This window comes from Halolamina pelagica, from assembly GCF_001307315.1.
Classification (GTDB): Archaea; Halobacteriota; Halobacteria; order Halobacteriales; family Haloferacaceae; genus Halolamina; species Halolamina pelagica_B.
This window is the reverse complement of sequence record NZ_LGUC01000002.1, coordinates 112453-167565: the sequence shown is the minus strand read 5'-3', so window position 1 is coordinate 167565 and position 55113 is coordinate 112453. Positions and strand designations below refer to the sequence as shown.

Here is a 55113-nt window from a genome sequence, read left to right as displayed (position 1 = left end):
GTAGTCCCGGCCGAGCACTTCGAGCATCGACGACCGCTCGATACGGGAGACCGCCGCCATCTGGAGCGTGCCCAGCGCGATGGTGGGCATGATGAGGCTCCGGACGGTTTGGACCAACACGTCGAGCCGTGAGGTGGCGCCCTCCACCTCCGAGATCGGTGTTAACGGCATCACTAACCCGTTCGACGGGAGCACTTGGAGGTGGTAGCCGAACACGATGATCAGGAGCAGCCCGATCCAGAAGTTGGGGGTGCTGACGCCGATCAGCGAGACCACGCGGGAGCCGTGGTCGACCGGCTGGTTCCGGCGGCGGGCCGAGACGATCCCCAGCGGGATCGCGACGCTGAGGGCGAAGGCGAAACTCGACGCCAGCAGCAGGAGCGTGACGGGCAGGCGCTCCAAGATCTTGGTCGTGACCGGGACGCCGTAGTGGATGCTCCGCCCCAGATCACCGCCCAGCGCCGCGAGAATGTACTTGACGTACCGTACGTGGATTGGTTGGTTGAAGCCGTAGCGCTCCTCGGCGGCGGCGATGAGTTCCTCGCTCGCGGTCGGACCGAGCATCACTTCCACCGGCGAGCCGGGCATCGCGTTGATCAGGAGAAACGTGATCGACGTGATGCCGATGAGCACCGGGATCGCCTGGAGCAGCCGTTTGATAGTGTATCGTAAGTGTGACATCTATGTCGTCGTGAATGCGAAAACGGTCGTCGGGGGAGGGGTTACTGGTCCATCCAGACGTTCGAGCCTTCGGTGTCGGCGTGGGTGTTGTTCCGGTCGCCGTAGAGGTAGGGGTTGTACGTCGAGACGGGGTGGGTTTTCAGCCCCTGGACGTAGTTCTTCACACCCATCGAGATGGAAGTGTAGTACAGCGGGAGGTGGACGCGATCCTCGACGAACAGGTTGATCGCCTCGATGTACATCTCGCGACGCTCGTCGCGGTCGGTCGTGACTCGCGCCTCGGCCAGCAGCTCGTTGAATCGGTCGTTGTCGTAGTACTGCCCCTGGAACGCGCCGTCGATGTGGAGCAGTTCGTAGAGGAAGCGGTCCGGTTCGGGAGCGCGAGTCCAGCCGAGCAGGTACATGTTGACCTGGCTGGCGTCGCCGGAGTTGTACCGGTCGAGCATCGTCGCGAAGTCGAGATACTGGACCTGCGCGTCGTAGCCGGCCTCCTGAATCCCGTTGGCGATGGAGACGGCGACCTGTCGGCGCTTCTCGGTGGAGGAGACGATGATGTTACAGGTCCAGTCGTCGGGCACGCCGGCGCTCTCGAACAGCTCCTTGGCGCGGTCGATGTCCTTGTCGGACCAGCTGTTCTTCCACTCGTCGAGGGGCATGTCCCACGCCTCCGCGACGGAGGCGGGCACCGGGCTGTAGATCCGGCCGCCGCCGGGCTTGATGTACTGCTCGATCGCCTGGTCGAGGTCGACACAGTGGTCGATCGCCAGCCGCACGTCGCGCTTGGCACACTCGCCCTCGTTCTGGTTGAACGCGGCGAACTGGTAGCTCAGCGAGGGCCCCTCGATCACGTCGGCGTCCGACATGTTCTGGACGGTGCTCCAGAACTGCGGCGGGATGCGGTTGATGACGTCCTGCTCGCCGGTCTGGAGCTGTGTCACGCGGTTGGTGGGCTCGTTGATCGGCGTGAACGTCACCTCGTCGAGGTGGGGGCTGCCGTTCCCCCAGTAGTCGTCCCAGCCCGCCATCGTGACCTTTTCGTTCTCCTGGAAATCCGTCACTTCGAACGGCCCGGAGCCGACGAACGTGTCGATACCGAACCCTTCGGGGTCCTCCTCGCGGACGCTCTTCGGCGCGACCGGGTGCGCGATGGCGTGGAGGATCGGGACGTACGGCTCGGTCAGCGTGAAGTGGGCGGTCGTATCGTCCTCGACATCGATGGTGTCGACGATGCTGAAGTTGGAGGCGTAGCTGGTCTGCTCCTCGACAGTCGCCTCGAACGTGTACTTCACGTCCTCTGCGGTGACCTGGTCCCCGTTGTGGAACGTGGCGTCGGAATCGAGGTTGAGCGTGAACTCGTTGCCCTCGAGGGTCGGGATCTCCTCGGCCAGGATCGGCACGAGGTTGGTGTTCCGGTCGTAGCCGAGCACCGGCGAGTACACCAGGTTCTTCAGCATGATGGAGTAGTTCCCGCCGTTGTTGTTGACGGGGTCGAGCTCCACCGGCGACGACGTCTGCGCGAACTTCAGCGAGCCGCCGCGCATCGGCGTCGACGTTTGGGCGTCGGTGTCGTCGTCGCCGCCGGACGAGTCTGAATCGGTCTCAGTCGGCGTCTCCGTGCCGTCTCCACCAGTACAGCCGGCGAGTCCTACGAGGCCAGCCGACGCGGCCGCCTGTAGGAACTTCCGGCGGTTGTCTTGCCAATCATTCTCAGGCATGGCTGTAACCTACCACCATGCTTATTTAAATGTTTGTCATGAGGCAGCCCGTTGTCGAAATATACTTTATCTATTTATATATAGAACTTAAAAATATGTAGCTGGAAAATACGGTGGTGCCGGAAGGAGGCCAAAACTATGCCTGTCACTGCGGCGGGTTCCGCGCCGCTGGGAGGGTTCCGGTCGCTCGCCGCCCAACCGCCCTCGACGCTGATAGTTCTACCAGCTATATTGTCACCTACGGGAAGCTATTACAAAGGGGATCCCAAAGGAGACCCATGAGTCAGCGACTCTACGCGGACGGGAAGCCGTCGCTATCGGGCGTCGACGCGGCGATCGTCGACGACGTGTCGGCCGAGGAGCCCTGGCGGCTCGTCGAACGGTTCGCGGAACTCGACCGCGTTTCGGGCACCGACGACGAACGCTCGGCGGCGGCGTACGTGACAGATCGGCTCGAGCAGTTCGGCGTCGACCACGAGCTGTTCACCCCGTCGCTGTATCTGAGCACACCCCACGGCGCGAGTATCGAAACAGACGACGGCTGGGCGGCCGCGTCGGCCAAGACGGTCTCGTTCTCGGCGAGCGGCACCGCCGAGGGCGAGCTCGTCTACGTCGAGAACGACGACGAGATGGACTCGATCGAGGCCATGCTCTCGGTGTCGCTCGACGGACTGCCGTCGGACCTCTCCGGGAAAGTCGTGATGAGCGAGTCGATCATCCCGATCAGCGCCATCGGGGAGCTCGCCGACCGGGGCGCCGAGGCGTTCGTCGGGATCCACCCCCACGAGCGCGAACCGCACGAGGGAATCGTCACCCCGATCTGGGGTGGCGCGCCGCCGTACGACGAGAAAGGGCGGGTTCCGGACCTGCTGGTCGCGAACGTCTCCGCGATCGATGGGCGCGAACTCCGTGAGGCGGCCGCCGCCGGCGCCGACGTGACCGTCTCCGCCGAGACGACGACCGAGTGGCAGACGGCGCCGCTGGTGCTCGCAACCATCCCCGGCGAGGCCGCCCCGGCCGTCGACGAGTTCGTGCTCGCCCACGGCCACCTCGACTCCTGGCACGAGGGCGTCACCGACAACGCGACTGGCGATGCCGCGTTGCTCGAACTGGCAAGAGTGCTCCAGACCCATCGCGAGGACCTCCGGCGGGACGTGTGGGTCGCCTGGTGGCCGGGCCACTCGACCGGGCGCTACGCCGGCTCCACCTGGTTCGTCGACGAGTTCGCCCAGGAGCTGGCCGACCGCTGTGTCGCTCACGTGAACATCGACTCGCCGGGCGTCGCCGACGCGACCGAGTACGACGAGCGCGCGAAGTGGATGGCCGCCGTCGACGAGGTCGCGACCGGGACCATCGCGGACGTAAGCGGCAAATCGACCGCCAAACACCGTCCGGCGCGGGCGGGCGACTACTCGTTCAACAACCTCGGCGTACCGGGGATGTCGCTCCAGTCGAGCATCCCCCAGTCCGTCCGCGAGGATCGCGGCTACCACCCCGTCGGCGGGTCGGCCGGCCACGCCGACGCGTGGCACCTCACGACCGACACCATCGAGAAGGCCGACCCGGACGTGCTGGAACGGGACACCGAAGTGTACACGCTCGCAACCGCAAGACTGAGCCGTGCCGAGCGACCCGCGGACCCGGTTCGCGCGATCGACCAACTCGCGTCGGCGGTGACGGAGTACGACGCCGCCAGCGAGTTCGACCTCGGGCCGGTGATCGACGAACTCGACGCGCTCCGCGAGGCGACGACGACCGGTCTCGCGGACGCCGAGGGCTACCCCGACGCCGCAGACAGACTGGTGAAGGAGCTCACGCGCCTCCAGTTCGTCACGGAGGGCGCGTTCGAACAGGACCCCGCCGAGAGCCGGGCGCCGGTTCCGCGGCTGGCCCCCGTCGAGCGACTCCCCGAACTGGACGGCGACGAGGCGCGCTTCCTCGAGCTCCAGCTCACGCGTGCCCGCAACGACGTCGTGGCGACGCTCCGACGGCTGCGCCGGTCGCTGTAGGCACCCGCGGTGGTGGCTGCAGGGGTAGTTCTTTACCGGTGGTCGGGCATGGTGGGGGTGATGCGGTTCGCAGCCAACATTCCGACAGCCGCCGGGGCGTCAGAGTACTCCACGCTGGCGTTCTGTGACTCGATCTCGTGGGAGAAACAGCGATCGTTCGCCCGGGCCACCGAGGCCGCGGGGTTCGACGGCCTGGGCGTGCCCGACCACCTGCTCGCGGGTGACGGCGCGACCACCGAGTGTTTCACCACCCTGACCGCCCTCGCCGGCGCGACCGAGTCGGTGACGCTGTTCCCCAAGACGGTGAACAACGAGCTCCGCCACGGCCCCCTGCTGGCGAAGATGGCCGCCGAGGTGGACAACGTCAGCGACGGCCGGCTCAAGCTCGGGATGGGCGCGGGGTGGAAGGCCGACGAAGCGCTGGCGTACGGGTACGACTGGCCGGACGCGCCCGAGCGACTGCGCGCGATGGAGGAGACGATCGAGCTCACCAAGCGCCTCTGGACCGAAGAGGAGGTGGACTACGACGGCGACTACTACCAGCTCGACGGCGCCGCCTGTCGCCCGCGCCCCCGGCAGGACCCGCGGCCGCCGATCATGGTCGGCGGCGGCGGCGAGGAGTTCACGCTCCGCATCGCCGCCAAGCACGCCGACGAGTGGAACTTCTGGGGGCCGACCGACGTGATGGCGCACAAGCTCGACGTGCTGCGCTCTCACTGCGAGACGTACGACACCGCGTTCGACGACATCGATATCTCCTGGTTCGCGCGGTGTATCGTCCGGGAAACCGAGGCCGAGGTCGAGGCGATCCTGGACGAAGTGCCGCGGTTCCGGGACCCGGACCCCGACGACCCGATGGCGTCGTACAACAACCTCATCGGCACGCCCGAACAGCTCGTCGCCGAGCTCGAACCGTACGCGGAGCTCGGCGTCGACGAAGTCGTTCTGGAGTTCGTCGACTTCCCCGAGCCGACCGGCGTGGAGCTGTTCGCCGAGGAAGTGGTGCCGGCGTTCAGCTAACTACGCTCGGCTGTCGAGGAACGCCTCGACGGCGTCGGCCGCCTCCCCGACGCGGTGAGCGAGCTTCGAGACGCCGCGGACGGCTTTCGTCCGGGCGAACCCGGACCGGGGACCGGTTCGGTCCGGGAGCGATTCGGCGACCCGGAGGTACGGGAGCAGTTCGTGTGGCAGCGCCGGGTCGTGTTCGTACGCCGGCGACTCCATGTACAGCGCCGGGATGAGCAGGTTTCCGAGCCGGACCTGCACGTCTTCGACGCCCGTGTCAACGCCGTCGTCGGCGTCGGTGGCGACCGTGACGAACTCTTCGAGCGCCGCGTCGAGCCGGTCCAGGCGGTCGTACACCGGCGAGAAGTCTACCTCCCCCTCGGCCTCGGCGTCGATCTGCTCGGTGAGCGCGCGGATCTCCGCGGCCGTCTCCCGGTAGTCGTGGGGCAACACCGGCGAGTTCGACAGCCGCGAGACGATCGCGGTGTACAGCCGGGTTTCCTCGACCATCAGATCGAAATCGATCTTGTCTCGAGTGTCCGCCGGGGTGTGCCACCACCAGCCGCCGCCGACGGGGCCGGCGTCCTCGTGATCCGCACTGAACCGGGCCCCCGAGAGCAGCGAGGAGAGCCCGGCGCCCCAGAACGACTGGTCGGAGTTCCGGCCCGGCCGACTCCCACCGCCGATGAGCCCGCCGTCGTCCCGCGCGACGCCGAGCGGGAGAGGCCCGTCCTCGAGCACGTCGAGGTGTTCGTCGCCGACCTCGGCCATGTGCTGGGCCCAGAGGTGGTCGGCGCCGTCGAGGCCGTTCAGGTCGATATGGAGGTAGGCGATCCCGTTCTCGCGCAGATCGAGCCAGTTCCGGTCCGCGTAGCGGGCGCTCCCGGCGTAACGACCCATCGAGTGGCCGGGCCAGAACCCCACCACGATCCCGCGCTTCGGCGGGTTCTCGGCGAACACGCGGGCCAACTCCATCGACGTGGCGACGGCCGAGGCGTTGTCGGTGACGCCCTCGTGCCAGGAGTCGATGTGGTTGCCGACGACGGTGTACCGGTCGCTCTCGGTGCCCTCGATGCGGGCGACCGGACAGGGGAGCTCCCGCTGCTCGGTGCGTGCCTGCGTCTCGACGGCGACCTCGACGTCGTCACCGGCCAGTCGCTCCGCCAGCCACTCGCCGTCGCTCTGGTGGATCTCCGCCACCGGGAGGTCCGGAAGCTCGTCGGCGTCGTCAACCGACGGCGAGCCCCAGATGGGGGAGACGATCATCTCGTGCAGTTGGCCCTCGGTCGGCGACTCGAAAACGGCCGCACGCGCTGCGGCCTCGTCGATCGCCCGCACGGCCCCCGGCGTGGGCAGCCCCTGCGTGAAGGCGATCTTCCCGGAGAGGTCGGGGAGGTCAGTCGCGCTGTGGCCGACCGACTCCACGGCGACGAGTTCGCCGCTGACACCGCCCGGGGCGTACTCGCGCTGAACGCGGTCGTGATCGCGTCGTCGAACTCCTCCCGGACCGGACTGGTGACGGTCACCGACGCGGATACCGGGACGCTGGTGTACGCCTCGATCGTCTGCAGTTCCACCTCGATGCCCTCCTCGGACAGTTCGTCGACGATGTACTCGGCCGCTTCCCACTGGTCATCAGTCCCGGGATACCGTCGGAGGTCGGCCAACGCGTCGATGTGGGCCACCAGCGCGTCGCGGTCGATCTCGCCGACGAGTCCGTCCTCTGTCGTTCTGTCGACTGTGTCAATCACACGCACAAGGAGGGAAGTAGTGCAATAAGCGTGACGGGGGTGACGCCGCAGTCCGTGAACCAGTGGGAACTGCTTCCGCTATGCCACCGACTCGGTGAGCGACTCCCAGATCGCCGCCGCCCGGAGCGCAGTCGCGTCGGCGCCGCGCCGGGCGACGAACTGCAGCCCGACCGGGAGCCCGTCGTTCGCGCCACAGGGCACCGAGATCGCCGGATTGCCGGTGAGGTTGAACGGCCCCGTCGTGCGGACCGCCTCGTCGAGCGTACTGTCCTCCAGGTAGCTCTCGCCCTCCCACGCGGGCGCGACCATCGGCGTCGTCGGCCCGCGAGTACGTCTACTCCCTCGAGTGCGTCCTCGACGCCCGCAGTCACGAGCGCCCGTGCCCGCTGGGCTCGGGCGTAGTACTCGGGGCCGTCCGCCGCGAGCAGATGCTGGCCGTAGAGGAACGCCTCCGCGGGGTAGTCACCGAGTTCGCCGGCGCGTTCGGCGAGCGCCTCGTCGACTGCAGCCGTGAACGCCGGATCCGCGACCGAGCGTTGCCAGAAGTTGGCCCCGTTTCGCTCGACGTAGGCGGCGACCTCGGTCATCGCGATGGCCCACCACGCCGGGATGGCGTACTCGAAGTTCGGAATCGACACCTCGCGCACGGTCGCGCCGGCGGCCGCGAGCTCGTCGAGGGCCGCCCGAACCGTCTCGTCGACCGCCGGCTCGCCACCGAACAGCTCGTCGGGGACGCCGACGGTGAGCGTCTCGACCGCGGCCGCGTCGACGCCGTCGACCGCATCGACGTACGCCTGCGGGGTCGAGCCGGCCGTAGCAGCGTCCTGCGGGTCGGGCCCCGCGATCGCATCGAGCGTCCGGGCAGCGTTCGCGACGGTGTCCGCGAGCACGCCGATCTCGTCGTTGAGCTTCGAGAACTGGACAAAGCCCGTCAGCGGGACGAGCCCCCGGCTGGGTTTCAGGCCGACGACGCCACAGAACGACGCCGGAAACCGGACGGAGCCACCCGTGTCGCTCCCCAGCGCCACGTCCGCGAGGCCGTCCGCGACGGCGACCCCGCTCCCGGCCGACGAGCCGCCGGGCTGGTGCTCGGGGTCGTTGGGGTTGCGGGCCAGTCGGAAACGCATCGTCTCGGCGTCGCCGCCGAACGCGAACTCGTCCATGTTGGCCTTGCCGACGATCCGCCCGCCCGCGTCCAGTAGCCGGTCGACCACGGTCGCGTCCTCGGCCGGAACGTGATCCGCGAACAGCGGCGATCCGGCGGTCATCGGGAGCCCCGCGACCGCGATGTTGTCCTTGACCGCGACCGTCAGCCCCGACAGCACGCCGTCGTCGGTTCGCTGGATGTCACACCGGGAGAGAAACGCCGCGTGCGGGTCGTCGTCCTCGTTCGGGTCCCAGAACGTCCGGTCGGGCGCCGTCGGCAGCTCGAGTTCGTCGAGACGGGAGACGAGATCGTCCTGTGCCGCCATCGCGGCTGCCTGCTCCTCCGGGTCGAATCGGTCCGGGTCGAGCCGCGCTCGTCGGGCGTACTGTCCGATATCCTCGGCCGTCACGGACGGGTCGTCGTCCATGTGGATCCCTCACGACCGGGCTGTGAAATAGCTTCGCCGGCGATTCGGCGACGATCGAGTCACGGCTGGCCGTCGCCGCGCCTCAGTCGTCGCTTGCGGCGGCGGGCTCCCCCAACAGGTCGCCGAGTTTCTCGAACTTCGGCTCGGGGTAGGTTGCCGCGCTCTGGGCGACGCCGTGGCGGGCCCAGGTGGCAGCCGTTTCGAGCGCGAGGCTCGCGGGGTCGAGGAACGGCACGCCGACGCGCTCCTCGATCTCGTCGTGGCGCTGGGCGAACGAGAGGCTCATACAGCCCGGGAACAGCGCCTCGGCCCCGTCCTCTTCGATCGCGGCGTTCCCCTCCCGGACCATGCGCTCGACGAGGTCGTCGTCGCCGTGGTCGATCGACTCGACCGGCGCGTCGACGGAGCGGACGCTCACACAGCGATCCGAGAGGTGGTGCTCGTGGGCCTGCTCGTGGCTCATCGGGATCGTCTCGTCGAGGATCGTGAGCCACGTGAAGCGGTCGGCGATCATCGCGGCGGTGTGGATCGTCGTCTCGGCCGGCCCGACGACGGGGATGTCGAGCAGTTCCCGCAGCCCCCGGATGCCAGGGTCGCCGAAGCAGCCGATCACCAGCGCGTCGAACTCGTCCTCGACGCGGTGGGCGGTCTGCATCGAGCCGACGGTACACCAGAGCTCCTCGACGGCGCTCTCGATGCTCGTCGGACCCGGGCCCTCGGCTTCGAGGACGCTCACGTCGACGTGGTCGGGCGTGAGCTCGTTGGAAACGCGTTCGCGACGCTCCCGCTCCTCGCTCGGGAGGCCCACGCCGGGAACGAGGTAGCAGACATCGACCATCAGGCACCACCCCCCGTGGCGTCCGTACCTGTCGCCCGCGGCCGGTCACGTTCGTCGTGTCGGTTCCGGATGTCGTCGGCAGGCGCGGCCTCCCCGGCGCTGCCGGAGCCGCGATTCGGCGTGGGCTCGTCGAGCGATACTCCGTCGTGTAGACGCCGCTCGGACTGATCGAGGGCGTCCCTAGTGGTAGTCGGCTGGCTCATGTGGCTCGCATTCGCGCGGACGGCGCGAGTCAGTATAAATATTGGTAAACGTCAACATGGCGGGAGGCTACCGGCACCGCCGGCCCAGACTAGCCGACAGTACCGCGGGAATCGGCGGACGTGAGTGCCTTGCGGGAACCACAGAAGCGGTAGCTACCGTACCTGTGGTAGCTGTGCCAGCTACGGTAACTAAGGTAGCTGAGGTAGCTGAGGTAGCTAAAGTAAGTAACGTAGGTGAAGTAGATGCGGTACCTGCTTCATCTGCGGTGGGTAGGGCACCTACGGCGGCTAGGGTAACTTCGGTATCTGCGGTGGCTAGGGTAGCAAAGGCAGCGGAGGCAGTTGGGGGAGCGGCAGAGAGCAGTTGGTGGGGTCGGCGACAAGGCTGACCGCCAGGATTCGCGGCAGAGCGTCAGGTCCGATCTCGCTCGGTGGGTTCCCGAACGCGCCCGTCGGTGTTCGAGAGCGCTTCCGTCGCCATGTCGGCGCGTTCGGCGGCCTCGATGTGCTGGTAGGCCTGGCGGACCTGCTCCTCGGAGTTGTCGAGATACCGTGCGGCGGCGGCGTAGCCGAACTCCCGAACCATCACCTCCCCATCCCGCGGCGGCCACCGTGGGGGCGAGGTAGTCGTGGCGGTCGTCGTCGACGGCGATCTCGGCGTCGTCACAGAGTCGCTGCAGCACTCTGCGCGCGCCGTTGGGTTTGAGCCCCGGCGGCGCGGAGATGTCGAACTCGGCGGCGACGAGCAGGTCCGGTTTCGCCTCTCGATGTGTGTCGATTTCGTCGGCAGAGAGCCCCCGGTCACGGAGGCCATCGGTCACGTGCCGGGCCAGCGTCGGCCGATGGAGCGTCGTGAACACCGGCCACTCCTCGGGGCGTCGAGCAGTTGGCGATACCGCCGCAGCGGCCCCAGTACGGGATTCGGGAGTGACGCCTCGTCCCACTGCTGTTTCTTCCGGTAGACGGTGACGTTGTTGTCCCCGAAGGAGACGTCCGCCCAACGGATCCCGTTCCGGCCCGGTCGGTCGTCGTCGGGCGCGTTGAGGAACTCCGAAGCCCGGAGGCCCGTGTAGCAGAGGATGTACGCCAGCGCCCGCTCCCGGCAGCGCTTGTACGCACGGAACCGCGCGGCAGCCTTCGCCTGCACCGCCTCGCTCGCGGGGTCACCGTGCTCGTCGGCCGGCACCTCGACGGCGCCGAAGGCGTCGATCGCCGCCGACGCCCGCTCGTCGACGAACCGGGTGAGCTGGTCGCGCTGTTCGGGCGACCACGCCTGCTGATCGCCCGGGCGGCGGCCGGTGCTCTCCGGCAGCGGGTCCTCGGCGTCGGACTCCCGGGCGTAATGACGCGGGATGTAGCCTTGGGCGTCGGCCCAGCCACACCAGGAGGCGACGTAGGCGTAGTAGGTGAGGACCGTGCTGTTCGAGAACCCCGAGACGACGAGGTAGCGGGCGTAGTCGCCGAACACGGTCGAGTCGAGGTCGGCGAACCGGACATCCCTACCCTCACTCCCGGGGTTCGTGTCCCGAACGATGCCCGCCCACGAATCGGCCGGGGAGGCGTTCGCCGGATCGGGCGTGTTGCCGCGACACCAGCGCAGGAAGCGGTTCAGTTCTCGCTCGGCGTCGCGCCGGTAGGCGCCGTCGGTGCCGCCCTGCCCTTTGCCTTTGTCGGTGAGGAACGTCTGGAACGTCCGGGCGATCGGCGTCGACGCCTCGCGGGCGCTCATCGTCGCCCCCGCACTAGTGGCGTGGTCGCCGGTTCAGGGTCTCGGAGTGGGAGGAAAGCGGTGCGCATCTGTGTGTGGGTGGGTCGTTCAGGGGGACGGGGGCACTCGCCAAAGAACTTACGCACGCTTAGTGAGTTAAGCGTGCGTAACTGTTCGCCGGCGTCGATGCCGATCTTCGTGTGGCCTGCAGCCGAGATCCCGGGTTCCGGGGCTTCTCAATCAGGTTCTGTCTACGTCGGGTCGGTAATAAAGTATATAGCGCGATATCTTTCTTCGAGGTTCGATCCCGTCCCGCTTCACGACTCGAGTCAACTGCCACCGATGGCTAATCGGTCGACAGCGTCCGTTCGGGCCGGTCTCGCGCTGCAGAAACAGCTACTCGCAATCTCCACCGCAAGCGTGTGTCCCGGAGTCGACGGCAGAGCAGACGGGTTTGGACGGCTCGCAACGGCCACGGAGAGTTCGGCGACTGCTCAGCGTGTACCGCCGAGGGGTATCACATCTGCCCACCTTCCTCGTAAGGCTGTACGACGACGAACCCGTCGGAGCCCCCAAACTCCATCTGCATCGTCTCGCCGGACTGCTGGCCGATCTCGATCGCTTTGTTCGTCCCGATCGACGGGGAGAGGTTGGCGCTCCAAGCGACCGTCGCCTCGGGGTCCGTCGTGACCGGAGGCCGCATTACGACCGGGTCGCCGTGGGTCGTGATCGCGATATCTCCGGGGCCGGTGAGGAACACGTTCGTCAGCCCGCCGGCCGCGGCTTGGGAAAGCCCGCCGACAGTGCCGATCTCGTAGTCGACGCGCTCCTCGAACGCCAACACGTCGGTCCCGTTAACGGAGATGGATTCGCCGGCGTCGAGCGAGAGGACCTGTACTTTCTTGCCCTGATCAGCCACGTAGAGTGTTCCGGAGCCCTCGGCCTCCATGATGGGCGTTCCCTCCCCGCTCACGGCCTCCTTGACGAGTCCGGTAATCCCGCCCTCCGCGGAGGATTTACCGGTGAACGTTACGTCGCCGGTGTAGGCGATCATCGACCCGGCTTTCACCATCGCGACTCCCTCGAAGGGGATCGCGAGCAGCCGTTTGTTGACTTTCTGGAACCCGGTACCGCCCTCCTCGGGTACGTTCGCGTCGACGAATTCGTCTAGCTCCATCGGACAGCCAAAACGGCGACGGCCAGCCAAAAAACTCTACCTGTGACTTGTCGTTTCTGCAATACTGCCCGAACGATCGTACGCGCGAGCCCCATCCGGTCGAATACCGAGTCCAACGTGAGAGTTACCGTGGAACCACCGTCACGTCCAGCGACCGCGTCCGCGGGCCGTCGCACTCGACGAACAGGATCGACTGCCACGTCCCGAGGTCGAGCGAGCCGTCGACGACCGGGACCGAGACGCTCTCACCGAGGAGCATCGCCCGCAGGTGGGCGTCCGCGTTGTTGTCGATTTCGTCGTGGGCGTACCCTTCGCTCCGCGGCGCGAGCTCGTCGAGCCACCCCTCGAGATCCGACAGCAGCCGCGACTCGTTCTCGTTGACGACGACGCCCGCGGTGGTGTGTGGGACGAACACGGTGCAGACGCCGCGGTCGATCTGGGCCGGGATCGACTCGGCAACGTCGGTACTCACGTCGACGATATCGGTGCGCTCGGCCGTCTCGACCTGTAGGGACATACGGGGGAGTACGGTCGGCGACAGAAAGAGCCTGGCTGTCGCGGGCGTGGCGGTCGACGACGCGCCGACTACTGCTCGCGTTCGTGCAGCTGCATCCGGATGTCCTCGTCGGGCCGGGAGGTGACGGTCTGGATCACCTCGACGTTTCGCCCCGAGGTGAGTTCGAGGTGGTACTGTTGGTAGATCATCGCGAGGATGAGTCGCGCTTCGAGCATCGCGAAGCGGTCACCGATGCAGCGGCGCGGGCCGGCCGAGAACGGGAAGTACGCGAGCTGCGGGAGCGAATCGCGCATCTCGTCGGTCCAGCGCTCGGGGCGGAACGCCAGCGGGTCGTCGTACCACCGATCGTCACGGTGGACGACCCACTGGCTCAGGAAGATGCGCGACCCGGCAGGGATGTCGTAGCCGCCGATCCGGTCGCCTGCTTTCGCCTCGCGGACGATGCTCGGGACCGGCGGGAACAGCCGCATCGACTCCTCGACGACGCGTTCGGTGTAGGAGAGGTCGTCGAGGTCGGCCATCGTCGGCCGATCGCCGCCGAGCACGTCGTCGAGTTCCGCCACGAGTTTCTCCTCGATTCCGGAGTGCTGGGCGAGCAGGTAGGTGGTGTACGTCAGCGAGACGGCCGTGGTCTCGTGGCCCGCCGTCAGCAGCGTGATCGCCTCGTCGCGGATCTGCTCGTCGTCCAGGGGCGCGCCGTCTGCTTGCGCGTCGAGCAGCATCGAGATCACGTCGTCCTCGCCCGGCTCGCGGCGCTTCTCGGCGATAATGTCGTCGACGACCGCATCGAGCGTCTCCCGTGCCCGAGCCATCTTCCGCCGGGAGGGGAGCGGCACGGCCTCGGGCAGCAACAGGTTCGAGAGCCTGGCGGTGGCGGGGAGGAAGCTGTTCATCGCCCCCTCGATCTCGTCGACGTAGCGGTCGATGTCGACGCCGAACAGCGCCTCCGCGACGATCCGGAGGGTCAACTCCATCATCTCCTCGTGGATCGTCACGGTCTCGCCGTCGGCCCAGCCGTCGAGCATGCGGGCGGTCTGGTCGGTCATCATCTCGGCGTAGACGCTGATCCGATCGGGGTTGAACGCCGGTTGGATCAGCCGGCGGTTCCGGCGCCAGGCCTCGCCCTCGCTGTTGAGGATGCCGTCACCGGTCAGCGGGCGGAGGATGCGCTGGAACTGCTCGCCCTTGACGTAGTTCGTGTTGTTGTGGACGAGCACGTGGGCGATGTGCTCCGGATGGTTGAGTTGGTAGAACTGCCCGCCGAGCCCGGTCCAGTGGACGACGTCGCCGTACTCGTGAGCGACGCGCTCCGTGAACTCGAGGCCGCCAACGATCGACTCCGGGACGGCGCCGACGACCGGGAGGCCGTCGGGGCCGGGCGGGAACTCGCCGGTCGTGTCCGAACCCATAGCTCGTAGTAGGGCCGCACCCGTGTTGAGCCTACCTGCTCGGGTGGGGGCGAACCGGGCTCGAACCGCCTGTCGATGAGCGCAGCCGACATCGGGGGACTCCAGACCTTCCCGACCGAACTGCAGACCCGCGAGGCGTGGCTCGAAGCGAGAGTCGCACTGGACGAACTCACGCCGGTTCGCAGTTCGTTCATCTACGGCGTGGAGTCGCTGCCGGTCCGGTTCGAGCACGCGGGACAATCCGACCACGAGTAGGCGCCGATTGCGCGTCGACGGAGGAGCCGTAGGGCGGCTATTACTTTCCGGGCCGGGGTCCATGCGCGACCAGACCCGGCGTCGGGGGAGGCGAACCCATGGACGAACGCAACCAGACAGCAGACGTCGAACAACGCGTCATCAACACCGTCGCGGACATCTTCAACGAAGCGCCGGCGGCAATCGACCGGGACACAGCGTTCTCGGGCGACCTCGACGCGAAGTCGATGGACATCATCGCGCTGGTGGCCGCCCTCGAAGCCGAGTTCGGTTTCGCGATCCCGGCGGCCGACGTGCGACAGAACGAGACCGTCGGCGCGGCCATCGACTGGGTCGAGCAGGAACTGGGCCACAGAGGCTGAGCCGACAGGCGAAGTACGAACCGGCTACCAATCGCCGCGGAGCACGAATCGCCAGTATGGACATCGCAGATATCGTCTCCGAGGAGTACGTCTCCTTCTCGCCAGACACGACCGTTTCGAAGCTCGTTGGCACCTTCGACGACCCCGGGGTCAAAGGCGTCGTCGTCGAGGGCGACGGGTTCGAGGGCGTCGTCACCCGGAAACAGCTCGCCACCTCCCACCACCCGCCCGACGAGAAGATCGGCTCGCTCGTCTGGCACGTTCCCCGGCTCGCCCCCGACGAGGACGTACGGAAGGTGGCCCAGCTGATGATCGACAGCGACGCCCCGCTGCTTCCGGTGTTCCGGGGGAGCGATCTCACCGGCGTCGTCACCGTCGACGGCATACTCGACGCGGTCCAGCCGTACCTGGAAGCGGCGACCGTCGCCGAAGCCCACACGAGCGATCTCGTCACGCTCGACCCGGAGTCGACGTTCGGCGAGGCGCTGCACGTCCTCCGGGAGAACCGCATCAGCCACCTCCCGGTCGTCGAGGCGGGGTCGGCAGCCGGCGTTTTGAGCCTCCATGACGTGGTCGACATCACGGTCCGATCGGAGCAGGGGAGCCAGGGCGGGCATCCGAGCGGCACCGACGCCTTCGGCGGCGACATGTCCGCCGGGAGCGGCCGCTCACACGGCGGATTCGGCGCTCGCGAGGGCGAACTCGCACGGATGCTCGATCTCCCGGTTCGGGACGTGATGACCTCACCGGTGCGGACGATCGGGCCCGACGCGACCCTCGAGACCGCGGTCGCGGAGATGTTCGCGGCCGACGCCTCCTCGCTCGTCGTCACCCGGGACGGCGACCCGTTCGGGATCGTCACGAAGACCGACGTACTGGACTCGCTCACCTGGGAGGCCGGCGGGAGCCGGTCGGTCCAGCTCTACGGCGCCGAACTGATCGCCGACATCCAGTACGACGATATCGTCGCCATGGTCGACCGGTTCGACGACCGCGACGGCGGGATGCGCGTCCTCGACGCACGGATCCACTTCCACAAACACGACGAGAAGTTCCGCGGGACGCCGCTGCTGTTGGCTCGCGTCCGACTGCACACCGACCGTGGACTGTACATCGCCTCCGGCGAGGGGTACGGCGCGAAACAGGCGCTCAACGAGGCCCGCGACGTGCTCGAACGCCGGATCCGGGACCGGAAGACGTACGGCCGGAGCAAGAAGCACCCGGACGAGGAGTACTGGGAGAAACGCTTCGGCTGGCTGCTCGAGGAGTGATCGACGTCCCGGGGCGCGCCACGCGGGCTGACTGGCTCGGTCGACCCCCCGCGACCGGCTACTTGCCGGCCTTGATCCCGACGAACGAGCCGTCGCCGTAGCCCGACTCGACCGGTTCGGGCTCGTCGGACTCGCCGGGCCAGTCGTAGATCGTCTGGACGAACTCGAACTCCGAGAACCCCGCCGCCTCGAGGGCGTCGACGACCTCGTCGGTCGAGACGAACGTCGCCTCCCGGTAGAACGGGCTCTCCGCCTGGTGCTCCTGGTAGAGCTCGCCGACAGGGCTCTCCTTGTCGATGTAGCCGATGACGAGGCTCCCGTCGGGCCGGAGCACCCGCGACGCCTCCGCGAGCGTCCGCGGGATGTCGTCGACGAAGCAGATGGTCGTCACGAGCAGCGCCGTGTCGAAGGCGCCGTCACGGAACGGGAGGGATTCGGCGACGCCTTTCACGGCGTCGATGCCGCGCTCGCGGGCGTGACCGAGCATTTGTCCCGAGGGGTCGACGCCGACGCCGATCCCCAGCGGCGCCGCGAACCGTCCGCTCCCGACGCCGATCTCCAGCCCCCGACCCGTCGACGACACGAGGCGACGGAGCGCCGCGAGTTCGGCCTCGTAGGCAGCCTCGTTCTCCTCGAACCACGCCTCGTACTCCTCGGTGTGTGCCTCGAACGGCGCTTCGTTCGGCATGAGTGGACGTATGGGCCCCAGCGACTCGAAGCTTCGGCCTGCGTCGCCGCGACGCCGCGCTGACCGACGAGTAGGATGCTGTTAGCGCGCCGGTGGGTCGTGAATCGTGTCCATACTCTTCCCGGCGCCGACCGAACGGGGAACCGCTATGCCTGTCGCAGACATCGCACGAACGGACGTGATGACCGCGAGCCGTGACCAGTCGGCCGGGAACCTCGCGACAGTGATGAAAGAAGAGAACGTCGGAAGCGTGATCATCGAGACCGACGACGAACCGGTCGGGATCGTCACCGACCGGGATCTCGTGATCGACGTGCTCGAACCGCGTGCCGACCCCACGACGGTAACGGCCGAGGAGGTCATGACCGAGACGCCGGTGACCGTCGGGGGGAGCAGGGGGTGTTCGACGCGATCCGGACGCTCCACGAGAGTTCGGTGCGGCGGCTGCCGGTCGTCGACGCCGACGACACCGTCGCCGGGATCGTGACGCTCGACGACCTCGTGGTGATGCTCTCGGACGAACTCGACAGTCTCAGTGACGTCATCGAGGCCGAGTCCCCGCCGTACTGACGCGGTCGTTGCGGAACCACAATGAAGCACCCAGCGTGGGAGCAGCGACCCGGCCTCCCGTCTTGGGCGTAGGTATCGCAGCTACCCGAGTTGCTTTAGCTACCTTAGCTGCCTTAGCTACCTTAGCTGCCTTAGCTACCTTAACTGAGGTGTCCTTCTCACTTGGCTGCGGGAGTGTCCGCAGTGTCGCTCGCTGAGCCTGTATCGAGGCAAAGCAAGCCGGCCACGGCCCGATAGCTGTGTAGCAGCGGCCTACCGGGTTGGGCAGTCAGTAGTGGCTGAAAAACAATACTCACGTCCGCTGTTCGGACGGTTGCTATGGCAACAGAACCCGACGGAATCTGGCAGCGCGCGGTCGACCCGTGGTGGGACTCGCTCGGTCTCGCCGGCGCGATCCTTCTCGGCGTAGTACTGTTCTTCTTCCCGGAGCCGGCGACGTCCGTCCTCGGGACGATCATCATCGTCGCGGCCGCTCTGGTCTGGTTGGGCGTCGATCTGCGACAAGAAGTGAAGTACACGTCTCGGACGCAGGAAGGACACGAGGTCGAAGAATGAGCACACGCAGCAACCCCTTCGAGGAGGTCGAACAGTTCTTCGAGCGGATGGCCCGGCAGTTCGACGAGTCGTCCCGTACGTGGGCGTCCGACGGCCCGCTCAGCCGGTCGACTGGTGAGTCCACGGAGCTAGCGGTCGATATCGTCGAGCACGACGACGAGTTCGTAGTGAGCGTCGACGTGCCAGGGTTCGAAAAACGCGACATCGACGTTCGGGTGACCGATCAAACGCTCCACGTCGAAGCCGAGCACGACGAGTCCATCGACGAGGAGGACGAACGGTACCTGCGACAGGAGCGCCGCCACGAGTCGCTACGCCGACGGATCCACCTCCCGGAAGCGGTCGACAGGGAGCACGTGAACGCACGGATGACCAACGGCGTGCTGACGATCACGATCCCGAAAGCCGAGGTACGGGAGGCACGAACGATCGAGATCGAGTAGGCCCGAATCGCCACACTGCGGCTGCTGGGAGTCGCGCACACCATGTTCACAGACAGAACTGACGCCGGACGACAGTTGGCTGCGCTCCTCGACGAGCAGGACATCGCGGCGGATATCGTGCTCGCGATCCCCGCGGGGGCTGCCGGTCGGCCGCGCAGTCGCCGACAGCCTCGACGCCCCGCTGGACATCGTCGCCGCCCGGAAACTCGGCGCCCCGGGGAACCCCGAGTTAGCGATCGGGGCCGTCGCGAGCGACGGCACCGTCTGGCTGAACGAGTCAGTGATCGACGATCTCGGGGTCAGCGAGGCGTCCCTCGACGACCAGATCGATCGCGAACGCGCCGCCGCTGCGGCGAAAGTCGATCGCTACCGCGGGGATCGCCCACCGCTCGATGTCGCAGGGAAACGCGTGGTCGTCGTCGACGACGGGGTCGCGACGGGCGCGACGACGACTGCCTGTCTCAGACAGCTCCGGAACGCCAACGCCGAGTCCGTGGTGCTGGCGGTCCCGGTCGCGCCACCGGACACCGTCGATCGCCTCCAGCGCGAGGCCGACGAGGTCGTCTGCGTCGAAGCCCCGCCACAGTTCCAGGCCGTCGGCCAGTTCTACGAGCGCTTCGAACAGGTCGTCGACGAAGAAGCCGTGACCTATCTCGACGAACAAACAGACGCCGAAGAGTGAGGTACGGGCGAACGAGTAACGAAGTGCGTCCGAACGAGTACCCTACCCGGCATCGGTTTCGCGACGCGGGCGCCGCTGCGGATGAGTCGCTCTCCGCGGAGTTGCTAAGTGAGATGCAGATCGTTATTAAGGAAGCGCATCAGTACCCGGATCGTTAGCAGCGGAGTTATTAACTACGGCACGACTACCAGGGGGTATGAGCGGGCCGAACGATTCGGAACGGGCTGACGGCGGGGGCGAAGGGGGCACGCCACCTCCAGAGCGGGATCGCGCGGGTGACTCCGACGCGCCGGAGCCTGTCGACACCCCGTCCGCGTCCGTCGAGTTGCGCGTCCCCGGGATGGACTGTCCCTCCTGTGCGGGCAAAGTCGAGCAGAGCGTCCGCAAGCTCGACGGCATCGACGGCGTCGACCCCGAAGTGACGACGGGCAAACTGACCGTCGACTACGATCCTGACAGCGCGGAGGCGGAAGACGTTGCCGAGCGCGTCGAGAAGGCGGGATACGAGATCGACGACGGGGTCGGCGAAGCGACCGAGACGTTCACCGCGCCGACGATGGACTGTCCGTCCTGTGCCGGAACGGTCGAGAACGCGATCACCGCCGTCGACGGCGTTACCGGCTACCGAACCGAACCGACGACAGGGAAAGTCGTCGTCACGTTCGATCAGTCCCGGACGACCGCCGACGCGGTCCGGGGGACCATCGAAGGCGCGGGGTACGAGGTCGTCGACTCCTCGGTCGACGGCGACGGCGGCGTCGCCGAACCGGACAACGTCTGGCGAAGTCGGCGGGCGATCAAGACCTGGATCAGCGGCGTGTTCACGCTGCTCGGCCTCGCCTTCGAGTTCCTCCTCGGGGGGTAAACGCCGGGCTACTCACAGCGGCGGGCGTCACGCTTACGATCGCGGACGGGCTGTTCCTCGCCGCTGTCGTGACTGGCGGCCAGGAGATCGTGCGCGGGGGTTACTACTCGCTCCGCAATCGGAACCTCGACATCGACCTGCTGATGAGCATCGCCATCCTCGGCGCCATCACCGTCAGCGTCGGGTTCGGCGAATCGCTGTACATGGAGGCCGCGACGCTGGCGTTCCTGTTCAGCGTCGCCGAACTGCTGGAGCGGTACTCGATGGACAAGGCCCGGAACTCGCTCCAGGAGCTGATCGACCTCTCGCCGAACGAGGCGACAGTCAGGCGCGACGGCGCCGAGGTCACGGTGCCCGTCGACGACGTGGCCGTCGGCGACGTGGTCGTCGTGAAACCGGGCGAGAAGATCCCGCTCGACGGCGACGTGATCGACGGCGAGAGCGCGGTGAACCAAGCGCCGATCACTGGCGAGAGCGTCCCGGTCGACAAGACGCCCGGCGACGAGGTGTACGCCGGCACGATCAACGAGCAGGGGTACCTCGAACTCCAGGTGACCTCGGCGGCCGGCGACAACACCCTCTCGCGCATCATCGAGATGGTGGAGGACGCCCAGTCCAACAAGACCGAACGCGAGCAGTTCGTCGAGCGGTTCGCGGGCTACTACACCCCGATCGTGGTCGCCTTCGCCGTGCTGGTGACGCTCGCGACGCCGGCCGTACTCGGCGCCACCCAGACCGAGGCGATCGTCTACGGGCTGACGCTGCTGGTGCTCGCGTGTCCGTGCGCGTTCGTGATCTCCACGCCGGTGTCTGTCGTCTCGGGGATCACCAGCGGCGCGAAAAACGGCGTCCTGATCAAGGGCGGCAACCATCTCGAGGCGATGGGCGAGGTCGACGCGATCGCGCTAGACAAGACGGGGACGCTCACCACGGGCGAACTCAGCGTCACCGACGTGGTGCCGCTGGGCGATCGGACCGAGGCGGACGTGCTCCGCTGTGCCCACGGGCTCGAACGCCGGTCGGAGCACCCGATCGGCGAGGCGATCGTCGACCGCGCGGAGGACCAGGGCGTCGACCGACGGGGCGTCGACGGGTTCGAGAGCATCACCGGGAAGGGGGTCCGGGCAGAGCTCGACGGGCGGACCCACTACGCCGGCAAGCCCGGGCTGTTCGAGGAGCTCGGGTTCGATCTCAACCACGTCCACGCCGCGACCGACGGCGGCGTCGTCACGAAGAAGAGCCAGCAGTTGTGTGAGCGCAACGACTGCGTCGACCTGCTGGAGACGGTCGTCCCCGAACTCCAGGCCGAGGGGAAGACGGTGGTCCTCGTGGGTACCGACGAGGAGATCGAGGGCGTGATCGCCGTCGCCGACGAACTGCGGCCGGAGGCCGAAGCCGCCGTCGACCGGCTCCACGATCTGGGCGTCGAGGACGTGGTCATGCTCACGGGCGACAACGAGCGGACGGCCCGAGCGATCGCCGAACGCGTCGGCGTCGACGAGTACCGCGCCGAGCTCCTCCCGGAGGACAAGGTGGACGCGGTGCGCGAACTCGACGCGGGCGGCGACGGCGTCGCGATGGTCGGCGACGGCATCAACGACGCCCCCGCGCTCGCGACGGCGACGGTCGGCGTCGCGATGGGGCAGCGGGGACGGACACCGCCCTCGAGACGGCCGACATCGCCCTGATGGGCGACGACCTCTCGCGACTCCCCTACCTGTACGAGCTCTCCCACGACGCCAACGGCGTCATCCGACAGAACATCTGGGTGAGTCTGGGCGCGAAGGCTGCCCTCGCCTTCGCCGTGCCGTTCGGGCTCGTGCCCATCTGGGCGGCCGTCCTGATCGGTGACGCCGGGATGACCCTCGGTGTCACCGGGAACGCGATGCGGCTCTCCCGGATCGAGCCGTAATCGTTTGAGCCAAACAGCGGCGGGCGTGGCAGATCCGGGGAACGGGGCCGCAGTATTTTGTAGTTGTCTCTCCAAGCTAACACGATGTACGATCAGCTTCTCTTCCCAACGGACGGTAGCGAGGGGCAGCGACCGCGTTCGAGCACATCCTCGACGTCGCGGCCGCACACGACGCAACGGTGCACGTCCTCTCCGTCGTCGACACGGCCGCCGACGGACTGCGCCGAGTGAGCGACGAGGCCGTCGACGAGCTCGAACGCGACGCCGAACAGCTCGTGAGCGAGACGGCAGCGACGGCCGAGGAGCGCGGCCTCGAGACCGTGACCGCCGTCGGGCGCGGCGATCCCTACGAGGAGATCGGCGCCTACGCGAACCGGGAGGGCGCCGACCTGATCGCCATGCCGACTCACGGGCATCGGGGGCTGGAGCGATTTTTCCTCGGGAGCACCACCGAACGCGTCGTCAGACACGCCGACGTGCCAGTGCTCACGATCCGTCCCGACGAGGACGCCCGGATCGCACACCCGTATCGGAACGTGCTGCTGCCGACCGACGGCAGCGACTGTTCCGACGAGGCGGTTCGGACGGGCATCGGCGTCGTGACGGGGGACGACGCGGAGTTCCACCTGCTGTCGGTGATCGACACGATGGCGCTCGGCGCCGACGTCCGGACCGAGATGCAGATGGAGAGCCTCGAGGAGTCCGCGAACCAGATCCTCGAGGACGCGGCCGCGGTCGCGGCGGACAGCGGGGTCGACTCCCCTACCACGGCCGTCGAGTACGGCTCGTCGATCCCGAACACGATCCTCAGCTACATCGACGACCACGAGATCGACCTCCTCGTCGTCGGCACGCACGGCCGGACCGGCTTCGAACGGTTCCTCCTCGGTAGCGTCACGGAGAAGCTGATTCGGACCTCGCCGGTTCCGGTCCTGACCGTTCGAGAGCCGACGGAGGAGTGAGACCCCCTGGCCAGCACCGAGCCGCCATCAGCCGAGAACCACCGGCCAGAGCGTCCGGACGAGGACGTAGGCGACGCCGGTCGTCAACAGGATCACGATAGCGTCGAGGACGACGCCGGCACGAAGCATGTGCTCGCGCTCGACGTAGCCGGCGCCGAAGACGATGGCGTTCGGCGGCGTCGCCACGGGGAGTGCGAACCCGTAGCTCGCGGCGACGGCGCCGGTGACCGCCAACAGCACCGACGCGAGTTCCCCCGTCGTGCCGAGCACGGCCGCGTACGCGGGGCCGATGTTCACGAGGATCGGGACGAGAACGGCGGCCATCGCGGTGTTGGACGCGATCTCGCCGACGACGACGATCATCGTGATCACGACGAGCAGGACGGCGACGATCGGCGCTCCAGCCAGGGGGTCGAGGGTCAGCTCCGCCAGCCACACCGTCGCCGCCGTGTCGTGCAGCGCGTTCGCCAGCGAGATCCCGCCGCCGAGCAGTAGTAGCGTCCCCCAGTCGATGTCGAGCAGGTCATCCCACGCGGTCGCGCCGCTGAGCACCAGCGCCGGAATCGCGAGCAACCCCACGAGGACGTAGAACAGCAGCCCTCGTGGCCGGCGGTACCGAACACGGAGTCGCCGGCACCGCCGAAGAGGGTGACGTACCACGCGCGAGGGAGCACGCCCTCGAACAGAAAGCCCAGCCCGCCGAGCATCCAGAGCGCTGCCGTCGCGCCGAACACCGCGATCGTGCGTCGGGCCGGGGTCGACAGGGGACCGAGCGCTCGGAGCCGCTCGCGGGCGCGGTCCCGCGCTCGACCCACGTCGTGCGTCCGCGGTGGGTAGACCACGTACGTCAGGAGCAGCCACGCGACTGGCAGCGTGATCACCACCAGCGGGAGTCCGACCGCGAGCCACTCGACGAACGTGATCTCGACGCCGATCAGGTCGTCCAACTGGCCGACGACGATCGCGTTCGGCGGCGTCCCGATCAGCGTCCCCACGCCGCCGAGACTCGCGGCGTAGGCGGTCCCGAGCAGCATCGCGATCTGGAAGTTCGACGCCGGCGCGGTTTCGGCGGGCGCGTCGTCGCCCGCTTTCGTGAGTTCCGTGACGCTCTCGACGATGCCGAGGACGATGGGGACCATCATCGCGACCGTGGCGGTGTTCGAGACCACCATCGAGAGCAGCGCCGTCGCGACCATCACGCCGAGGACCAGCCCCCGAGCGGAGCTGCCGAAGCGGACGAGGATCGCGAGCGCGATCCGGCGGTCGATCGCGTGGGCCTGGAGCGCCTCGGCGAACATGAACCCCACCAGCAACAGGAAGATCACCGGGTCGGCGAAGCCGAGCACCGCGTCCTCGAACTCGGGGTAGACGCCGAACACGGTAAGCAGGATCGGGATGGTCAGCGCCGTGAGTGCGAGGGGGAGCGCGCCGGTGATCCAAAGGATCGCCGCGAACGCCATCGTCGCCACCGCGTACTGTCCCGCCGTCGTCAGTGGGTCCCCGATCGGGACGGCTGCGATCGCGGCGGTGGTGATCAGTGCCGCGGCGATCGTCGCGAGTCGGGTGGAGTTGTTCACGAGGGGTCGTGGTTCGTGACACTCACGGAGAGCGTGTTAATACTGTCTCCGCCGCGGGGGCGTGTTGATCTGCCTCTGTGGGGGTGCGATCGGCGCTCCGGACGCCAGCCAGTGCTCCCCTTCTCGAGCGCTGCCGCCTCACCCGGCCACGTTGAGCACGAACACGGCGTACAGCACGACGAACGTTATGCCCTCCCAGCGCGTGATCTCGCGGTCCTGCGTGACGAAGTAGTACAGCAGCGTCGCGAGCACCATCACCGGCAGCGCGAACCCGCGGACGTTCGCCGGCACCGATAGCGGGCCGAGCAGGCTGGGGACGCCGACGACGGCGAACGTGTTGAACACGTTCGACCCGAGCACGTTTCCGACAGTGAGCTCCGAGGAGCCACGGCGGGTCGCGGTCACGCTCACGGCGATCTCGGGGAGCGAGGTGCCGACGGCGACGGCGGTCATCGCGATCAACTCCGTCCCGACGCCGAGCGTGGACGCGATCGACAGGATCGACTCGACGAACTGGTCGGCGGCGACGAACACCACCAACAGGCTGGCAACGAGCGTCGCGTAGGTCCGGGCGCCGACCGACGGCTCGACCGTCACGCCCTCGGCGCTGGTGCCGACGGCGGCGTTGTCGCCGGCATCGACGGCGGTAGAGTCGGCGTCGGCATCGACAGCGGTAGAGTCGGCGTCGGTGGCGTCACCACGCCCCTCGGTCCCCCCGACCACTCCGGCGTGTTCGGCGAACAGCTCCTCGACGGTTTCGTCGAGACGGGAGCGTGTCGAGAGCGAGAAGTGGACGTAGATCGCGAGCCCGGCGAGACCGAGAACGCCTTCGGGCCACGAGACGGTGCCGTCCCACGCCGCCAGGACCAGAAACACCGCCGACGCCATCAGGAGTGGCAGATCGACCCGGACGAGCTCCCGCTCGATCCGAATCGGGCGGGTCGCGACGGCGGCGAGCCCGATCACGAGCAGGATGTTGGCGACGTTCGATCCGACGACCAACCCCAGGACGATCCCCGGTTCGTCGGCGACCACCGCGAGCACCGAGGAGACGAGTTCGGGCAGCGACGTGCCGCCGGCGACGACCGTCGCACCGATCAGGAACGGCGAGATCCCGAGGGCGAGACCCAGCCGCTCGGCTGCGGACGTGAACACGTGCGACGCGCCAAGCAGCGCACCGAGTGAGACGCCGAACAACGCGACCGCGATGACGAGTGACGGCATGGGTCCCGTTCAGTCACCCCGGGAGGACGAGGTTCAACGCGGCGACTAACACGCCGGCCAGCCCCATTCGGGCGCCGGCGACGAGCCAACTCTGCTCGGAGATCCTGGCCAGATACGCGCCGAACGTGAAGAGGATCGCGACGGCGACGCCGATGGAGGCCAGCGTCGCCGCCCGCATGCTCAACAGCGTCCCCTCGAAGAGGAACGGGCTCATCGGGAGCACGACGCCGATGATCGGCCCGATGCCGCTCATCAGCGCGTTCACCTTCCGCGCGCCGGTTTGCTGGCGGTGGATCCGCGTCTCGTCAAGATCGCTCAGCATCGCGTGCTCGATGCGGGCGAGTTCGGCCCGCTTCTCGGCGCGTTCGATCTCCCACACGCTCCAGACGCCCGAGGTACCGAGCCCGATCGCGGCTCCGATACCGATACTGAACACCGTCAGCCCGTCGGCGATCCCGGAGAGATACGCGCCGACGCTCACCCCGACGCTCGTGAGCGCGCCGTCGAACCCGTTGGAGATGAAGTAGCGGCGGGAGATCGACCGCACGTCCTCCCGTTCCAACGCTCGCGCCAGGCGCCGCAAGTACGAACGCATGCTCAGTCCTGCGGGGTTGTGCTCTGTTCGACGATGTGATCGCCACAGACGACCTCGTCGATCGAGTGTACCGCGGCCCCGAGATCCTCGAGTGTTTCGTACACTGTCTCGACCTGTATCGGGTCGCCCTCGACGGTCATCTTGACCGTCTGAACCTCCTTATCGGTCTCGACCAGCGCGACGTTGACGCCGGTGATGCCGTCGATGCCGGCGACGGCGTCGGCGACCGTGACGATGTCCGGTTTGTAGGGTTTCAACAGATCGAGGACGAGGCGCCGGGCAGTGACCATACTCGGTGTTTGTCGCCCCCTCGCTTAATCCCGGTGGGCGGTGAGACACAACTCGTCGTTCCCGGCGGCAGCCGGTTGTCTTCGACCACAGGCGATCGGTCTCTCCCACTGACTGCCGTCCTTGGGTACGGACGGTCGCCCGCTTGGTCGAACGGCGCTCGATCGGGTGGACACCCCACGGCGTCCGCTGTTCTGCTGACACGTTCGGCGGGTTACTGCGGACATCGTGGTGTGGCGACGTACGAGATCGCCGTCGGAGGAGACGGACCAGAACTACTCGCGTACTCAACCACGGAAAATCACGGGTTCGGCCGGACCACGGACAGCCGGCAACACCCTCCCCCCACTTTGTCCGCAGTTCGACGAACACGGCGGGAGGGTGGCCGTACACTCATGGAGAGAGCTCGAAACGGTGGGTTGTTTTCACGGACGATTAGTCCGTTCAAACATCTTTGTTGAGGCTACGGACCAACTATTCTGCCATGGATAAATAGGTTACTATCTAAAAGAGCGGTTTCTGTGGGTTCGACCCCCACCCCCTGTATCTGGCCGAGAACTGCGGACAAAGTGGGGTGGGTGTGTGCATCGCTTCTTTAAGAGTATAGAGAACAGCGGAAACAGCGGACACTCCGGACGCGGTGGTTTTATGTGACATGCCACGTCTGTTCCTACAACGCGATGGGCATGTTCGAGCGGGACACCGATATCTACCGTGACCGGGACGCGCTCCGGGAGGACTACCAGCCTGACGAACTCGTCGGGCGGGACGAGGAACTCGACACGTACCGGGCCGCGCTGCAGCCCGTGATCAACGGCGAGCAGCCCAACAACGTGTTCCTCTACGGCAAGACCGGCGTCGGGAAGACCGCTGCGACACGATACCTCCTCGAACACTTGAAAGAGGACACCGCACAGTACGACGACATCGAACTGACGCTCGTCTCGCTCAACTGTGACGGACTCACCAGCAGCTATCAGGTCGCGACGCGGCTGGTGAACCAGTTTCGCGGCGACACGGACCAGATATCGACCACTGGCTATCCCCGGGCGAGCGTCTACGAGATGCTCTGGGACGAGCTCGACGCCTGTGGCGGCACCGTCATCGTCGTCCTCGACGAGGTCGACCACGTGGAGGACGACTCCATCCTGTATCAACTTCCGCGAGCGCGGGCGAACGGGAACCTCACCGAGGCGAAGATCGGGATCATCGGTATCTCCAACGACTTTTCGTTCCGCGAAGAGCTGTCGCCGAAAGTCCGCTCCTCGCTATGTGAACAGGAGATCCACTTCCCGGCGTACGACGCCGAGGACCTCCAGAAGATCCTGCAACAGCGCGTCGATATCGCGTTCCACGATGGCGTGCTCAATCCGGGCGTGATCCCGCTCTGTGCCGCCTACGGCGCCAAGGACGCCGGTGACGCCCGGCAGTCGATCGACCTCCTGATGAAGGCTGGCGATCTCGCTCGCGACGACGACACCGAACACGTGACCGAGGAGCACGTCGACCGCGGCCGCCGGGCCCTCGAACGCGGGCGGATCAAGGAGGGGATTACCGGGCTCACCCAACACGGCCACCTCGTGCTCTATGCGCTCCTGACCCTCGATCTCGAGGGGAGGTACCCGTCCGCTCTCGGGACATCCGCCCGCGGTACACGCGCTTCACGGAGATGGCCGGCCGGGACCCGCTCGTCCCTCGCCGGATGCGGGACCACCTCTCCGAGCTCGCGATGTTGGGGATCATCTCGGTCACGGAACGCAACGAGGGCCGACGCGGCGGCACCTACCGCGAGTACGCGATCGACATGGATCTCCATCTGCTCCTCGACGCGATGGCCGACACCGTCGACGACGTGGGCGTCCACACGTCGGTCCAGGAGTTCCTCGACGAGGACGTGGAGGAAGCGATCGTCGACACGAGCCTCGGAGAGTTCGCGACCGAGGATTGACGGCATATTTTGCCGGGTAGAGGCCGCTTCGGACCAGATAACTCCGGACATACTGGGGCGACGGCTACTGATCCCGGACTCGCTCCCGATTCGCTGTCGAGATCGACGATTCCGACGTTTTCGACCCGGGTAGGACGGGCTTAACTACGGACAAGGTGGTGTTCCCCACGGAAGCTGGCTACGCAGACGGAACTCCGGACATGGTGGTGTTCCCTGTCGAACGTTGCCAACCCGTCCAGAACTGCGGACGTGGTGGTGTTCGAGACGGGCCGTAAACCGGCCGGAAGGAAGACGGTTGAGAGTAGATCGGAGGGTGGCGTTGGATACACGGCGAACGGTTAACCAACAGATGGCCGGGTACCCGGGCGTTCTGTTGGTTAAGACGAATTGCCACCTTGCGAATCCGGCCCGTGGTTCGCGATTGTGGATCCCGAACGCCTCGCGTCCCCGGTCCGTTCGTCGTCGGAGCGAAGGATAGAGTCGCGTAGCGGTGGATTGAGTCGCGTAGCGGTGAATAGAGCCGGGACGACGAGACCTGTCGGTCAGGACCGCTGGAGCGGCAGGTGCTCCCACTCCCACCCCCAGCAGTAGAGGAACGACAGCCCAACGAGAGTACCGCTGCCGACGGTGATGTACCACCCCCAGGGGACGATGTTCCAGATCAGCAGCATCGGGAGCCCGACGAGGAGCCCGATTACGCCGAGTATCACGCCGAGAACACCGATGCACTCGAAGGGGCTGGGGATCTCCATGGTTTCGTAACTGCGACGTATCGGGCAGACAAAAGTATGAGTCGACTACCCCGATCCCTCGACCTGCCGGTTCCGACAGATCCAGCCTACGACGCCACCCATCCCCGAGCGGTGCTGTCAGGCAGTGTATAACGAAACCGTTGACGCGTACTGGGACAGTTGATGCCCCAATGCCGAAACTGCGACGCCCACGTGACGGCGAGGTTCGCCCGCGTGTTTGGCGACAACGGTGACCAGGTGCACCGGTGCCCCGACTGCGCGGCCAATCCGGATCGGTACGACGGCGGGGGGAAGTGGATCGGTCCGCGATCGCCGACGGGTGGCGATGAAGACGAACATCAACGGGCGGTTCGCCCATCTCGACCCGGACGAGTTCACGCGACTTGTCGCACAGACGTGGCGAGCGTACGGCTGGGAGGTCGTCGACGCCGCCCCGGCCGAGTGCCCCGACGGAATCGGCGACGTGACGGCGCCGATCGACGACGGGTCCGCCCTCCTCGTCCGATCTGCCCGCCCGCGAGTCGTGCTTACCGTCCCGGGAGAGAGCCAGCTCTCGGCGGCGACGCTGCTGGCCGTGCTCAGCGAGGTGGAGACGCCCTCGGATCTGCTGGTCGCCGCCGCGGCGGGCTACGAGACCGGTGCCCTAAGCGTCGCCGACGCGTACGGCGTCGAGCTCGTCGAACCGTCGGCGATCCAGCGGCTCCGGGAATCGACGACAGCAGGAAAGCGCCCGGAAGCCTGACGGTCGCCGCCTAGCACCGGGCTGGTCGTCCCCCTCCGCCCACCTTCTCACCCGAACGACTACGAACGGAGTGTACCGTACAGCTTCGACAGCGCCGTCATCGTCCGGTTCCCGTTCTCCAGCGCGTAGTACGGCACCAGCTCCGGGGCGAACTTCGCTTTGAACTGCGCGATGCGCTGGTTGTTCGCGCCAGCGAGATCGTACGTCGTCACGCCCCGCTCCATCGCGTCCGTCACGTACGCCCAGTCGAGCAGGTCGTTCACCGGGAGATCGACCGAGGGTTTCGCGGCGCCGACCCAGCGGATCGCCCGGCCGCCGAACTCGACGGTCACGAACCCACCCGAGTAGGAGCCGTCGACGCGACAGACGTACGGCCGGATCACGCCCTCGGGCAGCGCATCGTAGAGGTCCCGGACGGTGGCGTTCTCGAGGCAGAACGGTTCGTCCTGCTCGGCGTGTCGCTCGCGAACTTGGTCGACGATCCGGTCGATATCGTCGACGCCGCCCTCCTCGATCTCGTACGCCACGTCGTACTCGCTGGTGACGTTTTTCCGCGCGTCGGTGCTGAACGCCGACAGGAGCTCGTCGGGGAGCGGTCGATGTCGACGATGTAGGTGTACCGCAGCGTCGCGTCGTACTCCTGCCAGAGGAACGGCCGCACGTCGTCGTACCCCGGCGCCGTCCGGAGGGAGGTGTAGCCGGGTCCGAGCTGGCTGTCGAGCCAGTCCTGACAGGCTTCCACGAACCGACGGTTGCGCTTGTCGTAGCGCCGACGCTTCAGCGGCTGCCGATCCAGCATCAGCGGCCCCATGTACGGCAGTTTGAGGTTCGGCGGCGGCGAGAACGCCCCGGTTGCGGGGCCTTTCCGGATCGTGAACACGGGAAACAGCCCCACCGGTTCCTGGCCTTTGAAGCCGGCCAGCCGGTGGCAGTCACCGTCGGTGTGTCGTTCCAACACGTCGAGGGCGGCCGCGTGGTGGAACCCAGTCGGGTGGTTCGTGTCGTTCAGTAGTTCGTTCCAACGCGACGCGTCGTCGATGGTGCGGAGTTCAATACTCATTGTCGTCGATGTACCCCAGTTGTGAGAGTCGGCGGGTGACCGCCTCGTCATCGGATCGGCTGACTCGCGCCTCGAAGGGCGGGTACGAGTCCGGCGGCACGGCCGTGACCGGCGGGAGCGTCTCGCCATCCATCCGGGTCGAAGGCGGGACCCCAAGCGAGGAGAGCACGGTCGGCGCCACGTCGAACAGGTGGGCCGCTTCCAGCTCGGCGGCCGTGTCGACGCCGTCGCCGGCGAGGGCGACGACCCCCGCAGGCTTGTGGTTCCACTCGTCGGGTGCGCCGAACGTCTCGCCGCGCAGCGACGCCGAGACCATGTGGTCGAACCCCGCGGGCACCGTGAGAATATCGACGGCCTCGTCGACGTACGGCCCCTCGAAGTACTCCTCGGCGGGCGCGACGTCCCCGAAGACGGGATCGCCATCCGGCGTTCGCGCCGCTTCGAGCGCCCCGATCAGATCACTCCGGACCGAGGGGTACTCCGCGGGCGCGACCACGCCGTCGGGATCCCGCCCCGCCTTGTTGATCCGCACCCCCAGCTCCGTTCGCGAGCGCATGTACGCCGCCGAGTTCGGGAAGTCGACGCGCTCGGTGCCGGCCCGAACCGTGTCCGTCGAGACGTGGTCGAGCACGAACTCTTTCAGGCCCAGACGGTCGAGCACCGCACCGAGCCGCTGACTGCTGAGGCCGACCGCCGAGGCCAGCGCAACCGCGCGCTCGGCCGCCGATGGCGTCGACGCCTCGTCGTCGCCTTTGATCGCGGTCCAGGAGGGCATACCACCCTCGCCGCTGGTCGTCCGGAGGTAGTCCTGCTGGGCGAGATACTCGTTGACTCGGAACTCCGTCCCCCCGTAGGGGCCGATCCCGTGATCGCTGGCGACGATCACCCGGTCGGGGTCACACGCGGTGAGCGTCCGTTCGATCTGGTCGTCGACGGCCTCGAACACCGTTCTGATCGCGGTGTCGTCCGCCGGGCGCTCGTGGAACACCGTGTCCGTCTGCTGGAACTGGAGGAAGCCGAAGTCGGGCTCGTGCTCCGCAGCGAGCAGCCGGAACGCCTCCCCGCGCATCTCGACCAGCCGTCGGTACCACGTCAGCTGCTCGTCGCCGTCGACGCCCTCCGGCGCATACACCCGATACTCGCCGAGTTCGGCCTCGATACGCTCGAGCAGCCCCTCGGGATGGCAGGTCGGGCGCTCCGGGCTCACGTAGCCGGGAACGAGCGCGCCGTCGAACGGGCGCGGCGGGCCAGTCACGGGGACGTTGACCACCACGCTCGAGCGCCCGTGCCGGTCGAGCAGCTCCCAGAGCGCATGTTCCCGAACGTGGCTGCGATTGACCAGGCCCCAGTCGTAGCCGTCGAAGGCGAGGAAGTCGAACGCGCCGTGGCGTCCTGGGTTGACGCCGGTGTACAGCGACGGCCACGCGCTCGGCGTCCACGGCGGGATCTGGGACTCCAGGCTGTCGACGACGCCTCGGTCGAACAGTCCGGCCAGCGTCGGCAGCCGATCCGCGTCGAAAAGCGGATCGAGCACATCCCGACAGGCGCCGTCGAGCCCGATCAGTAACGTCTCCATGCCGCCCGATTCTCGATCTGTCACAGCCGCGTGTTCCGATGGCCCGGAATTTGTTATAGAGAGGGTGACCCTCGCCTGTCGACGACGAGGCGCCGTATGGACGGACTACTGCGTTTGGCCTTGACCTACTGGGCGCGTGTTGTAGCCCTCCGCGCGTAGTGCCGTGGTAACAATTACCCTACTCCTCGTACGGAGCTCCCTACTAATAGATAAATTACCCTACTGGTTTCCGCCGCGCGCTGGGTAGATCTGTAAGCTACGCTTACCGCTTCGGTCCGGAGTTGGTCGTGATCATATCGTTATCTGGCTCACAAACGTCGGGAAGTAAGGGCGTTCTACCCCCGATTGGCCCCCACCCCGTCAGAATCTACTTTCAGGTAATCCCTCTCTACCCGTTCATGGCAGAACGCCATGGCGAGGACGAGGCGGCACAGGACGAGCCTACTACCGACTCAGACGGGTCATCCGGCCAGCTCGGGCGGCGGTCGATGATGAAGGCCCTCGGCGCGACGGCTGCGCTGACCGGGCTGGGCGCGTTGTCGGGGAACGCGGCAGCGGCCGACGTGAACCTCCCCGGCGGCGGCACGTCGATCCCCCGGGGAGTACACGTGGGACGGCTCCGGTCTCGAGGTCGGCAGCGGCGACGCGATCGTCGGCGAGGGAAGCGCCGGCGACGTGGTGCTGAACCTCGAGTCCGGCACGATGGACGGCAACATCGAGGGACGACTCGAGAACGTCGTGGTGCGGAACTCGAACCACGAGGCGAAGGCCGGGATTAACGTCGCCCCCGGCGCGACCGTCGACGGGTTCATCTGGCCCGAGGGCGGCCAGCGCGACGAGGACCGCGCGCTGTACACGCCCGACGGGGGGAACGACCGACTCACTGTTCGGAACTCCGCGTGGGGGTGGATGGTGAACAACGGCGCCTATCTCGACAAGCCGCCGGTGACGATGGAGCACTGCGCGGCGGTGAACAACAACATCGCCAACGTTCGTGTCGGCCACCGCGACGGCACCGACGAGAGCGAGCGGACGGTCATTCGCAACAGCCTGATCGCGGTCACCGAACCCGTGGAGAACGACGACACCAACGTCCCCCACTCCCGCGGGATCCGACTGCGTCACCCGGCGGACCTGCTGATCGAGAACTGCTGGTTCATCTACCTGGACGTCGACGGCACCGCAGACCTGATCGAGCTCCACGACGGCGCCGCGGGCTCCACGGTCGAGATCCGCGACTGTGCGTTCTACAACGACTCCGACGGCGACCTGGTGCGTGACAAGTCCAACGGCGAGATGGACGTGACCATCGAGAACTGCACCGTCGCCGGCTCGGGTAGCCGCGCCATCGAGCCGGACTACGACGGCTCGGGCATCACCGAGGACGACAGCGTCAACTTCCCGTACCCGTCCGAGGTCACCGGCTACGCCGCCGCCGACGAGATCGCGGGCGTCGGCGACGGGATCGGCCCGTGGGACGGGTCCGCCGGCTCGACGGTCCAGGAGCAGGACTCGATGGCCCACACGCTCGTCCTCCACGCCGCGGCGGAGAACGACAGCACGATCGAGCCGACGTTCACCGTCGACGGCCCCGTCGAGTTCGCCGGCGACGCCGAGTCCGACAGTGACACGATCACGGACAACGGCGACGGCACGTTCACCGTGACGAGCGTGCTCGCGCCGGACGAACTCGACTCGTTCCGGTTCGACGACAGCGTCGTCGACTACAGCCTCCCCGCCGACGCGACCGTCGACGTCTCCCTCGACGGGACGACCACGACGTTCGCGTACCTCGTCGGCGCGGCGAGCACCGCCGACACCGAGGACGTAGTCGAAGTGATCGCCCGCCAGTCGGGCGAACTGAACTACGAGTTCGTCGTCGACGGCACGGCCGAACTCCACGAGACCTCGAGCAAAGTCACCGCCGGCAACGGCGACTCGATCACGGACAACGGCGACGGCACCGTCACCGTCACGGGGTTCACCGGCAACGACGGCTACGGCGACGCGTACATCGTCGACGGGAGCGTCCAGTCGTTCTCCTGGGACCCCCAGGACTACGCGTTCGACGTGCTGGTCAACGGGAACGTGGTCGACCCGCTCTCGTTCGAGGCGGACAGCACCGACGACTCGACGACCGATACGTCGACGGAGACTGACTCGACGACAGACACCTCCACGGACACCTCGACAGACACCTCGACGGACACGTCGACAGACACCTCCACGGACACCTCGACCGATAGCACGGACGGCTCGGTCGACCGCCCGCACCTGGTGACGATCGACGGGACGCCCGACGACGTGACGACGTACACGTTCACGGTTTCGGGCTCGGTCGCCCGCGACGAGTCGTTGAGCCAAGCGACCGACGACGGCACCAGCTGGGACCAGATCGAGGACATCGCGTCCGACGGGAAGGTCGTCGGGCTGGTCGGCAGCGGCGTCGACGCCTACCGCTTCAGTGGCAGCGTGACCGAGATCACCGTCGACGGCGACGCGGCTATCAGCATCCAGAGGGACGCCTGATGGACCGCGAACAAAGAGGTGATTGGCGGCACGCCCCCGAGGATCCGGACCCGGTCGACGATCTCGGCTACGAAGCAGTCGAACTGGACATGATCGGTACCGACGCCGACGGCGAGAACCGCGTGCTGGTGTTGCCGACCGACGAGGAGATGCTGGCCGACGACGCGTTCGTGATCGTCGACGAGGCCGCCGTCGAGGAGCTCTCGGCGAAGCGCTGAGACGGGTTACCCTCCGTCGGCGACGGGATCGTCCGCGGAGAGCAGCCCGGTCGCCATCAGGCGTCGGACGATGGTGACCACCCCGTTGTCGAACCCGCGGCCGAACACCGCCTGTTCGTGTTCGGGACCCCGATCACTGCCCGCGGTGAACGAGCTCACGAGGATCGCCTGCCGGTCGACCAGCAGGAGTCGGCTGATCTCGGTGTGGTCCCCGGTCGTCGAGGACTGCTTCAGCCACTCCAGCCCGGCTTCGACAACGCGCTCCCGGAGGCAACGTACTTCGAATCGATCTGGGACTGGGCGGACACGCCCGCGGGTCGTCTCCTGATGGTCGACCGCGAGAAGACGCTGGTAAGCGTCCTCGTCGACGACGGCGACGCCCCCTCGCGTGCGGAGACCGCCATCTGGGGCTCCGGACGCGCCAACGGGCTCGTCGTCGTTCTCAAGGCGATGTTCGCGTGGCAACTCGAGAGGAACCACGACGAACTGGCGTCGGACGACCCGCGATAGTCATATACTTCCATGCTACGATACTACGTACGAACTGAGTCGGCAACCCTTCGGCCCTGGCACACAGCCCCCAATGCAGGTGGTGACTGACCGATGAGCGAAGAAAACGAGGACATCCCGACGGCTCCCGCGCGGACGGGCCCCGACGAAAGCACCGTGCAGTACCAGTGGGACGGCGACGCCACGCCGAGCACCGCCGTCGTCGAGGCGGTCGCCGCCACGACGGGTCGTGAGCTGACGGCGCTCCCGTCGCTGTACGAGTCCGTCGACGCCGAGGCGATCGACGACCTGTTCTCGGACCCCGACGGGACGGTCCGGCTCTCGTTCGAGTACGCCGGCGTAACGGTGACGCTCTACGCGGACGGCGGCATCGAAGTCTCGCCGCCGTAGCGGCGACGACGGCCGGCGAGGTCAACACCCGCAGACGGAGACGTCCTCCCGCACCGCCGCGATCCGACAGAGGAGCGACGTGGCCGCGTCGAAGTTCGCCCCCGACCGACGATATCCCGCCGGGAGTCGAGGTCGACGACGTTCACGGCCTCGAGTCTCGGCAGGTGGTTGTGGTGGGCTGCGGTCGTCCACTCAGCGTGGGGCGTGTTCGCGCCGTCGACGCGGAAACACGACTCGACGAGCGCCTCGACGGAGGTTTCCCCATCGCTCGTGAGAAGCTGGCCGAGGATCCGCCGTCGCTGACTGTCGGCGAGTACGGTGAGCAACGCGTCGGTCGATATCGTCGGTGGTGATAGTGCCATTCGGGAGTAACATGCCGAGGCACACGTGCGTGCCTGCTGACAACTACGTGTTCGGGGACCGGCGATACTTCTAGTGGTAACTCGGGTAATCACGCTACTCGTCTCAGCGAGACGGAAAAAACCGCTCCGAGTGGGAGACCCGCCGCGGCCGAGGGGGCCTGGGCTCGGGGCCTCGACCGCGGCGGGCCCGCTCGATCCGGAATGCAGGTGGGGCGAGGGGTCGGCGAGGGGAGCGCCAACCCCGCTCGTCTGGGTCGGGATCGGGGGCGGAATCGAACCGAGACCGAACCCGGTCCGGTCGATTCCAGTTCCCTCTAGTGGAGGAACGACTATTGTAAGGGAGTCATTTCGAGGGGTCCCGTCTCAGTAGTAGTACACCCCGAGCTCGTTCTCACAGTCCGCACACTCGTGTTCGCCACCCTGGAGGCGGTAGTTCGTCCCCAGGACGTTCTGGATATCGCGGGCCGAGAGGGGGAGCGCCAGTCGGGTACCACAGTGTGGGCATTCGATCTGCATACCGTGGACGAACGGCAGTGATCCGGTTAGTAAGTCACACCCCAAAATCTGCGGGCCCCGCTCAGAGCACGATCGAGACCAGCATCAACACGAGGAAGACGATGACCAGCCACTTCGCGACAGTCATGCTCAGCCCGGCGATCCCGCGCGCGCCGACGATGTAAGCGACGATCGCGAGGATCAGAAACACGACCGCCCACTCCAGGAAGTCGCCGCTGAACTGTAGGACGGGTGCTGTGGCTGTCGTGAGGGACATACGCTCGCGTTCGGGGCTCTCCCCTTTGTTAACAGTCCTGTTGAGGCCGCGCGACCGCCGGGGCAAGCCACAGTCGGTGATCGCTTCCCAGTCCGGCAGTCCGCACTCCCGGGCCAGGGGGCCGCAGCCGAGGTAACCTCGGCCTGTGTCCCCACGTTGGCGGGTTCCACGACACGCCGCCGCGCCGAATTGACGCCACATAACGAAGCGTCCAGTGGTCCATTCACCGGTGAATGCATCGCCGCCAGTTGCTCGGCTATCTCGCGGGTCTCGGAACCGCTTGGACGGCAGGCTGTGGATCGACGCCGTCACGGCGAGGGCCACGCCGCGGCACGTCGCCGGCGACGGCCGGTGATCCGACGACGACGCCCAGCGCCCAGCGGGACTACCGCCACCCGGTCCTGTCTAAGGACCCGTCGACAGTGGCGACCGCGTGGGGGCTCGACGAGGTTGCGAACCTGGCAGAGCTCGGGGCCGACAAGAACGCCGAGGCCCCGATCGACGAGCTGCTAGCGACCCACGCCACCGACGGCACGCTGCTGTACTTCCCGCCCGGGAAGTACCGCATCGAAGAAACGGTCGCCGTCAACGGCGACGGCCGAATCGGCCTCCTCGGGGACGACGCCGTCATCGTCCCGCCGGCGGGGTTCGACTCGACGGTGCTTGCCGTCGGCTACCCCGATCCGATGACGGCACTGTTCGTCCGCGGGCTGACGTTCGACTACCGGGCGGAGAAAACCGGCGGGCGTCCGGTTCTCGGGCTCGCCAACGACCTGATTCTGTACCGCGATCTCTCGGTCCGGGGCGTGGTCGACGTGGCGGGGATATCGTCCGACTCGACGTTACCTCGCCCGACGGGATCGGGATCGTCGACGGCCTCTCACTCCCCGACGGGGCGACCATCCCGAGCGTCACCGGCTGTGAGGTCGGCGACAACAATCACGGCGACGTGGAGTTCTACGACTGCCACATCGCCGGGTTTCCGGACAACGGACTGTACGCCGACCCCCGGAGGGATCCATCCGCGTCTACGGCGGCTTCTTCCGCAACAACGGCGTTGCGGGCGTCCGCATCACCACCAGCGAGCCGAGCCTCGTCCACGGCGCCCGGGTTCGGTGTGACGACGGCGACGCCGTCGGGGTGAACATGCGCGGGATCCGCCTCCGCGGCGGCTACGACCACCTCGTCGAGGACTGCGTCGTCGAACTGCTGGACGTGACTAGCAGCGACGGCGCGGTGACGATCGCCTCCGAGCTCGCCTCCGCGACGGTCAGGAACTGCCACCTGCACGTCGACGCCGACGGCGTGAACGCGATCCGAGTGAAGAGCCCGAACGACGACGCGGACGAGGCCGTCCGGGCGGGCCCGTTCCGGTTCGAGAACGTCCGGATCACCGGCACTGCCGCCGACAGTGCCGCGGTGCAGGCGGCCGACCGACGCGGCTGCACGTTCGAGAACCTCCAGATTCACCAGTCCGGCGACGACCGGGACGGCATCGTCACCACGAACGTCGAGGGCGAACTGCTCGACTCCTGCATCTCCGTCACCAAGGATCCCCTGTCGCTACGGAACTCCCAGATCGAACGCCGCAACGTCCGTGTCGGCAACGACCCCGAAACCGAACGCTGTGGAACGGACGGCTCGCCGATCGACGGCACACAGACGGTTCCAGAGTGACCGCTGTGCCGTGGATCGTTCCCGATCGCGTCCGGCTTAATACCGGCATAACCGCCCGAAAGCGCGTTTATAACTTTGGGTCGGTCGCCGGGACCCTCTCGTACCCGCCACCGGCGGAACCGACTATGTTGCACGCGCTATCAGCGGCCGACCGCCGTCCTGGACCGTCCGATCAGCTACCCCACCGCTCACGCCGGGGCAGTCGTCCTGTGCTGGGAGGTGGCCGTCGATGACTGGGGCAGACACCGACACCGACGGCGAGATCCACCCGGGCGCCACGCTCGGCAGCGCCGACGGTGGGCCGACGATCGGGCAGAACCCCACGATCCGGAGCCACTCGGTCATCTACGGCGACGTGGTGATCGGGGACCGGTTCGCGACCGGCCACGGCGCAGTCGTCCGCGAGGGCTCCGTGCTCGGCGACGACGTGCTCGTCGGCACCCACGCCGTCGTCGACGGCGACTGCCAGCTCGGCGACGACGTGTCGCTGCAGACGGGGTGTACCTCCCGCGGAACACGACACTCGGCGACCGCGTGTTCCTGGGCCCCCACGCCGCGTTGACGAACGACCCCTACCCGCTGCGCGAGGAGGCACCGCTCGAGGGCCCGACGATCGAGGACGACGCCTCGATCGGCGCCAACGCGACGATCCTGCCTGGGGTACACGTCGGCGAGCGCGCGTTCGTCGCCGCCAACGCCGTGGTCACCGAGGACGTGCCCCCGGAGACGCTCGCGGTGGGAGCGCCAGCCGAACACCAGCCGCTGCCGGAGCGACTGCAGGGAGGGAACGACGCGTGATCCGGATCGCCGCACCCGACGTGGGCGAGGTCGAACTGGACGCCGTCCGGGACGTGATCGAGAGCGGCCAGCTCGCCGATGGCCCCGCTGTCCGGCGGTTCGAGGACGCGTTCGCCAACATCTGCGGGACCGAGTACGCGGTCGCGACGACCAACGGCACGACCGCGCTGCACGCCACCTTCGAGGCGCTCGGCGTCGGCGAGGGCGACGCGGTCATCACGACACCGTTCTCCTTCGTCGCGAGTGCGAACGCCGTCCGGCTGGCCGGCGCGGAGCCGGTGTTCGCCGACGTGGAGCCCGAGACGCTGACGATCGACCCTAGTGCTGTCGCCGACATTCTGGCCGAGCGCGACGACGTGGTCGCGGTACTCCCGGTCCACCTCTACGGGATGCCCGCCGAGATGGATCGCCTCCAGGCACTTGCCGACGCCCACGACGTGGCGCTGGTCGAGGACGCCGCACAGGCCCACGGCGCGCGCTATCAGGGCGAGGTGGTCGGCTCCATCGGCGACGCCGGCTGTTTCTCGTTCTACCCGACGAAAAACGCCACCAGCGCCGAGGGCGGGATGGTCACCACCGACGATCCCGACCTCGCCGAGCGCGTCCGTCGGTTCTGTGACCACGGCCGGGTCGCCGGCTACGAGCACGCCGCGGTCGGCCACAACTTCCGGCTGACGAGCGTCTGTGCCGCCATCGGCCGTGCCCAGCTTGACCGACTGCCGTCGTTCAACCTCGCCCGCCGGGGGAACGCTGCCTACCTCAACGACCGCCTGGCCGACGCCGCCGTCGAGACGCCCACCGAACGGCCGGGGGTTCGCCCGGTGTATCACCAGTACACGGTCCGCACCGACGACCGCGAGGCACTCGCGACCCACCTCGAGGCGCGCGGCGTCGACTCGGCGGTGTACTACCCGACCCCGATCCACCAGCAGCCCGCCTACGACGGCTACGACGCCGACGCGCCGGTCGCCGACCGAGCGGCCGATCGCGTGCTCTCGCTCCCGATCCATCCGGGACTGTCGGTTGCGGAGATCCGGGAGATCGCCCGGGCGGTCGAGACGTTCGATCCGGGCGTCGACACGGCGGCGCCGGAGCCGGAGGTGATGGACTCGTGACCGACCGCCTTCGCACCGGCGTGATCGGCGTCGGGAGCATGGGCCGCAACCACGCCCGGGTGTACCAGGAGCTCCCGAACAGCGAACTCGTCGGCATCGCTGACGCGGACGTCAGCGCGGCCGCGGCCGCGGCGACGGAGTTCGAGACGGCGATCTACGAGTCGCCGGACCTGCTGGAGGTGGTCGACGCCGTCTCCGTCGCCGTCCCGACGGCGGTCCACGCGCCGCTGGTCCGGGACTGCATCGACGCCGGCGTCGACGTGCTGGTCGAGAAGCCGTTCGTCGACGACCCGGATGTGGGCCGTGAACTCGCCGCCGACGCGGCCGCGGCGGGCGTCACGATCCAGATCGGCCACATCGAGCGGTTCAACCCCGCCATCCAGACGCTCCTGCGGGCGTTTCAGGACCTCTCGGTCGTCGCCGTCACGGCCGAGCGACTGGGTCCGCCGGTCGAGCGCGACATTCAAGCCAACGTCGTGTTCGATCTGATGATCCACGACATCGACCTGCTCTGTACGCTGCTCGAGGAGGAGCCGACGCTCGTCTCCGCGGCGGGGGCTGGCGACGGCGAGTACGCGACGGCGACCTGGGCGGGCGACGGCGCCGTCGCCTCGCTCACCGCCAGCCGACTCACACAGGAGCGCGTGCGCCGGCTGACCGTCACCGCCGAGGAGTGTCGCGTGGTCGTCGACCTGCTCGATCAGACCGTCGAGGTCCACCGGCGCTCCCGCCCGGAGTACGTCGCGGCCGACGGCGACGTGCGCCACCGTATCGAGAGCGTGATCGAGCGCCCCTTCGTCGAGAGCGGCGAGCCGCTGAAAGAGGAGCTCTCGGCGTTTCTCGACGCGGCCGCGAACGGCACGGCACCCGCGGTCAGCGCCGAGGACGGCGTCCGGGCGGTCGAACTCGCGGGGCAGGTCTCCGCCCGCGTCGACGAGCGGGCGGCGACGGAGGTGTCACAGTGACCCCCGCGCTGTACGACACGCTCGCGTCGCCCGCCAGCCAGCGCGAGCAGTTCCGCGCGGGCGAGATCCCGGTCGCGGTGTACGGCCTCGGAAAGATGGGGCTCCCGCTCGCGGCGGTGTACGCCGAGCACACGGGTGCGGTCACCGGCGTCGACATCGACGAGCGCGTGGTCGAGCGGGTGAACGCCGGCGACTCGCCGGTCCAGGGCGAACCCGGCCTCGACGGGCTGGTCGACTCGCTCGCGGCCGACGGCGCGCTGACCGCGACCATCGACGCGGGGGACGCCGCGCGGGACGCCGCGATCCACGTCGTCGTGGTGCCGACGCTGATCGACGACGCCAACGACCCCGACCTCTCGGCGGTCGAGGCCGTCGTCGACGAGATCGCTACCGGGCTGTTGCCGGGTGATCTGGTGGTACTCGAGTCGACGCTGCCCCCGCGAGCGACCGCGGACGTCATCCACCCGATGCTCGTCGAGCGGAGCGATCTCGCGGCGGGAACGTTCGGCGTCGCGGTCTGTCCGGAGCGCACGTCCAGCGGCCGCGCGCTGGCGGACATCCGCGGCACCCACCCGAAAGTCGTCGGGGGTGTCGACGCCGAGAGCGGCCGCGTCGCGGAGCTGGTGTACGACGAGCTCGTCGACAACGAGATCGTTCGCGTCGACGACGCCACCACCGCCGAGGCGGTGAAAGTGTTCGAGGGGCTCTACCGCGACGTGAACATCGCGCTGGCGAACGATCTCGCCCGGCTGACCGACGAGTTCGGGGTCGACGTGCGGGAAGCGATCGACGCCGCCAACACGCAGCCCTACTGCGAGATTCACACCCCCGGCCCCGGCGTCGGCGGGCACTGCATCCCCTACTACCCGTACTTCGTGCTCAACTGGCTCGACGTGGACGTGCCGATGCTGTCGACCGCTCGCGGCGTCAACGACGCGATGCCGGCGTTCGTCGTCGACCGCGTCGCGGACGGGCTGGCGGCCACCGACTCGGTCGACGATGTGGTCGGGGTTCCCGACGGCGGCGCCACAGCGAGCGACTCGGCGCCCGACGCCGCGCTCGCCGACGCCACGGTCGCGGTGCTCGGGCTGACCTACCGGGCGGGGATCCGGGAGACCCGGGCGAGCCCGGGGATCGACATCTGTGCGGAACTGACTGACCGCGGCGCGACCGTGCTCGCGGCAGACCCACTGGTCGACGCTGCGGGGCTGGCGGCGACTGACGTGTCGGTCGCTGAACTGCCCGAACGCGCGCCCGACGCGGTCGTGCTCGCGACCGCTCACGAGGCGTTCGACGCGGTCGACTGGGCGGCGATGCCGCCGGCAGTCGTCGTCGACGGCCGGGACGTACTGGACCTCTCGACCACGGAACACCGGCAGTACACCGTTGGCCGCGGATGGTCGTGAGCGACGACTTCACCACCGACGCGTACGCCGACCTCCTCGGGGCGATCGAGGCGGGGGCTACGAGTGCTGCACCGTCCGAGAGTACCTCGCCCGCGACGACCTCCCCGAGCGCTTCGTCGTCCTTCGACACGACGTGGATCGCATGCCGGCACGGGCGCTCCGGATGGCCGAGCTCGAAGCCGACCACGGGGTCCGGAGCACGTACTACTACCGCACGTCCACGTTCGAGCCCGAACGCACCCGGGTGCTCGCTGACCTCGGCCACGAAGTCGGCTATCACTACGAGGACTACGTGCGCGCGACGGGCGACCTCCAGGCCGCACACGAACGGTTCGCGACGAATTTACGGCAGTTCCGTCGGGCCCACCCGGCGCCGATCGAGACGGTCTGCATGCACGGGAACCCGCTTTCGCCCCACGACAACCGTGAGATGTGGACCGATAACGCGGCGCCCGACTTCGACGCGTACGATCTGCTGGGCGAGGCGTATCTCTCGATGGCGTTCGACGACGTGGCGTACTTCTCGGACACTGGACGCACCTGGCAGGACGGCGCGCTGAAGATCAAGGACCACACGATGGGCGAGGGCGAGAAGCGGGTGAACCCGGACACGACCGCCGAACTCGCCGCGCTGTTCCGCGAGCGAGCCGTCGACCGCGCCTGCGTGGTCGCCCACCCCGAGCGCTGGGCCGACTCGCTCCCGGAGCTGTTGCTGGCCCGCTCGACCGACGGCGCGGTCAACGTCGTGAAACGCGGGATGGCGTTGTTGCACTACGGTGCCGCCGAGTCGTGATCGGTCCAGCCGCCTCAGCCGAGCGGCCCCGCGTCGATCCCCGTTTTCCATCGCGTTGGAGAAGGACGATCGTACAGCTTGTAGCGTGGCTATTACGAAGAATCGCGGGGGCGTCCCCGTAGATGGTGGCGCAGACGCGCCCACCGGAGACACAGATGGTACGAGATTTCGAATCCAGCGACGAGGGGAAGACTGTCGTCACCGCCGACGGCGACGAGGTCGGAACGATCGAACAGATAGACAAGAACATGGCCCACGTCAAGCCGAAAGGGTCGCTCTCGCGGAGCGTTCGCCGCCGGCTTGGCTGGGCCGAGAAGGACCAGGACATGTACGAGATCACCCACTCGCGGGTCGCGCAGATCTCGGACGACGAAGTCCACCTCAGAGAGTAGCCCTCGACGCCCACCCGTCGGGGGCGCCCGTCGACGCGGTAGCGAGCCAGCGGCGGGCACCCGCTGCTGGCGGCCACAGCCGATTTCTCGTAGGATGGCCGAACGGATCTCGTAGGACGATATTTCGGAGACGCCAGCATCCATAACAAAACCCACCGGCGCTCTCCGTCAGTCCACGATGTCCGACCACACAGATCCGTCAGTCGAGTCGCAATCGGAAGCCAGAGACTGTACGCGTCGCCGGTTCGTCGGGCTCGTCGGTGCCGTCGCGGGTGGGGTCCTCCTCGCCGGCTGCGGTGGCCCGGCGACCGACACCGAGGGATCGCCGATGGGGACGACCGAACCCGGCACGTCGATGGGGACACCGACGCCGACAGACGCCGAAACGGAGATGGAGTCGCCAACCGAGGAGGAGTCACCCACCGAGGACACGGCTACCGAGACGGCCTCGGACGACGCCGCGGTCCGCGTCACCCACCTCTCGCCGGACGCACCGAACGTGGACGTGCTCGTCAACGGCGACGCCGTGCTCGAAGACGTGCCATTCGGCGCGGTCAGCGACTACCTCGCGCTCGCCGCCGACACGTACACGGTGACGATCACGCCCGCGGGCGACGCGGAGACGACCGTCTTCGAGGGTGAGGTGACCGTCGAGGCCGGGCAGGCGTACACCGTCGCCGCGATCGGTGAGGTCTCGGAGGGCGCCGACCAGGCGTTCGAGCCGCTGCTCCTCGAGGACGACACCGAACCGCCGAGCGGTGACACCGCGCGGGTCCGTGCGGTCCACGTCTCGCCCGACGCGCCAGCGGTCGACATCACCGTCGGCGGCGGGGAGACGGTGCTGTTCGACGGCGTCGCCTACGGCGAGTCGGGCAGTACGGAGGTCCCGGCCGGCGACTACACGTTGGAGATCCGCGGCGACACGGAGAGCAACGACGGCGAGGTCGTCGCCGACTTCGACGTGACCGTCGAGGGTGGCCAGGCGTACAGCGCCTTCGCCGGCGGCTACCTCTCGCCGGACGACGAGCCAGCGGACACCCCGTTCGATCTGTTCGTCGTCGGGGACACCACCGACGACGCGGCGTAATGGCTACTCGCACCGTCGACCGCTGGCCGGTAGAGCGGGCCCGCGTTAGTCGGTTCGTAGCTTTACCCGGCGGAATCCTCGGAACGGGTGGTTGCGATACTGCATGTCCCTGACCGCCTCACTCACGGATCGCCTCCCGGTGGTTCCGGCACTGGAAGCGCTGCTGCTCGGGGCGTCGTCGCGGCGCCCGCTCGGGACGAACGTGTTCGACCGGGAGTGGGACCTGCTGATCGTTCTCGACACCTGCCGGTACGACGCGCTCTGTCGCCTCGCATCGGAGTACACGTTCGTGGACGACGTGAACTCGCTGTACAGCCTCGGCAGTTCGACCCGGGAGTGGGCGGCGAACACGTTCACACAGCAGTATCGGGAACCGATCGCCGAGACGGCGGTCGTCTGCAGCAACGCACAGGTCACGCGCACGCTCGAGGCCGGCAACGCGATGGAGTCGCCACTCGCCCAACGATTCACGGCTTGGGACACCGTCGATCCCGACGCGTTCCACGCGTTCGACTCCGTCTCGGACTACGCGCCGATGGACCCCTTCGGGGGACGGCCATCCCCGAACTCGTGACCGACCGCGCGATCCGGGCCGGCCGCGAGACCGACGCCGAGCGGATGATCGTCCACTACCTCCCGCCCCACAGCCCGTTCCGTGCCGATGCACTCCGGGAGAACCGACCGCTCGAGCGCTACGAGTACCGGCCGTTCGACTACCTCCGTGATGGCGGCGACCGGGAGCTGGTCTGGGCGCTGTATCTCGACGAACTCCGCTGGGTTCTCGACTCGGTCGGGGTGCTTCTCGAGAACGTCGACGCGGAGCGGGCGGTCATCACCGCCGATCACGGCGAACTGTTCGGCCATCTGGGGCTGTACAGCCACCCGACGGGCGTGCCGCACCCACGGCTGCGGCGCGTGCCGTGGCTCGAACTCTCGGCGACCGACACCGGCAGCTACGACCCGCGCTACGAGGAGCCGGATCGGAAGCGGGCGCCGAAGGAGACCGCCAAACAGCTCGAGTATCTCGGCTATCGGTGATCTCGGCTCCTGCTGATACCCGCTCGACGAGGCCGCGGCGTCCTCACGACTCGCCGGCGACTTCGACCGCGACCTCGTTCCGCCGCAGGAACGGGAGCGTCCACGGCGCGTCGTAGCCCATGAAGAACGGCTCGCCGACGGTCGCCACGTCGGCGTCGGCCAGCGTCGCCAGCAGTTCGTCACGCTCGCGAGTGATGCGGGCCGTCGTCGGTCGCCACGAGAACTGTTTGACCGCCAGCGTCCGCTCCGGCGCCGTGACTAGCTCGGCGCGATCGTCCGTCGGCACCGGCGCCGACCGCTGCCGCCCGCTTCATGCGGCGAGCGATCTTGGATCGGTTCTCAGGCGTGGAACGACCCCAGACAGTTGTACAGTTGGCGCTCGTAGATGTCGGGCTGTTTGGCGATCCCGAGGTGGGAGCCGATCTTGGCGTCGCTCCAGTGGGCTTTTTCGGTCCCCTGCAGCAGCCAGTTCAGCAGTCGGGGGTCGACCTCGACGCGGACGTAGCCGTCGTACTGGTCGAGATCGGGTGACTCAACCAGTTGATACCCCTCGCCGTCGAAGGTGAGTTCGACGTACTCGTCGTCGAGTAGGCTCACCAACACCGTGGTGTCGGTCTCGAACCCGACCGACTGGCGGTTCGCCTCGAAGTTCTCGTAGGCCGCGGGGAGGCGGTCGTACAGCATCTCGCGCTCGGGCAGCGGGGCGTCCTCGTACGCCAACGACCGCTCCGCGAGCACCGTCTCGATGTACGCCTGTTTGGTCTCCTGGTCGATCGGCTCGAACGGTTCGGAGACCCGGCCTGTGGCCAGATCGATGTGCTCCCCGGAGTTGAGGAAGACACATTCGTGGTCGTCGGGGACGTTCCGCTCGAACCACTCGTACGCCTCGATGCGCGGCGGGTTGGCGGTGTACTGATTCAGGGGCGCGAGATCGCCCGCGAGGACGTACTCGCCCGCGAACGGGAGGTAGTAGTCCGGCTCTAGCAGGTCGACGAACTGCGTGGCGAGTTCGTGTTTCTCCAGGATGACGCGGTCGCGCGCTTGGAGTTTCTCCTCGTGGCTGTAGTCGAGCATGCACTGGGGTAGAACTGCGCGGCGCTGTACTGGTGACAGAGCAGGTCCACGTCGCCGTACCGCTCCTTGATCTCCCGCATGCTCGTCTCGACCATGGGGTACGGGCAGTCGTTCATGTTGACGACGACGTGCTCGCCGTCGTCGATGGCCGCGAGCGAGTCGACCTGCGTCGAGCCGAGTTCGGGGTTGCCCTCGACCCACGAGCAGCCGAAGTAGTTGCCACAGATCTCCGGATCGCAGGCGTCCGCGGCGAGAATGTTGATGTGGAGGTCGCCCGCGAGATGCGTGCGGGAGTCGTGGTCGAGTTCGATCACGTCGAACCCCAGCGCGCCGATCTCCTCGCGCAAGTAGTCCCACCGGTAGTCGTGGACGTACACCGGGATGTCGGTGTCGAACTGGCGAAGCGTCGCCGGATCGAAGTGGTCCGGGTGGATGTGGGAGATGTAGATCCCGTCCACGTCGCCAAAATCGTCGGGGCTCGCCTCCAACGGCGGGTAGTGACACCACGAGCCGTAGAACGCACCGTCCTCAAGCCACGGGTCACAGAGCAGCGTCGCGTCGTCGGTTTCGACGAGGATCGCTGCAGAGCTCAGGTAGGTCACCTGCATTTGGTACGGGGTAGCTATCGCGGTGGGTTCGTTATTGAGTGGTTACCCCGTCGGCGGGTACGCCGTTCGTCGCTTCGCTGGCGTGCGGATTCGGAGCATTGCTCCGACTGAGGGACTGTGTCGATGATCGTCGGCGCCTCGACGACGAGCTTTGTGACGGCGTAGCCGAGGCCGATGGAATGGTGGCCGAACCCCTCGTGGTGGAGAATGTGGATCGCAACCGGGAGGAAGAAGCCGGATGGGCTCGTCAGTCCCAAGAGGTAGTACCGCGAGAGGACACCGCGGAGGGCATCGAGGTGACTGTAACCACGCATCGTCGTGGCGCGGCCGGTTACCTGATCACCGTTCCCGGCAGCGCATTTTTCTGACTTGTTTGCTAGTTCCGCAGTATCCTCCTGCCGGAGTCGTTCCACTGCTGCTCGCGCCGTGAGTCCACCCCGATTTTCGGTCGCTCTCGGAGGGTCGATCGTTCACTCGGATTCGACCGACAGCTCCACCACCTCGAGGTCGGCATCGAAATCGACCACACAGGCAGCATCGGCGGTACGGAACGCGATGCGGTACCGAAACGGCTCTTCGGCGACGAGCGTCGCGTGGCGATCCGTCATCGCCTGTTCGACTGCCCAGTACGGTCGCTCGAGGAGCGATTCGTCGTGCTCGTGCAGGAACGACTCGACGGCCCCGTGCCACAGTGCCAACGTCCCGAACGAGGAGACCACCCGTCGGTCACACGCGTTGCAGTCGAAAACCGCTTGGATAGCCGTATCGAGCGTGTCCCGGATCGGGTTGCTGCGGCCAGGTTCCATCGGCCCGTTGCAGACCGGGCAGAGGCCGTTTTTGGCTTGTTCGACCCGTGTCCTGGCCCAGACTTCGTAGGCGGTAACGAACTCCGATGGAGTCCGCCCAGTGGCAGCGCTCGGGGGACGCCGACGTTGAGGACGCGGTTGTCGCACTCCCGGCAGTCGATACGGAACCGACCACCGACGTACTCGCCGCGGAGCGCTGCAGATCCACAGTCGTAACAGGCCCCCGGACATCGAACCCCGCCATTTCGGTGTACTCGGTGTAGATGCCGGCGTTAACGGCGCGAACGATGCGCTCCCCCGCTTCGGTCAACCGGTAGCCCTCTTCGGATTTCCGGACGTAATGCGGGACGAGCTGTTGGAGGTGGTAGTTGAACTGGCTCGTACCTCTCACGTCAACTCGATCGTACAGCTCCGAGAACCTGACTGGATTCCCTCGGCCAGCCTGCCACAGAACGCGGATGATGTCGAGTCGTAGCGATTTGCTGAGGAGGGAGAACGCCTCTTCAGCATCCGGTGGCTCAGAATCTGGAGGGGCATCGAACTCCTCACGACGATCCGTCATGGGGCCGTGTTTCTGTTACCAGTCTAATAAACGGTGGCGCACAACACTGGATGGTGCCCGGGGGTTGGTCGTCGACTGCCTCTCCCGGTCCGATCTGGCAACGAAACCTCGTTTAGCGCTGTTCGAGCACGTCGCTGTCCTGTACCACGCGGACCTCGTACCCGTCGTCCTCCAAGGAGACGATCGTCCCACCGAAATCCGACCGATACTCGCTGTAGTGGTTCCCGCCGTCGGCGACGAGCGTGCGCTCTTCAACGAGCCCATGCTTGTGGAGTTTTTCGACACGGCGATATATCGTCGCGCGCGACAGATTTAGTCGCTCCGTCAACTCACTTACCGATGCAGGGCGGCGAACGATTTCGGCCAAAATCTGCCGTGCACGTCCGTCCCCGAGGGTATCGAGCAGATTTTCCTCCAACCGATCACGATCCATCAAATTAGCAGATTGTAGCATCGTACTTATTCTTTCTCAAATGTTGAGAACTCCCTTATATATCAAATTTCAGTACATGAGTCCACGAACTAGGCTTATATTCTGTTGGGCCTCGCGAACGGATATGACTCGAAACCCGGAGAGTTCTGATCTCCGATCCCGCCCGGGTGATTCACCGGAACCATCTGCACGGGACGCCGCCGCATCGGCTGCGGAGGGGCAGGCGACCGATGCGGGCACTGAGGTAACGGTCGAGCAGCTGTTCGGCGAACTGCAGTCCGGGGGAGAGGAGGGCTCGGGGATGAACGTGCGGCTCACTCCGGAGCAAGAGTCGGAGGTCATCCTCGATCGAGTGCTGGAGACGTTGTTCGACGACACCCAGTTCGAGTTCGAGGAGGAGACGGTCAAGGAGAACCTCGAGGAGATCCTGCTGATGCTAATCGCACACCGGTCGTCGGACACCCACGGCAAGAGTTTGATGGGCGATCTCACCGCGATCTTCGGGACGCGTCTGAGCCCTGGCACCGTTTACCCACAGCTTCACGAACTCGAAGCGGACGGGGCGCTTCGCGTCCAGGAACTGGTTCGGACGAAAGAGTATCAGATCGAGGACGAACAGGTTCTCCGGGACCGCGTCACCACGACGATGGAACAGCACCTCGCGTTCGGGCTCTTCCTGCAGGCCGCACTCGACGAACTGTCGTAGTCGCCACGACTGTTTCCCGACCGAATTACGGTTACCGGCTCGTCGATCCGCCTGACGCCTTGGCGGGGCTGGCGGCCACGTCCAAGTCACTGTTCTCGAGCAGCGTCACGATGACGGCTTCCGGCGGCGTGCCGTCCGCCACGTTCCCGGCGTACCAGCGCAGGACTGCCTCGAACGCCGCCGAGACGTCGTTCGTCTCGACCGTCAGGTCGTCTTCGACGCTCTCGAACCGCGCGTCGAGTGCGAGCGCGTAGGCGCCGTCGAGATCGGCGATTCCCCGGCAGCGTCGCCCTGCGTCCCCGCCCCGGGTACTTCCATGCCGCCGCCCCCGGCTGTGAGCCCTCCGGGCCGTCGGGGGTAATGACGTACCGATCCTCCCCAAGCGATCGGATATCGTCGTCGTTCGCTGCGTGTTGCTCGTCCGGTTCCGCGTCGTTCGTGTGTTCGTCAGTCATCGGTCAATTTCCTAGTTGGTCGTTCACCGTCTCTCGGCGGCCGTCGACGCTCGGAGCACCCGCAGTTCCCGAGGGTCACGATCGCTCGATTCGGCGAAAAATGAGGTGATTCAGGTGTGGGACTGCACCGGGGTGGTCGGCGGCCTTACACCTGTGCGTAGTCGCCCGTGAGCACGTCAGGGACGTTCACGCCGTAGACCGTGGTCGCCCCGGACTGGTCGACGATCCGGAGCTCCGCGTCTCCACCTTCAGCGAGGCCATCCCCGGTCTCGATGCTCGACGCATCGATGGTGATCTCGATCCGTTCGTCCGTGTTCTCGAGTACCTCCGTGGGGCCACCGTCGATCGCGGTAGTCGTGAACGCGTTCGTACCCAGCGTGTCAGAGAAACTCAACGTTTCGGAAGCGCCACTGCTGGTATACTCGATGGTCGCCTCCGAGAGGTCGATCGGGTCCGAGCCCGGCGACTTCTTCACGACGAGGCTGACCGTTCCGATGCTATCGTTTGCGTTGACCTCGCCCGTCGCCGAGACGACGTCGATCTGGTTGGATACCTGTGCCTGTGCATCTTGCCCAGTGTCCGAGGCACGCGACTGGAGGTCGCCCGCCGTGGTGACGAGGACGCCCGCGGCGACCGCGGCCACCAGCACCAGCGCGATGAAGATGATCAGTGTCCCGATCCCGACCTGCCCACGGTCGGAGTCGTTCTGTGTTGGTAGTTTCATTGTTGTGTTTTCACACCCGTTGTGTCGTGGGTCTGTTCCCACCTCCACCGTCCCGTGGCACCCACTTAGTCTGGCGAACAGTTTCGGGTGCCGAATCGACCCCCGTATCGAGACTCGAAACGCGCCCTGAGTTCGGCCGGCGGACTATACGCGTGGTGGGATTAGGGAGGGTCAAGGACAGTATCGGTGCGGGTGAGGACCACCATGTTCAAACAGATCAGCCGAATGTTCGGATCGAACGACCCTGACACGCCGGAGGAACCGGACGAGGAGATAGACCAAACGGCGCCCGCAGATGCCGGGGCGCCACCGATAGACAGCGACGAACTAGACTCGGAGCGCGAGGTACCGTCCGACGACGCCGACGAGGGGCCGGACGTGAACGAACTCGACGTCCGGATCGACGAACTGCAGGACGATCTGGATTCGACGGACGCCTCGCTCCAGCAGCTCCGGAACTCGCAGGAGGAGATGGCCGACTCCATCGACGAGATGAACGACCGGGTGCGACAGCTCGTCGGCGTCTACGACCGGATCGCCGCCGAGGAGAACCCCTTCGTCGACGATCCGGCCGAGGCAACCCCCTCCAACGGCGACTCACCGATGGCGGCGGTCGAGGGAAGCCAGCGCGGCGAAGCCGCCGTAAACGGCGCCCACGGCGCCGATGAGGCCCCGGAGCAACAGATGGCCGACGGCACGGACGATGACGTTGTCTCCTTCGACGATCTCTGGGAGGAGCAGGACGAGCCGGCTGGCCAGAATCCCCCGGCGACGGGCGAGCCGGATGGCGAGGATCTGCCCCCGAAGACGACCTCCCGGCCACCGAAGAGCCCGAGCAGCCTGCCATCGATGACCGCCAGGCGTCGACGGCGTCAGCAGCGGGCGACGACGTGTTGCTCGAGACGATTCCCGACGGCTACGCTGGGGAGGTGCTCGTGATGGAGTGGCTCGCGACGCTGATGGAGCGGTCCGGGCCCGCGGGGGCGTTCCGCGCGGTGGATTACTACGAGAACGTCGGCTGGATCTCGCCGACGGTCGAACAGCGGCTCGTCGACGTTATCGGCGGCCCGGCGCTCGACGTGTTCGTCGATCCGACCCAGCCCCGTGAGCCAACCGCCGAGGAACACGCTGTCTCACACGAGTACCTCCGTGTGATGGCCCGGATGAACGAAATATAATGGGATTCAGTGTCAGCGGTGCGACGGCGGTGCTCTTCGTCGGCCTCCTCGTGGGGGCGGCGACGTTGTACCCGGCCGTCGATCGGTACGCCGAACGCCGATCGGACGCGACGACCACGAACAACGAGCGCATCCTGACCCAGCAGAACACCGCCATCGAAACGGTGAACGCGACGTACAACGCCTCGACGGACCAGTTGACCATCACCGTCCGAAACACGGGCGCCAACACACTCTCGGTCGCGAGGACGGACGTGCTCGTCGACGGAAGCTACGCTCGGCTCTCGGCGGGCAACACGACCGTCGGCGCGTCGTCGACGACCGACATCTGGGCACCCGGCGAGCGTCTCACGGTGACACTCACCCGACCGTCCGAGCCGAACCGGGTCAAAATCGTCAGCGGCCCGGGGGTCGCCGTCACGGCCCCTGTCGAGGTGCGCTGAATGGCGAGCGCTTCGGTGTCGGAACTGATCATGTTCATCGCCGCGGTGAGCGTCGCTGCTGCCGTCTCGGGCGCACTGGTCACGACAGTCGGGGGTATCTCTGACTCCCTCGACGAGCGCGGCACCGACGTCGCCGCGGACATCGCTACCGACGTGGAGATCATCAGCGATCCGGCCAGCGGCGCCGTCTACGACAGCCAGGCGGAGGAGGTCAGAGTGCTGGTCAAGAACACCGGCCGACGGACGATCGAGACGGACGGGACGGTGATCGAGGTGCTGCTCGACGGGCGGTACGTTTCACCATCCGCGTACAACGTCTCCGTCATCGAGGGAGGGAGCTGGCACGACGGCGATGTCGTCCGGCTCGTCGTGAACGAACCGCTGACGAGCGGTGACCACCGGGTCACCGTCATCGTCGAGAGCGAGCGGGAGACGCTGAGGTTCAAGACGTGAACCACCTCTCTGTCGGACTCGAGGCGCGCGACCGCGTCGATCGCGCTATCGGCGGCGGCTTCCCCGAGGGCAGTCTCGTCCTCATCGAGGGCGGGACGGGGGCCGGAAAGTCCACGCTGACCCAACGGTTCGTGTACGGGCTCTGTGCGGAGGGAACGACGGTGGGGCTGGCCTCGACACAGCTCTCGACTGCGGCGTTCGTCGATCAGATGCATTCGCTGTCCTACGGCGTCGTCGACCAGCTCCTCGACGGTCGGCTTCGGTACTTCCACGTGCCGACCGACAGGGATCGCTCGCTCTTGGACCGCCTCGTAGAGCCGAGCGGCCTGTGGGACGCCCGCGTGGTCGCCGTCGACGGCTTCGGGACGCTCTGTCGGAACGACCGGCAGTTCTCGGACGTGCTCGGTTCGGGCGACGAGGACCGGGCCATGGAGCGCATCGTCACCAGACTCGATGCGGCGCTGGCCGCCGGCAAGGTCGTCCTGTTGACGGTCGATCCCGCCGCGCTCACCGAACGGTCGCTCCGCCCGTTGCGCTCGGCCGCGGACGTGTACCTCGAACTCCAGAGCGAGGCGGTTGGCAACAACATCCGCAAGAAGGCGCTCGTTCGTCGGTTCGCCGGCATGAAAAGCCCCGTCGACGACACGATCGGGTTCTCGGTCCAACAGGGTCGTGGCCTGGTCATCGAATCCCGAACGATTGCCT

At 67.2% G+C, this 55113-nt stretch carries 59 protein-coding genes and 9 pseudogenes (2 of these 68 cut by a window edge); 36 read left to right on the top strand and 32 right to left on the bottom strand.

Annotated elements, in window-relative coordinates; translation table 11 throughout:
* Both SY89_RS14495 and SY89_RS14490 read right to left on the bottom strand, forming a co-directional pair.
* On the bottom strand, nucleotides 1-681 hold the 5' portion of the coding sequence (locus SY89_RS14495; RefSeq protein ID WP_054584874.1) for an ABC transporter permease. 318 nt of this gene lie to the left of the window's left edge; 681 of the gene's 999 nt are visible here — the first part of the coding sequence; it begins with the start codon at nucleotides 679-681; its stop codon lies beyond the left edge, outside the window.
* Nucleotides 682-722: 41 nt separating this feature from the next.
* A complete protein-coding gene (locus tag SY89_RS14490) occupies nucleotides 723-2396 on the bottom strand; it encodes an ABC transporter substrate-binding protein (RefSeq protein ID WP_054584873.1) in 1674 nt (557 codons plus the stop codon).
* A 278-nt stretch (nucleotides 2397-2674) separates the two neighbouring features.
* Between SY89_RS14490 and SY89_RS14485 the strand changes: the two genes are divergently transcribed.
* Nucleotides 2675-4405 (top strand): M28 family peptidase, encoded by a 1731-nt coding sequence (locus SY89_RS14485; protein WP_054584872.1) that lies wholly within the window; start codon nucleotides 2675-2677, stop codon nucleotides 4403-4405.
* Nucleotides 4406-4465: 60 nt separating this feature from the next.
* The gene (locus tag SY89_RS14480) at nucleotides 4466-5425 is read left to right on the top strand and encodes an LLM class flavin-dependent oxidoreductase (protein WP_054584871.1); all 960 of its coding nucleotides are present in this window, start codon (nucleotides 4466-4468) and stop codon (nucleotides 5423-5425) included.
* Here SY89_RS14480 and SY89_RS14475 read toward each other — a convergent pair whose 3' ends face one another.
* From SY89_RS14475 to SY89_RS14440, 8 genes and pseudogenes are all read right to left on the bottom strand, one after another.
* Entirely contained in the window at nucleotides 5426-6676 is a 1251-nt protein-coding gene (locus SY89_RS14475; protein ID WP_239685707.1) for a M28 family metallopeptidase, read from the bottom strand.
* Nucleotides 6673-7161 (bottom strand): uroporphyrinogen-III synthase, encoded by a 489-nt coding sequence (locus tag SY89_RS18770; protein WP_054584869.1) that lies wholly within the window; start codon nucleotides 7159-7161, stop codon nucleotides 6673-6675. Before SY89_RS18770 ends, SY89_RS14475 begins: the two co-directional genes overlap by 4 nt.
* Nucleotides 7158-8735: an amidase gene (locus tag SY89_RS17830; protein ID WP_054584868.1), complete on the bottom strand. Its 1578-nt coding sequence runs from the start codon at nucleotides 8733-8735 to the stop codon at nucleotides 7158-7160. The genes SY89_RS18770 and SY89_RS17830 overlap by 4 nt, the downstream gene beginning before the upstream one ends.
* Before the next feature lie 82 nt (nucleotides 8736-8817).
* A complete protein-coding gene (locus tag SY89_RS14460) occupies nucleotides 8818-9573 on the bottom strand; it encodes an aspartate/glutamate racemase family protein (protein WP_054584867.1) in 756 nt (251 codons plus the stop codon).
* Between the two features lie 615 nt (nucleotides 9574-10188).
* Nucleotides 10189-11505, bottom strand: a pseudogene (locus SY89_RS14455) (site-specific recombinase).
* 496 nt (nucleotides 11506-12001) lie between these two features.
* A complete protein-coding gene (locus SY89_RS14450; protein WP_054584866.1) occupies nucleotides 12002-12661 on the bottom strand; it encodes an AIM24 family protein in 660 nt (219 codons plus the stop codon).
* A 124-nt stretch (nucleotides 12662-12785) separates the two neighbouring features.
* Nucleotides 12786-13178 (bottom strand): secondary thiamine-phosphate synthase enzyme YjbQ, encoded by a 393-nt coding sequence (locus SY89_RS14445; RefSeq protein WP_054584865.1) that lies wholly within the window; start codon nucleotides 13176-13178, stop codon nucleotides 12786-12788.
* Between the two features lie 68 nt (nucleotides 13179-13246).
* On the bottom strand, nucleotides 13247-14587 hold the full coding sequence (locus tag SY89_RS14440; protein ID WP_054584864.1) for a cytochrome P450: 1341 nt from the start codon (nucleotides 14585-14587) through the stop codon (nucleotides 13247-13249).
* Between the two features lie 75 nt (nucleotides 14588-14662).
* Here SY89_RS14440 and SY89_RS14435 point away from each other — a divergent pair, with 75 nt between their 5' ends.
* The 3 genes from SY89_RS14435 to SY89_RS14425 all read left to right on the top strand — a co-directional run bounded on the left by SY89_RS14435 (nucleotide 14663) and on the right by SY89_RS14425 (nucleotide 16475).
* The gene (locus tag SY89_RS14435) at nucleotides 14663-14842 is read left to right on the top strand and encodes a hypothetical protein (protein WP_054584863.1); all 180 of its coding nucleotides are present in this window, start codon (nucleotides 14663-14665) and stop codon (nucleotides 14840-14842) included.
* Between the two features lie 98 nt (nucleotides 14843-14940).
* Nucleotides 14941-15204 carry an acyl carrier protein gene (locus SY89_RS14430; protein WP_054584862.1) on the top strand — a complete coding sequence of 88 codons (264 nt, stop codon included), beginning with the start codon at nucleotides 14941-14943 and terminating at the stop codon, nucleotides 15202-15204.
* Nucleotides 15205-15260: 56 nt separating this feature from the next.
* A complete protein-coding gene (locus tag SY89_RS14425) occupies nucleotides 15261-16475 on the top strand; it encodes a CBS domain-containing protein (RefSeq protein ID WP_054584861.1) in 1215 nt (404 codons plus the stop codon).
* A gap of 58 nt (nucleotides 16476-16533) precedes the next feature.
* On the opposite strand, the gene SY89_RS14420 is transcribed toward SY89_RS14425, so the two are convergent.
* Nucleotides 16534-17163 (bottom strand): class I SAM-dependent methyltransferase, encoded by a 630-nt coding sequence (locus SY89_RS14420; protein ID WP_054584860.1) that lies wholly within the window; start codon nucleotides 17161-17163, stop codon nucleotides 16534-16536.
* A 148-nt stretch (nucleotides 17164-17311) separates the two neighbouring features.
* Between SY89_RS14420 and SY89_RS14415 the strand changes: the two genes are divergently transcribed.
* The 7 genes and pseudogenes from SY89_RS14415 to SY89_RS14390 all read left to right on the top strand — a co-directional run bounded on the left by SY89_RS14415 (nucleotide 17312) and on the right by SY89_RS14390 (nucleotide 23152).
* The gene (locus SY89_RS14415; protein WP_239685686.1) at nucleotides 17312-17650 is read left to right on the top strand and encodes a CBS domain-containing protein; all 339 of its coding nucleotides are present in this window, start codon (nucleotides 17312-17314) and stop codon (nucleotides 17648-17650) included.
* A complete protein-coding gene (locus SY89_RS19150; protein WP_275575425.1) occupies nucleotides 17599-17733 on the top strand; it encodes a CBS domain-containing protein in 135 nt (44 codons plus the stop codon). Before SY89_RS14415 ends, SY89_RS19150 begins: the two co-directional genes overlap by 52 nt.
* A 318-nt stretch (nucleotides 17734-18051) precedes the next feature.
* Complete coding sequence (locus tag SY89_RS14410; RefSeq protein WP_054584859.1) at nucleotides 18052-18288, top strand: hypothetical protein; 237 nt, start codon at nucleotides 18052-18054, stop codon at nucleotides 18286-18288.
* The gene (locus SY89_RS14405) at nucleotides 18285-18731 is read left to right on the top strand and encodes an Hsp20/alpha crystallin family protein (RefSeq protein ID WP_054584858.1); all 447 of its coding nucleotides are present in this window, start codon (nucleotides 18285-18287) and stop codon (nucleotides 18729-18731) included. The genes SY89_RS14410 and SY89_RS14405 overlap by 4 nt, the downstream gene beginning before the upstream one ends.
* A 42-nt stretch (nucleotides 18732-18773) precedes the next feature.
* A pseudogene (locus tag SY89_RS14400) lies at nucleotides 18774-19413 on the top strand (phosphoribosyltransferase).
* A 196-nt stretch (nucleotides 19414-19609) separates the two neighbouring features.
* A pseudogene (locus SY89_RS14395) lies at nucleotides 19610-22190 on the top strand (heavy metal translocating P-type ATPase).
* 179 nt (nucleotides 22191-22369) lie between these two features.
* Nucleotides 22370-23152 carry a universal stress protein gene (locus SY89_RS14390; RefSeq protein WP_321163917.1) on the top strand — a complete coding sequence of 261 codons (783 nt, stop codon included), beginning with the start codon at nucleotides 22370-22372 and terminating at the stop codon, nucleotides 23150-23152.
* 27 nt (nucleotides 23153-23179) lie between these two features.
* Here SY89_RS14390 and SY89_RS19145 read toward each other — a convergent pair whose 3' ends face one another.
* From SY89_RS19145 to SY89_RS14370, 5 genes and pseudogenes are all read right to left on the bottom strand, one after another.
* Nucleotides 23180-23704: an SLC13 family permease gene (locus tag SY89_RS19145; RefSeq protein ID WP_394325754.1), complete on the bottom strand. Its 525-nt coding sequence runs from the start codon at nucleotides 23702-23704 to the stop codon at nucleotides 23180-23182.
* A 203-nt stretch (nucleotides 23705-23907) separates the two neighbouring features.
* Nucleotides 23908-24729 (bottom strand): annotated as a pseudogene (locus SY89_RS14385) (SLC13 family permease); the annotation flags it as partial.
* Nucleotides 24730-24867: 138 nt separating this feature from the next.
* Nucleotides 24868-25953: a calcium/sodium antiporter gene (locus tag SY89_RS14380; protein WP_054584857.1), complete on the bottom strand. Its 1086-nt coding sequence runs from the start codon at nucleotides 25951-25953 to the stop codon at nucleotides 24868-24870.
* Nucleotides 25954-25966: 13 nt separating this feature from the next.
* Nucleotides 25967-26548, bottom strand: a complete 582-nt coding sequence (locus SY89_RS14375; protein ID WP_054584856.1) for a VIT1/CCC1 transporter family protein — start codon at nucleotides 26546-26548, stop codon at nucleotides 25967-25969.
* A 2-nt stretch (nucleotides 26549-26550) separates the two neighbouring features.
* Nucleotides 26551-26838 (bottom strand): DUF211 domain-containing protein, encoded by a 288-nt coding sequence (locus SY89_RS14370; protein WP_054584855.1) that lies wholly within the window; start codon nucleotides 26836-26838, stop codon nucleotides 26551-26553.
* Nucleotides 26839-27516: 678 nt separating this feature from the next.
* On the opposite strand from SY89_RS14370, the pseudogene SY89_RS14365 reads away from it, so the two are divergent.
* Nucleotides 27517-28784: pseudogene (locus tag SY89_RS14365) on the top strand (orc1/cdc6 family replication initiation protein).
* 542 nt (nucleotides 28785-29326) lie between these two features.
* Here SY89_RS14365 and SY89_RS14360 read toward each other — a convergent pair.
* The gene (locus SY89_RS14360) at nucleotides 29327-29536 is read right to left on the bottom strand and encodes a hypothetical protein (RefSeq protein ID WP_054584854.1); all 210 of its coding nucleotides are present in this window, start codon (nucleotides 29534-29536) and stop codon (nucleotides 29327-29329) included.
* Nucleotides 29537-29698: 162 nt separating this feature from the next.
* Here SY89_RS14360 and SY89_RS19885 point away from each other — a divergent pair.
* Both SY89_RS19885 and SY89_RS14355 read left to right on the top strand, forming a co-directional pair.
* Nucleotides 29699-29824, top strand: a pseudogene (locus SY89_RS19885) (DUF7563 family protein); the annotation flags it as partial.
* A gap of 37 nt (nucleotides 29825-29861) precedes the next feature.
* Nucleotides 29862-30278: a hypothetical protein gene (locus SY89_RS14355; protein ID WP_144427275.1), complete on the top strand. Its 417-nt coding sequence runs from the start codon at nucleotides 29862-29864 to the stop codon at nucleotides 30276-30278.
* Nucleotides 30279-30337: 59 nt separating this feature from the next.
* Here the strand turns inward: SY89_RS14355 and SY89_RS17470 are convergent, their stop codons facing one another.
* Nucleotides 30338-30805, bottom strand: a complete 468-nt coding sequence (locus SY89_RS17470) for a GNAT family N-acetyltransferase (RefSeq protein WP_189319207.1) — start codon at nucleotides 30803-30805, stop codon at nucleotides 30338-30340.
* 522 nt (nucleotides 30806-31327) lie between these two features.
* The gene (locus SY89_RS14345; protein ID WP_054584852.1) at nucleotides 31328-32914 is read right to left on the bottom strand and encodes an alkaline phosphatase family protein; all 1587 of its coding nucleotides are present in this window, start codon (nucleotides 32912-32914) and stop codon (nucleotides 31328-31330) included.
* Between the two features lie 678 nt (nucleotides 32915-33592).
* Between SY89_RS14345 and SY89_RS14340 the strand changes: the two genes are divergently transcribed.
* Together SY89_RS14340 and SY89_RS14335 are read left to right on the top strand one after the other, a co-directional pair.
* The gene (locus tag SY89_RS14340; protein ID WP_144427273.1) at nucleotides 33593-35443 is read left to right on the top strand and encodes a right-handed parallel beta-helix repeat-containing protein; all 1851 of its coding nucleotides are present in this window, start codon (nucleotides 33593-33595) and stop codon (nucleotides 35441-35443) included.
* Nucleotides 35443-35661: a hypothetical protein gene (locus SY89_RS14335; RefSeq protein ID WP_054584850.1), complete on the top strand. Its 219-nt coding sequence runs from the start codon at nucleotides 35443-35445 to the stop codon at nucleotides 35659-35661. The genes SY89_RS14340 and SY89_RS14335 overlap by 1 nt, the downstream gene beginning before the upstream one ends.
* Nucleotides 35662-35667: 6 nt before the next feature.
* Here the strand turns inward: SY89_RS14335 and SY89_RS17465 are convergent, their stop codons facing one another.
* Entirely contained in the window at nucleotides 35668-35820 is a 153-nt protein-coding gene (locus tag SY89_RS17465; protein ID WP_189319206.1) for a hypothetical protein, read from the bottom strand.
* A 45-nt stretch (nucleotides 35821-35865) separates the two neighbouring features.
* On the opposite strand from SY89_RS17465, the gene SY89_RS16245 reads away from it, so the two are divergent.
* Nucleotides 35866-36171, top strand: coding sequence for a hypothetical protein (locus SY89_RS16245; RefSeq protein ID WP_189319205.1), 306 nt, complete (start codon nucleotides 35866-35868; stop codon nucleotides 36169-36171).
* A gap of 93 nt (nucleotides 36172-36264) precedes the next feature.
* Complete coding sequence (locus SY89_RS14325; RefSeq protein ID WP_054584848.1) at nucleotides 36265-36561, top strand: HalOD1 output domain-containing protein; 297 nt, start codon at nucleotides 36265-36267, stop codon at nucleotides 36559-36561.
* Here the strand turns inward: SY89_RS14325 and SY89_RS14320 are convergent.
* The 3 genes from SY89_RS14320 to SY89_RS14315 form a co-directional block, all read right to left on the bottom strand.
* Nucleotides 36525-36923, bottom strand: coding sequence for a DUF7344 domain-containing protein (locus tag SY89_RS14320; RefSeq protein WP_144427272.1), 399 nt, complete (start codon nucleotides 36921-36923; stop codon nucleotides 36525-36527). The genes SY89_RS14325 and SY89_RS14320 overlap by 37 nt on opposite strands.
* A gap of 363 nt (nucleotides 36924-37286) precedes the next feature.
* The gene (locus SY89_RS17460; RefSeq protein WP_189319204.1) at nucleotides 37287-37439 is read right to left on the bottom strand and encodes a hypothetical protein; all 153 of its coding nucleotides are present in this window, start codon (nucleotides 37437-37439) and stop codon (nucleotides 37287-37289) included.
* Nucleotides 37440-37500: 61 nt separating this feature from the next.
* The gene (locus SY89_RS14315; RefSeq protein WP_054584846.1) at nucleotides 37501-37695 is read right to left on the bottom strand and encodes a DUF1328 domain-containing protein; all 195 of its coding nucleotides are present in this window, start codon (nucleotides 37693-37695) and stop codon (nucleotides 37501-37503) included.
* Between the two features lie 422 nt (nucleotides 37696-38117).
* Here SY89_RS14315 and SY89_RS14310 point away from each other — a divergent pair, with 422 nt between their 5' ends.
* From SY89_RS14310 to SY89_RS14260, 11 genes and pseudogenes are all read left to right on the top strand, one after another.
* Nucleotides 38118-38816: a hypothetical protein gene (locus SY89_RS14310; RefSeq protein ID WP_054584845.1), complete on the top strand. Its 699-nt coding sequence runs from the start codon at nucleotides 38118-38120 to the stop codon at nucleotides 38814-38816.
* A 25-nt stretch (nucleotides 38817-38841) separates the two neighbouring features.
* Nucleotides 38842-39372, top strand: a complete 531-nt coding sequence (locus SY89_RS14305) for a hypothetical protein (protein WP_054584844.1) — start codon at nucleotides 38842-38844, stop codon at nucleotides 39370-39372.
* 229 nt (nucleotides 39373-39601) lie between these two features.
* Nucleotides 39602-40170: pseudogene (locus tag SY89_RS14300) on the top strand (acyltransferase).
* Nucleotides 40167-41285, top strand: coding sequence for a DegT/DnrJ/EryC1/StrS family aminotransferase (locus tag SY89_RS14295; RefSeq protein ID WP_054584843.1), 1119 nt, complete (start codon nucleotides 40167-40169; stop codon nucleotides 41283-41285). Before SY89_RS14300 ends, SY89_RS14295 begins: the two are co-directional and overlap by 4 nt.
* A 38-nt stretch (nucleotides 41286-41323) precedes the next feature.
* The gene (locus tag SY89_RS14290) at nucleotides 41324-42250 is read left to right on the top strand and encodes a Gfo/Idh/MocA family oxidoreductase (protein WP_080506788.1); all 927 of its coding nucleotides are present in this window, start codon (nucleotides 41324-41326) and stop codon (nucleotides 42248-42250) included.
* Nucleotides 42247-43656: a nucleotide sugar dehydrogenase gene (locus SY89_RS14285; RefSeq protein ID WP_054584841.1), complete on the top strand. Its 1410-nt coding sequence runs from the start codon at nucleotides 42247-42249 to the stop codon at nucleotides 43654-43656. Before SY89_RS14290 ends, SY89_RS14285 begins: the two co-directional genes overlap by 4 nt.
* Before the next feature lie 142 nt (nucleotides 43657-43798).
* Entirely contained in the window at nucleotides 43799-44449 is a 651-nt protein-coding gene (locus tag SY89_RS14280; protein ID WP_054584840.1) for a hypothetical protein, read from the top strand.
* 155 nt (nucleotides 44450-44604) lie between these two features.
* Nucleotides 44605-44841 carry a hypothetical protein gene (locus SY89_RS14275; RefSeq protein ID WP_054585021.1) on the top strand — a complete coding sequence of 79 codons (237 nt, stop codon included), beginning with the start codon at nucleotides 44605-44607 and terminating at the stop codon, nucleotides 44839-44841.
* A 178-nt stretch (nucleotides 44842-45019) separates the two neighbouring features.
* Entirely contained in the window at nucleotides 45020-45928 is a 909-nt protein-coding gene (locus SY89_RS14270; RefSeq protein WP_054584839.1) for a DUF4397 domain-containing protein, read from the top strand.
* A gap of 103 nt (nucleotides 45929-46031) precedes the next feature.
* Nucleotides 46032-46502, top strand: a complete 471-nt coding sequence (locus tag SY89_RS14265; RefSeq protein ID WP_054584838.1) for a hypothetical protein — start codon at nucleotides 46032-46034, stop codon at nucleotides 46500-46502.
* Nucleotides 46499-46966, top strand: a complete 468-nt coding sequence (locus tag SY89_RS14260; RefSeq protein ID WP_054584837.1) for an alkaline phosphatase family protein — start codon at nucleotides 46499-46501, stop codon at nucleotides 46964-46966. Before SY89_RS14265 ends, SY89_RS14260 begins: the two co-directional genes overlap by 4 nt.
* A gap of 43 nt (nucleotides 46967-47009) precedes the next feature.
* Here the strand turns inward: SY89_RS14260 and SY89_RS14255 are convergent.
* From SY89_RS14255 to SY89_RS14230, 7 genes and pseudogenes are all read right to left on the bottom strand, one after another.
* A pseudogene (locus SY89_RS14255) lies at nucleotides 47010-47255 on the bottom strand (SOUL family heme-binding protein); the annotation flags it as partial.
* A 50-nt stretch (nucleotides 47256-47305) separates the two neighbouring features.
* On the bottom strand, nucleotides 47306-48040 hold the full coding sequence (locus SY89_RS17825) for a hypothetical protein (RefSeq protein ID WP_054584835.1): 735 nt from the start codon (nucleotides 48038-48040) through the stop codon (nucleotides 47306-47308).
* Nucleotides 47947-48642: an MBL fold metallo-hydrolase gene (locus SY89_RS17820; RefSeq protein WP_204374475.1), complete on the bottom strand. Its 696-nt coding sequence runs from the start codon at nucleotides 48640-48642 to the stop codon at nucleotides 47947-47949. Before SY89_RS17820 ends, SY89_RS17825 begins: the two co-directional genes overlap by 94 nt.
* A gap of 20 nt (nucleotides 48643-48662) precedes the next feature.
* Nucleotides 48663-49061 (bottom strand): hypothetical protein, encoded by a 399-nt coding sequence (locus SY89_RS16830; protein ID WP_144427271.1) that lies wholly within the window; start codon nucleotides 49059-49061, stop codon nucleotides 48663-48665.
* A 57-nt stretch (nucleotides 49062-49118) separates the two neighbouring features.
* Nucleotides 49119-49685 (bottom strand): DUF7351 domain-containing protein, encoded by a 567-nt coding sequence (locus SY89_RS19880; RefSeq protein WP_463467460.1) that lies wholly within the window; start codon nucleotides 49683-49685, stop codon nucleotides 49119-49121.
* A gap of 55 nt (nucleotides 49686-49740) precedes the next feature.
* Nucleotides 49741-50016: pseudogene (locus SY89_RS19875) on the bottom strand (DUF7347 domain-containing protein); the annotation flags it as partial.
* 112 nt (nucleotides 50017-50128) lie between these two features.
* Nucleotides 50129-50449, bottom strand: coding sequence for an ArsR/SmtB family transcription factor (locus SY89_RS14230; RefSeq protein WP_054584831.1), 321 nt, complete (start codon nucleotides 50447-50449; stop codon nucleotides 50129-50131).
* A 124-nt stretch (nucleotides 50450-50573) separates the two neighbouring features.
* Between SY89_RS14230 and SY89_RS16825 the strand changes: the two genes are divergently transcribed.
* Nucleotides 50574-51155 carry a helix-turn-helix transcriptional regulator gene (locus SY89_RS16825; protein ID WP_054584830.1) on the top strand — a complete coding sequence of 194 codons (582 nt, stop codon included), beginning with the start codon at nucleotides 50574-50576 and terminating at the stop codon, nucleotides 51153-51155.
* Between the two features lie 31 nt (nucleotides 51156-51186).
* Here the strand turns inward: SY89_RS16825 and SY89_RS14220 are convergent, their stop codons facing one another.
* Nucleotides 51187-51549 (bottom strand): DUF7500 family protein, encoded by a 363-nt coding sequence (locus SY89_RS14220; RefSeq protein WP_463467459.1) that lies wholly within the window; start codon nucleotides 51547-51549, stop codon nucleotides 51187-51189.
* Between the two features lie 206 nt (nucleotides 51550-51755).
* Complete coding sequence (locus tag SY89_RS14215) at nucleotides 51756-52334, bottom strand: archaellin/type IV pilin N-terminal domain-containing protein (RefSeq protein ID WP_054584828.1); 579 nt, start codon at nucleotides 52332-52334, stop codon at nucleotides 51756-51758.
* Between the two features lie 225 nt (nucleotides 52335-52559).
* Here SY89_RS14215 and SY89_RS14210 point away from each other — a divergent pair, with 225 nt between their 5' ends.
* The 5 genes in view from SY89_RS14210 to arlH are tightly spaced (each overlapping or abutting the next) and all read left to right on the top strand, a layout consistent with a single transcriptional unit that may run on beyond the window.
* Nucleotides 52560-53273: a flagella accessory protein C gene (locus tag SY89_RS14210; RefSeq protein ID WP_189319203.1), complete on the top strand. Its 714-nt coding sequence runs from the start codon at nucleotides 52560-52562 to the stop codon at nucleotides 53271-53273.
* Entirely contained in the window at nucleotides 53228-53512 is a 285-nt protein-coding gene (locus tag SY89_RS17455) for a FlaD/FlaE family flagellar protein (RefSeq protein WP_189319202.1), read from the top strand. Before SY89_RS14210 ends, SY89_RS17455 begins: the two co-directional genes overlap by 46 nt.
* A complete protein-coding gene (gene arlF, locus SY89_RS14200) occupies nucleotides 53512-53955 on the top strand; it encodes an archaellum stator protein ArlF (protein WP_054584825.1) in 444 nt (147 codons plus the stop codon). The genes SY89_RS17455 and arlF overlap by 1 nt, the downstream gene beginning before the upstream one ends.
* Complete coding sequence (arlG, locus tag SY89_RS14195; protein WP_054584824.1) at nucleotides 53956-54408, top strand: archaellum stator protein ArlG; 453 nt, start codon at nucleotides 53956-53958, stop codon at nucleotides 54406-54408.
* On the top strand, nucleotides 54405-55113 hold the 5' portion of the coding sequence (gene arlH, locus SY89_RS14190; protein ID WP_054584823.1) for an archaellum protein ArlH. Its footprint extends 2 nt past the window's final position; only the first 709 of its 711 coding nucleotides appear in the window; its start codon is at nucleotides 54405-54407; the stop codon is cut by the window's right edge — 1 of its three bases falls inside, at nucleotide 55113. The genes arlG and arlH overlap by 4 nt, the downstream gene beginning before the upstream one ends.

What these genes read in the sequence shown, in the direction of transcription:
- SY89_RS14490 (WP_054584873.1), bottom strand. Translation starts at nt 2,396, where the DNA reads ATGCCTGAGAATGATTGGCAAGACAACCGCCGGAAGTTCCTACAGGCG.
- SY89_RS14485 (WP_054584872.1), top strand. Translation starts at nt 2,675, where the DNA reads ATGAGTCAGCGACTCTACGCGGACGGGAAGCCGTCGCTATCGGGCGTC.
- SY89_RS14480 (WP_054584871.1), top strand. Translation starts at nt 4,466, where the DNA reads ATGCGGTTCGCAGCCAACATTCCGACAGCCGCCGGGGCGTCAGAGTAC.
- SY89_RS14475 (WP_239685707.1), bottom strand. Translation starts at nt 6,676, where the DNA reads ATGATCGTCTCCCCCATCTGGGGCTCGCCGTCGGTTGACGACGCCGAC.
- SY89_RS17830 (WP_054584868.1), bottom strand. Translation starts at nt 8,735, where the DNA reads ATGGACGACGACCCGTCCGTGACGGCCGAGGATATCGGACAGTACGCC.
- SY89_RS14460 (WP_054584867.1), bottom strand. Translation starts at nt 9,573, where the DNA reads ATGGTCGATGTCTGCTACCTCGTTCCCGGCGTGGGCCTCCCGAGCGAG.
- SY89_RS14450 (WP_054584866.1), bottom strand. Translation starts at nt 12,661, where the DNA reads ATGGAGCTAGACGAATTCGTCGACGCGAACGTACCCGAGGAGGGCGGT.
- SY89_RS14445 (WP_054584865.1), bottom strand. Translation starts at nt 13,178, where the DNA reads ATGTCCCTACAGGTCGAGACGGCCGAGCGCACCGATATCGTCGACGTG.
- SY89_RS14440 (WP_054584864.1), bottom strand. Translation starts at nt 14,587, where the DNA reads ATGGGTTCGGACACGACCGGCGAGTTCCCGCCCGGCCCCGACGGCCTC.
- SY89_RS14435 (WP_054584863.1), top strand. Translation starts at nt 14,663, where the DNA reads ATGAGCGCAGCCGACATCGGGGGACTCCAGACCTTCCCGACCGAACTG.
- SY89_RS14430 (WP_054584862.1), top strand. Translation starts at nt 14,941, where the DNA reads ATGGACGAACGCAACCAGACAGCAGACGTCGAACAACGCGTCATCAAC.
- SY89_RS14425 (WP_054584861.1), top strand. Translation starts at nt 15,261, where the DNA reads ATGGACATCGCAGATATCGTCTCCGAGGAGTACGTCTCCTTCTCGCCA.
- SY89_RS14420 (WP_054584860.1), bottom strand. Translation starts at nt 17,163, where the DNA reads ATGCCGAACGAAGCGCCGTTCGAGGCACACACCGAGGAGTACGAGGCG.
- SY89_RS14415 (WP_239685686.1), top strand. Translation starts at nt 17,312, where the DNA reads ATGCCTGTCGCAGACATCGCACGAACGGACGTGATGACCGCGAGCCGT.
- SY89_RS14410 (WP_054584859.1), top strand. Translation starts at nt 18,052, where the DNA reads ATGGCAACAGAACCCGACGGAATCTGGCAGCGCGCGGTCGACCCGTGG.
- SY89_RS14405 (WP_054584858.1), top strand. Translation starts at nt 18,285, where the DNA reads ATGAGCACACGCAGCAACCCCTTCGAGGAGGTCGAACAGTTCTTCGAG.
- SY89_RS14380 (WP_054584857.1), bottom strand. Translation starts at nt 25,953, where the DNA reads ATGCCGTCACTCGTCATCGCGGTCGCGTTGTTCGGCGTCTCACTCGGT.
- SY89_RS14375 (WP_054584856.1), bottom strand. Translation starts at nt 26,548, where the DNA reads ATGCGTTCGTACTTGCGGCGCCTGGCGCGAGCGTTGGAACGGGAGGAC.
- SY89_RS14370 (WP_054584855.1), bottom strand. Translation starts at nt 26,838, where the DNA reads ATGGTCACTGCCCGGCGCCTCGTCCTCGATCTGTTGAAACCCTACAAA.
- SY89_RS14360 (WP_054584854.1), bottom strand. Translation starts at nt 29,536, where the DNA reads ATGGAGATCCCCAGCCCCTTCGAGTGCATCGGTGTTCTCGGCGTGATA.
- SY89_RS14355 (WP_144427275.1), top strand. Translation starts at nt 29,862, where the DNA reads ATGAAGACGAACATCAACGGGCGGTTCGCCCATCTCGACCCGGACGAG.
- SY89_RS14345 (WP_054584852.1), bottom strand. Translation starts at nt 32,914, where the DNA reads ATGGAGACGTTACTGATCGGGCTCGACGGCGCCTGTCGGGATGTGCTC.
- SY89_RS14335 (WP_054584850.1), top strand. Translation starts at nt 35,443, where the DNA reads ATGGACCGCGAACAAAGAGGTGATTGGCGGCACGCCCCCGAGGATCCG.
- SY89_RS14325 (WP_054584848.1), top strand. Translation starts at nt 36,265, where the DNA reads ATGAGCGAAGAAAACGAGGACATCCCGACGGCTCCCGCGCGGACGGGC.
- SY89_RS14320 (WP_144427272.1), bottom strand. Translation starts at nt 36,923, where the DNA reads ATGGCACTATCACCACCGACGATATCGACCGACGCGTTGCTCACCGTA.
- SY89_RS17460 (WP_189319204.1), bottom strand. Translation starts at nt 37,439, where the DNA reads ATGCAGATCGAATGCCCACACTGTGGTACCCGACTGGCGCTCCCCCTC.
- SY89_RS14315 (WP_054584846.1), bottom strand. Translation starts at nt 37,695, where the DNA reads ATGTCCCTCACGACAGCCACAGCACCCGTCCTACAGTTCAGCGGCGAC.
- SY89_RS14305 (WP_054584844.1), top strand. Translation starts at nt 38,842, where the DNA reads ATGCGCGGGATCCGCCTCCGCGGCGGCTACGACCACCTCGTCGAGGAC.
- SY89_RS14290 (WP_080506788.1), top strand. Translation starts at nt 41,324, where the DNA reads ATGGGCCGCAACCACGCCCGGGTGTACCAGGAGCTCCCGAACAGCGAA.
- SY89_RS14280 (WP_054584840.1), top strand. Translation starts at nt 43,799, where the DNA reads ATGCCGGCACGGGCGCTCCGGATGGCCGAGCTCGAAGCCGACCACGGG.
- SY89_RS14275 (WP_054585021.1), top strand. Translation starts at nt 44,605, where the DNA reads ATGGTACGAGATTTCGAATCCAGCGACGAGGGGAAGACTGTCGTCACC.
- SY89_RS14270 (WP_054584839.1), top strand. Translation starts at nt 45,020, where the DNA reads ATGTCCGACCACACAGATCCGTCAGTCGAGTCGCAATCGGAAGCCAGA.
- SY89_RS14265 (WP_054584838.1), top strand. Translation starts at nt 46,032, where the DNA reads ATGTCCCTGACCGCCTCACTCACGGATCGCCTCCCGGTGGTTCCGGCA.
- SY89_RS17825 (WP_054584835.1), bottom strand. Translation starts at nt 48,040, where the DNA reads ATGCTCGACTACAGCCACGAGGAGAAACTCCAAGCGCGCGACCGCGTC.
- SY89_RS19880 (WP_463467460.1), bottom strand. Translation starts at nt 49,685, where the DNA reads ATGTCCGGGGGCCTGTTACGACTGTGGATCTGCAGCGCTCCGCGGCGA.
- SY89_RS14230 (WP_054584831.1), bottom strand. Translation starts at nt 50,449, where the DNA reads ATGGATCGTGATCGGTTGGAGGAAAATCTGCTCGATACCCTCGGGGAC.
- SY89_RS16825 (WP_054584830.1), top strand. Translation starts at nt 50,574, where the DNA reads ATGACTCGAAACCCGGAGAGTTCTGATCTCCGATCCCGCCCGGGTGAT.
- SY89_RS14215 (WP_054584828.1), bottom strand. Translation starts at nt 52,334, where the DNA reads ATGAAACTACCAACACAGAACGACTCCGACCGTGGGCAGGTCGGGATC.
- SY89_RS14210 (WP_189319203.1), top strand. Translation starts at nt 52,560, where the DNA reads ATGTTCGGATCGAACGACCCTGACACGCCGGAGGAACCGGACGAGGAG.
- arlF (WP_054584825.1), top strand. Translation starts at nt 53,512, where the DNA reads ATGGGATTCAGTGTCAGCGGTGCGACGGCGGTGCTCTTCGTCGGCCTC.
- arlG (WP_054584824.1), top strand. Translation starts at nt 53,956, where the DNA reads ATGGCGAGCGCTTCGGTGTCGGAACTGATCATGTTCATCGCCGCGGTG.